Raw genomic sequence first — 57,671 nt, 5'->3', positions numbered from 1 at the left:
AAGAAAGATATGATCCTGGTGTCAGGGTTCAACGTCTATCCGAACGAAATCGAAGACGTGGTGATGCAGCACAGCGGCGTGCTGGAAGTGGCGGCGGTGGGCGTTCCTTCCGGCAGCAGCGGTGAAGCGGTGAAGATATTTGTGGTCAAGAAAGATCCTTCTCTTACCGAGGATGCGCTGATAACGTTTTGTCGCCGTCAGCTGACGGGCTATAAAGTGCCGAAGCTGGTGGAATTCCGGGATGAGCTGCCGAAATCCAACGTCGGGAAGATATTACGACGAGAATTACGTGACGAAGCCCGTGCCAAAGTGGACAATAAGGCCTGAGCTTCACGTTAATCGCCCAGACGCCGGTTAAGCCGGCGTTTTTTATGGGCGCAAACAAAAGAGAGTCCGATTTGAATTACCAGATGATCACTACCAACGACGAGCTGGCTTCGCTGTGCGAGGTGACGCGTGAATTTCCCGCTATCGCCCTGGATACGGAATTTGTCCGCACCCGAACGTACTATCCGCAGCTGGGTCTGATTCAGATGTATGACGGCAAACACGTGTCGTTGATTGACCCCCTCGGCATTACCGACTGGGCGCCAATGCGCGAGCTGTTGCTGGATACCGCCGTGACCAAATATCTGCACGCGGGCAGTGAAGATCTGGAAGTCTTTCTCAACACCTTTGGCATCATGCCGCAGCCGCTGATTGATACCCAGATCCTCGCGGCGTTCAGCGGTCGTCCGCTCTCCTGGGGCTTCGCCGCGATGGTGGAAGAGTACACCGGTCTGACGCTGGATAAGAGCGAATCGCGTACCGACTGGCTCGCGCGTCCGCTGACGGCGCGTCAGCTTGAATACGCCGCGGCAGACGTCTTTTACCTGCTACCGATTGCCGGCCAGCTCATGAAAGAGGCTGAGGCGTCCGGTTGGCTGTCTGCCGCACTGGACGAGTGCCGCATGACGCAGCAGCGTCGTCAGGAAGTGGTTGATCCGAAAGAAGCCTGGCGTGACATCACCAACGCCTGGCAGCTGCGCACCCGTCAACTGGCCTGTCTGCAATTGCTGGCTGACTGGCGTCTGCGTAAAGCGCGTGAGCGCGATCTGGCGGTTAACTTCGTGGTGCGTGAAGAACACCTGTGGGCGGTGGCGCGCTATATGCCGGGTAGCCTTGGTGAACTGGACAGCATTGGCCTTTCCGGAAGTGAGATCCGTTTCCACGGTAAAACGCTGCTCGCGCTGGTAGAGAAAGCTCAGCAGCTGCCGGAGGACGCACTGCCAGAACCGCTGCTTAACCTGATGGATATGCCGGGCTACCGCAAGGCGTTCAAAGATATCAAAGCGCTGGTGCAGACGGTGGCGGGGGAAAGCAAACTGAGTGCCGAACTGCTGGCTTCACGTCGTCAGATTAACCAGCTGCTGAACTGGCACTGGAAGTTGAAACCGCAAAATGGTTTACCGGAACTGGTCGCCGGATGGCGGGGGGAACTGATGGCCGAACGCCTGAATACCCTGCTGGAAGGGTATCCGCGCTAAAGAATTGTAGCCCCGGTAAGCGCAGCGCCACCGGGGAAATTGCCGGGCGGCGCGATGCTTACCCGGCCTACAAAACCACAAACGGATTAACGCGACTCTTCCGCTTCCGGAAGCGTCACGTTCAGCTCCAGAATCGAAATATCCCCGTCTTTTTGCTCCAGCTGAACGGTGACCATTTCCGGGTCAATCTGCACGTATTTGCAGATCACTTCCAGAATGTCTTTGCGCAGCTGCGGCAGGTAGTGCGGTTCGGCGTCGCTACGACGACGTTCCGCCACAATGATTTGCAGACGTTCTTTTGCGATGTTGGCGGTGCTTTTTTTCCGCGAGAGAAAAAAGTCCAGTAATGCCATAACTTATCCTCCGAACAGGCGTTTGAGGAAACCTTTCTTCTCTTCTTCAATGAAGCGGAAAGGACGTTCTTCTCCCAGCAGACGGTCAACGGTATCCGCATACGCTTTACCTGCGTCTGCCTGTGTATCCAGGATCACGGGCTCGCCCTGGTTAGAGGCGCGCAACACGGACTGATCTTCCGGGATCACGCCAACCAGTTTGATGCGCAGGATCTCCAGCACGTCTTCCATGCTCAGCATGTCACCTTTGTTCACCCGGCCAGGGTTGTAGCGGGTCAGCAGCAGGTGCTCTTTGATTGGCTCCTGGCCATTTTCCGCGCGACGGGATTTCGAGGCCAGAATGCCGAGGATACGGTCGGAGTCACGTACTGACGAGACTTCCGGGTTGGTGGTGATGATGGCTTCATCCGCGAAGTAGAGCGCCATCAAAGCCCCGGTTTCGATACCGGCCGGGGAGTCGCAGACCACGAAGTCGAACTCCATCTTTTTCAGATCGTCGAGCACCTTTTCCACGCCTTCGCGGGTCAGGGCGTCTTTATCACGGGTCTGGGACGCCGGAAGAATGTAGAGGTTCTCGGTACGCTTATCTTTAATCAGCGCCTGGTTAAGGGTGGCATCGCCCTGAATGACGTTCACGAAGTCATACACCACGCGACGCTCGCAACCCATGATCAGGTCCAGGTTACGCAGACCGATATCGAAGTCGATTACGACGGTTTTCTTTCCCTTCTGGGCCAAACCAGTAGCGATGGCCGCGCTGGAGGTGGTCTTGCCAACGCCTCCTTTACCCGAAGTCACAACAATAATGCGTGCCATAGAAATTCCTTGTTAAAAGGGATCAATTTAACGGTTGAACGGTCAAAGCGTTATCTGCCAGTTGCAGACGGGCCGCTTTGCCATAAAATTCGGCTGGGATTTTATCGCTCAGCCAATATTCACCTGCGATAGACACCAGTTCTGCCGTCAGGTGAGTACAAAAAATTTGTGCTTCTCGATCGCCGCTGGCGCCCGCAAGCGCACGCCCACGCATCATACCGTAAACGTGAATATTGCCATCTGCAATCAGTTCTGCGCCCGCACTGACGTGACTTGTAACAATCAGATCACAGTTTGGCGCATAAATGCGCTGACCGGAACGAACCGGCAGATCAATCAATCGCGTTTTTGTGACTGGGGCTACATTTTGCGCCGGAGGCGGGGGAGCGGGAACGGTTGCAGGCGTTGCACGTGGGGCTTTTTCTTTGCCCTCGTTTAACAAGGGCAAACCCGCACGTTCGATTTCGGCTTTTAACTCTGCGTCTTTGCAGCCGCTAATGCCCACGATGCGCAACCCCGTGGAGGCGACGGCCTGCTGGAGTCGCTTCCAGTTAACCGGCCCCTCAAGGTCGCTTACATTGACGACAACAGGAGCATGCTTAAGAAAAGCGGGAGCCTGCGCGATTTTGTCTTCTAACGCCTGACGAATAACCTCGGGTTTTGCATCATGCAAATGAACCACTGATAAGGTGAAGCTACTGCCTTTAAGCTCGATGGGCGTATTTGACATCCTGGCCTTACTCAATTTGCTATTAACCGCAACACATCGCCGCGATATTCCGAAGAGTATCAGGCATGTTATAGTCAGGAGTATATTGAGGCAAGCAACCACCCATTAATTCAGAGTAAAAACATGTTTTGTGTGATCTACAGAAGTACCAGCCGCGACCAGACCTATCTTTATGTCGAAAAGAAAGACGATTTTTCCCGCGTGCCTGAAGAATTAATGAAAAGCTTTGGCCGACCGCAGCTGGCGATGCTGCTGCCGCTGGACGGCCGTAAGAAGCTGGTGAACGCCGATCTTGAGAAAGTCAAAAAGGCGTTAATCGAGCAGGGCTATTATTTACAGCTTCCGCCGCCACCGGAGAATTTATTAAAACAGCACCTTGAGCTGAGCGGAAAGAAATAAGCCCGGGTCCTTCCGGGAACAACTCATCAACCGATTAGGGGTCGACCATGTATCAACATCATAACTGGCAAGGTGCATTACTGGATTATCCCGTCAGCAAAGTGGTCTGCGTGGGCAGCAACTATGCAAAACATATTCAGGAGATGGGCAGCGCCGTGCCGGAAGAGCCGGTTCTGTTTATTAAGCCAGAAACCGCACTGTGCGATATTCGCCAGCCGCTGGTTCTGCCGCAGGGACTGGGCTCGGTGCATCATGAAGTGGAGCTGGCGGTGCTGATCGGCGCGACGCTGCGCCAGGCAACTGAAGAGCATGTAGAGAAGGCGATTGCGGGTTACGGTGTCGCGCTCGACCTGACGCTGCGTGACGTCCAGGGCAAAATGAAGAAAGCGGGGCAGCCGTGGGAAAAAGCCAAGGGTTTTGATAATTCATGCCCGATTTCTGGTTTCGTTCCGGTGAGTGAATTTACCGACGATCCGCAGAACACGCCGCTCAGCCTGAAGGTCAACGGCGAGATCCGCCAGCAGGGAACAACCGCTGACATGATCCATAAGATCGTTCCGCTGATTGCCTACATGAGCCGCTTCTTCACCCTGAAACCTGGCGACGTGATCCTCACCGGCACTCCGGAAGGTGTGGGGCCGCTGCTTGGCGGCGACGAACTGGACGTCAGTTTTAACGGCCTGTCGCTGAAAACCCGCGTGCTGTAAAAGCACCTTGCCGCCTGAAAAGGGCGGCAAAACTTGCATCAACGTGCCAGACTCGTTATAAGGTGCGCTCTATTTTGACGTGTGGACATCCCGATGAACGACATTCCTTTCTGGCAAAGCAAAACTCTCGACGACATGACCGACGCGGAGTGGGAATCGTTGTGTGACGGCTGTGGGCAGTGCTGCCTGCATAAGCTGATGGATGAAGATTCGGACGAGATCTATTTCACCAACGTAGCCTGCAAGCAGTTAAACATCAAAACCTGCCAGTGCCGCAACTATGAGCGCCGTTTCGAATATGAGCCGGACTGCATCAAGTTAACCCGTGAAAATCTGCCGACCTTTGAGTGGCTGCCGCATACCTGCGCGTATCGCCTGCTGGCGGAAGGAAAAGATCTGCCCACATGGCATCCGCTGTTGACGGGGTCGAAAGCGGCGATGCACGGTGAACGTATTTCCGTGCGCCACATTGCGGTGAAAGAGTCCGAGGTGCGCGACTGGGAAGACCACATTATGAATCACCCTAATCGGTGATAATAAAAAACCCGCCGAGGCGGGTTTTTTATTGTGCGCAATTTTGTCGGGTGGCGCTGCGCTTACCCGATCTACAAAACTGACGTTGCCGTTTTGCTTTTACCTTCCAAAAAGATCGCGTTTCTTTGGTTTGAACGGCTGGGCAATCAGCACCAGCAGTGCCACCACAAAGTAGGCGACAAAAATGCCCACCAGCCACTGCGGCATCTCCAGCGTCAGGAACTCCCACTGGCGTACAGAGCAGTCACCGGAGGCCACAAACACCTGCGGCAGCCATTTATCCAGCGGCAGCCAGCTCGGGAAGCGGGCGGCAAAATCGCAGGTCATAAACGGCGACGGGTGAAGCTGCATCTGGGTGTGCTCCCAGGCAAGCGCAATCCCTTTCCCGGCGCTGTATAGCCAGATGGCAATTGCCGCATAGCGTAACGGTGATTTGGGTGCAATCGCACCTACCAGACCCGCGCCCATAATGCCGAACAGCGCACAACGCTCATAAATACACAGTACGCAAGGTTTCAGCCCCATCACATGCTGAAACCACAGCGCGACCATTTCCAGCGCAAAGGCGGTCAGGGCCATCAACAACCACGCTCCGCGACCGCGTGAGCACTGGTTCAAAAATCGCAACATAATCATTTCCCTGGAACATGCTTAGACAGCGCAGTGTAAACGAATTTTAATGCGCCGCAAGTATACCTGCTTGCAATAACCATTGCGTACAGGGAACGAGAGTAATTTTGATGCACAGCAAACCAACCAGGGTAAGCACCAGCGTATACGGCAGCGCCATCCAGACCATTCTTCCATAAGAAAGTCGTATGAGTGGTGCCAGCGCCGAGGTCAGCAGGAAGAGGAATGCCGCCTGACCGTTCGGGGTTGCCACGGAGGGGAGGTTGGTTCCGGTGTTGATCGCCACCGCCAGCAGCTCGAACTGTTCACTGCTGACAATCCCTTGCTCCATCGCGGCTTTGGCCTCATTGATGTATACCGTCCCGACAAAGACGTTATCGGATATAGAGGACAACAGACCGTTAAACAAATAGAACAGCGTTAGCTGCGAATCTGGCGTAGCCTGAAGCACAAACGCGATGATCGGCGCGAACAGATGTTGGTCAATAATCACCGCCACGACCGCGAAAAACACCGCCAGCAGGGCGGTAAACGGCAGCGCTTCGGTAAAGGCTTTTCCGATAGCATGTTCGTCCGTAACGCCGCCCAGGCTGGTTGCAAGGATAATTACCGACAGGCCAATCAGCCCCACCTCGGCAAGGTGGAAGGCCAGCGCAGCGATAAGCCACACGCCGATGAAACCCTGTGCAATCAGGCGCAGCGTCTCCTGGCGCGTGCGTTGTTTGCGGCTCTGCTCGTCAAACTTATGCAGCTCCTGGCGGACCTGATCGGGCAACTTCGCGCCATACCCAAAGAGGTTGAATTTTTCGACCAGCACACAGGTGGCTAACCCGCAGACCAGCACGGGCACGCTGACGGGCGCCATGCGCAGGAAAAATTCGCCAAAATGCCATTCAGCCGCTTTGGCGATAATCAGGTTTTGCGGCTCCCCGACCATGGTCATCACGCCGCCCAGCGCCGTCCCCACGCCCGCATGCATCATCAGGCTGCGCAGAAACGCGCGGAACTGTTCCAGCACATCGCGGTTGTGCGCCTCAACGTGGCTGTCGTCCTGCAAGTTATCGCCAGGACGAGACGAGGCCACCCGGTGGTAAATCCCGTAAAAGCCGACGGCGACGCTGATCACCACCGCAACGACCGTCAGCGCATCCAGGAAGGCAGAGAGGAAGGCCGCGGCGAGGCAAAACGCCAGCGAGAGCAGCGTTTTCGACGGAATGCTCAGCAGCAAACGGGTGAAGATAAACAGCAGAAGCTGCTTCATAAAATAGATCCCCGCCACCATGAAGATCAGCAGCAGCAGGACTTCAAGATTCGACGCTATCTCGTTTTTAACATGCTCCGCGCTGGTCATTCCAATGACCACGGCTTCCAGCGCCAGCAGCCCGCCGGGCAACAGCGGATAGCACTTCAGCGCCATCGCCAGGGTAAAGATAAACTCGGCGACCAACATCCACCCGGCAACGAAGGGATCCAGCAAAAAGATAACGGGATTAACGACCAGGAATACCAGTAAAGTAAGTTTGTACCAGTCAGGTGACTGACCTAAAAAGTTGCGCCACAGCGCGCGCCCAAATGAAATTTCCACGACAGACGTCCTTTACCCGTCAAATAAGACAAGACATCAGTATACGCAAAAATGGCGGCAGAGCGGGGGATTAAGCCATTTGTAAATTTCATAAAAATGAAACGGCGATCCCTCTTTTCTGTCTCTGCTGCGCTATCTGCCTCTGCGCGCCTCTGGTATGATGAGTGCAATTTGCTAAAGCTGTGTAATGGAAATCTCACTATGGTCATTAAGGCGCAGAGCCCGGCGGGTTTCGCGGAAGAGTACATCATTGAAAGCATCTGGAATAATCGTTTCCCTGCGGGATCAATTCTACCTGCTGAACGCGAACTCTCTGAACTGATTGGCGTCACCCGTACCACGCTGCGAGAAGTGCTCCAGCGTCTGGCGCGCGATGGCTGGTTGACGATACAGCATGGCAAACCCACTAAGGTGAACAACTTCTGGGAAACGTCCGGGCTGAACATTCTGGAAACGCTGGCGCGTCTCGACCACGAAAGCGTACCGCAGCTGATTGATAATCTGCTTTCCGTGCGCACCAACATCGCCACCATTTTCATCCGCACCGCGTTTCGTCAGCATCCTGAAGATGCGCTGAAAGTGCTTGCCACCGCTAATGAGGTGGAAGACCACGCGGATGCCTTTGCGACCTTAGATTACAATGTGTTCCGCGGTCTGGCGTTTGCTTCCGGCAATCCGGTTTACGGTCTTATCCTGAATGGAATGAAAGGGTTATATACGCGCATTGGTCGTCACTACTTTGCTAACCCTGAAGCCCGCAGCCTGGCGCTCGGCTTCTACCATAAACTGAGCAAACTCTGCACCGAAGGGCTGCACGATCAGGTCTATGAAACGGTGCGTCGTTACGGTCACGACTCCGGTGAAATCTGGCATCGGATGCAGAAAACGCTGCCGGGTGATTTAGCGATTCAGAGTCGCTGAAATAAAAAACCTCTCGATTGAGAGGTTTTTTTTCGCCCGGTGGCGCTTTGCTTACCGGGCCTACAAAACCCGTAGGCCGGGTAAGGCGTAGCCGCCACCCGGCAACAAACTACAGCGTATTCAACCGCGCCGGACACCGGTCCAGCAGCTCCACGCTGCCATCTTCGTTCTGCTGCTCCAGCAACACGTCAAATCCCCACAGGCGATGCACATGCTTCAGCACTTCCTTACGCCCCTTATCCAGCGGCGCGCGGTTGTGCGGAATATAGCGCAACGTCAGGGAGCGGTCGCCGCGCAGATCCACGTTCCAGACCTGAATGTTCGGTTCAAGATTACTCAGGTTGTACTGGGATGACAGGCGCGAGCGGATCTCGCGATAGCCCTCTTCGTTGTGGATCGCGGAGATCTCCAGGTAGTTGTTGCGGTCATCATCCAGTACGGTGAAGAAGCGGAAATCACGCATGATCTTCGGCGACATGAACTGGCTGATAAAGCTCTCATCCTTAAAATCACGCATCGCGAAGTGCAGCGTTTCCAGCCAGTCAGAACCGGCAATATCCGGGAACCAGTATTTGTCCTCTTCGGTGGGCGACTGACAAATACGCTTGATATCCTGGAACATGGCAAAGCCAAGCGCGTACGGGTTAATGCCGCTGTACCACGGGCTGTTATATGCCGGCTGGAATACCACGTTGGTGTGGCTGTGCAGAAACTCCATCATAAACCGCTCGGTGACTTTTCCTTCGTCGTACAGGTGGTTAAGAATGGTGTAGTGCCAGAAGGTCGCCCAGCCTTCGTTCATCACCTGGGTCTGCTTCTGCGGATAGAAATACTGGCTCACCTTGCGCACGATGCGCAGGATCTCACGCTGCCACGGCTCCAGCAGTGGGGCGTTTTTCTCCATAAAGTAGAGCAGGTTTTCCTGCGGCTCGGAAGGGTAGCGACGCGCCTCGACGACGGTTTTCTCCTCTTCACGTTTCGGCAGGGTGCGCCACAGCATATTCACCTGGCTTTGCAGATACTCCTCGCGGCTCTTCTGCCGGGCTTTCTCTTCCTGCAATGAGATCTTCTGCGGACGCTTATAACGATCAACGCCGTAGTTCATCAGCGCGTGGCAGGAGTCCAGCAGCTTCTCCACCTCGTCCACGCCGTAGCGCTCTTCGCAGTCGGTAATGTATTTGCGGGCGAAGATCAGGTAATCGACGATGGAGCTGGCGTCCGTCCAGCTGCGGAACAGATAGTTATTTTTGAAGAACGAGTTATGTCCATAGCAGGCGTGCGCCATCACCAGCGCCTGCATGGTAATGGTGTTCTCTTCCATCAGATAGGCAATACACGGGTTAGAGTTAATGACGATTTCATACGCCAGTCCCTGCTGCCCGTGCTTATACAGCCGCTCTGTCTCAATGAATTTTTTGCCAAACGACCAGTGCGGATAGTTAATTGGCATCCCGACGCTGGAGTAAGCGTCCATCATCTGTTCCGAGGTGATGACTTCAATCTGATGGGGATAGGTATCCAGACGATAGAGTTTGGCCACCCGGTCGATCTCCGCCAGGTAGACATCCAGCAACTCGAAGGTCCAGTCGGGTCCATCGCTCAGACGGGTGCTGTCCCTGGACATGGAATCTAGTGTAGCCATTAGCGCGCCCTCGTTGTTGGTCGCTCTCTCTGACTGGAGAGCCTCCTTTCAAGCATAGATCACCCCATTCAAATACGCGGGGCGCAGAAATTTTTTCTTTGCGATTTCGCGTTTTCGATACGGCAAATAAAGCGGTGCTCACAGAATTTTCTACTGGTTAAAAATAACGCGCAGCAGGAGATCCCAAATAAGCGCCATCCCCTGATACAGCGGGATATGTGAGTTGAGTCACCATAAAAAAGTCATATGTTGAATAATATTTTCAACTAGGTTATCAATCTGTAATTAGATGATTGTTCTTTTGCTCATAATGGAGTGGCTATGCGTGTTGTCATACTGGGAAGTGGTGTCGTTGGCGTAACCAGCGCCTGGTATTTAAGTCAGGCGGGACATGAGGTTACCGTTATCGATCGCGAATCCGGTCCGGCGCTGGAAACCAGTGCGGCGAATGCGGGGCAAATCTCTCCGGGCTACGCTGCGCCGTGGGCGGCCCCGGGCGTTCCGCTGAAGGCGATCAAATGGATGTTTCAGCGACATGCGCCCCTGGCGATCAGCCTTGACGGCACGCAGTTCCAGCTTAAGTGGATGTGGCAGATGCTGCGCAACTGCGACACCCGCCACTATATGGAAAACAAGGGGCGTATGGTGCGGCTGGCGGAATACAGCCGCGACTGCCTGAAGGCGCTGCGTGCCTCAACGGGCATTGAATATGAAGGGCGTCAGGGCGGCACGCTTCAGCTGTTCCGTACCGCGCAACAGTACGAAAACGCGACCCGCGATATCGCCGTGCTTGAAGATGCTGGCGTACCGTATCAGCTGCTGGAAGCCAGCCAGCTGGCGCAGGTGGAGCCAGCGCTTGCCGAGGTCGCGCACAAGCTGACGGGCGGTCTGCGTTTACCGAACGATGAAACCGGCGACTGCCAGCTTTTCACCCAGCGTCTGGCGCGCATGTGTGAGCAGGCCGGGGTGAAATTCCGCTTCAATACTTCTGTCGACAAACTGCTGTCGGAAGGGGAGAAGATTTACGGCGTGAAGTGTGGGGAAGAGGTAATTAAAGCCGATGCCTACGTGATGGCGTTTGGCTCCTACTCAACCGCGATGCTGAAAGGGATCCTGGATATCCCGGTCTATCCGCTGAAAGGCTACTCCCTGACCATCCCGGTGAAGGAGGACAACGGCGCGCCGGTCTCGACCATTCTTGATGAAACCTACAAAATCGCCATCACCCGCTTCGATAACCGGATCCGCGTCGGGGGCATGGCGGAAATCGTGGGCTTCAATACCGAGCTGCTCAAACCGCGTCGTGAAACGCTGGAGATGGTCGTGGGCGATCTCTTCCCGCGCGGCGGCTTCATTGAGCAGGCGACGTTCTGGACCGGCCTGCGCCCAATGACCCCGGACGGCACGCCGATTGTGGGCCGTACACCATACAAAAATCTGTGGACTAACACCGGCCACGGCACGCTTGGCTGGACCATGGCCTGCGGTTCGGGCCAGCTGCTGAGCGACCTGATCTCCGGAAGGACGCCGGCAATTCCGTTTGACGATTTGAGCGCCGCACGCTATCAATCAGGGTTTACCCCATCGCGTCCACAACACCTGCACGGCGCGCATAATTAAGGAGTCGTCATGTCCCGTCCCATTCTGGCCCAGCTGGATTTGCAGGCGCTGAAGGATAACCTGCAAATTGTTCGCCGTGCTGCGCCGGGTTCTCGTGTCTGGTCGGTGGTGAAAGCCAACGCCTACGGTCATGGTATCGACCGTATCTGGAGTGCGCTCGGCGGCACCGATGGTTTTGCCTTGCTGAATCTGGAAGAGGCCATCCTGCTGCGCGAGCGCGGCTGGAAAGGACCGATCCTGCTGCTGGAAGGATTCTTTCATGCGCAGGATCTGCCTCTGCTGGATAAGTACCGCCTGACGACCAGCGTTCACAGTAACTGGCAGATCAAGGCCATCCAGGACGCGAAGCTGCATGCCCCGCTGGATATCTATCTCAAAGTGAACAGCGGGATGAACCGTCTGGGCTTCCAGCCTGAACGGGTGCATACGGTCTGGCAGCAGCTTCGTGCGCTGAAAAACGTCGGTGAGATGACGCTGATGGCGCACTTCGCCGATGCGGAAAAGCCGGACGGCATTGCCGATGCCATGGTCCGCATTGAGCAGGCGGCAGAAGGTCTGGACTGTCCGCGCTCGCTGTCGAACTCAGCGGCAACGCTCTGGCATCCCGAGGCGCACTACAACTGGGTACGTCCGGGGATCGTACTGTACGGCGCGTCACCCTCAGGTCAGTGGCAGGATATCGCCAACAGCGGCCTGAAGCCGGTGATGACGTTACGAAGCGAGATTATCGGCGTGCAAACCCTGAAAGCGGGCGATACGGTGGGCTATGGCAGCCGCTATCGGGCAGCAGGTGAACAGCGCATCGGTATCGTGGCGGGGGGCTATGCAGATGGTTATCCGCGCATCGCCCCAAGTGGCACGCCGGTGTGGGTCGATGGCGTGCGCACCGGCACGGTAGGTACCGTCTCCATGGACATGCTGGCCATCGATTTGACGCCGTGTCCCCAGGCGGGGATCGGGTCACCGGTTGAGCTGTGGGGCAACGAGGTTAAAATTGATGATGTGGCCGCTGCGGCGGGCACCGTCGGGTATGAGCTGATGTGCGCGCTGGCGCCAAGAGTGCCTGTTGTGACGGTGTAACATGTGTGTGTGCCGGGTGGCGCTAACGCTTACCCGGCCTACAAAAGCCCGAACGTAGGCCGGGTAAGCGTTAGCGCCACCCGGCAAAAAAGCAGCTACTCCGCCTCCTCCTCCATCGGCCTTACGCCGACTTTGCGCACCGCGTTATCTTCTTTCTCCGCTACCGTCCAGATCATCCCGGCAAACTCCACCTGGTCACCGACGACCGGCGCAGCTCCTAATAATTGCTGAATAATTTCACCCAGTGTTTGCTGGTTATCGCGATTCTCCAGTCCACCTTCCAGGCCATAAATCAGCGCCACATCCGCAAAGCGGGCGCTGGCTTCGAGGATAAAATCGCCGAAGAAACGCTGATCCAGCGCCACCGGGGGCGACTGGCTGAACAGCTTGCCGAGGGCAGGCAGGTCGCGCTCGCGGCCAATCACGCAGAGGATATCGTTCTCACGCAGCCGCGTGCTGCCGGTCGGGTGAAGCAGGGCGTTATCCCGGAACAGGGCGGCAATGCGCGTTTCAGCGGGCATATGCAGATCGCGCAGGGACGCGCCCACGCACCACTTATCGGCGCTTAGCTGGTAGACAAACTGTTCCCAGGGATTCTCAGGGTGAATATCCAGCCCCACGCGGGAGACCGGCCAGCCAATGGGCGGTACCACCACTTTGGCTTTTTTCGCCGCCCAGCCCAGCGACGTTCCCTGGAACAGCAGCGACACCAGCACTACGAAGAAGGCGACGTTGAAGAACAGGCGGGCGTTGTCCAGCCCGGCCATCATCGGGAACACTGCCAGAATAATTGGCACCGCGCCGCGCAGCCCCACCCAACTGATAAATATCCGCTCACGCAGGTTAAACCCGCGGAACGGCAGCAGCCCGGCAAACACCGACAGCGGACGGGCGAAGAAGATCATCCAGGCCGACAAAAGCAGCGCCGGTACGGCGATAGGCAGCAGGTCCGACGGCGTCACCAGCAGGCCCAGCACCAGGAACATGGCGATCTGCGCCAGCCAGGCCAGACCGTCGAAGTTCTGCAAGATGGCGTGACGGTTGCGAATCGGTCGGTTGCCCAACAGGAAACCGCAAAGGTAAACCGCCAGAATACCGCTGCCGTCCAGCGCGGTGGTGACGGCAAAGATCAGGATCCCACCGCTCAGGGCCAGCAGCGGGTAAAGGCCGGAAGGCAGCGTAATACGGTTAATCGTATGCTGTAACAGGTAACCGCCGCCGAGACCAATGATAATCCCGAGGCCAAACTGCTGGAGGATGTGCCAGGCGAACATCCAGCTCAGGCCGGTTTCGTGCTGCTGGATCATCTCAATCAGGGTAATGGTCAGGAACACCGCCATCGGATCGTTACTGCCGGATTCAATCTCAAGCGTGGAGCCAACGCGTTCGTTCAGCCCCTTGCCGCCGAGCAGTGAGAAAACCGCCGCCGCATCGGTAGAGCCGACAATCGCGCCAATCAGCAGGCCTTCCATTATATCGAGGTTAAACAGCCAGGCCGCCATCATGCCGGTCAGGCCGGAGGTGATCAGCACGCCGACGGTCGCCAGAGACAGCGCCGGGCCTAAGGCAACGCGAAACGAACTTGCCTGGGTGCGCATTCCGCCGTCCAGCAGAATCACCGCCAGCGCGAGGTTACTCACCATATAGGCGAAAGGGTAATTATCGAAGGGGATACCGCCGATACCGTCGATCCCGGCAAGCATGCCGATAGCCAGGAAAATGACAAGAATAGGTATGCCAAGACGCGATGAAAATGAACTTAATAAAATGCTAAAGGTTACCAGGATGGAACCCAGAATGAAAAGACTGATTATCGCTGTGGCACCCAATGTCGTCTTACTCCCACCTCAATGTGAACGCTGTTATTAAAACCCTAACATAATAACAACGTTAACTGCGTTTTATTGAGGGGGAATAACGGCTTTTTTATGCCTTTAAGACCGGATGACCGCTGATTGTTAACCGACTGCCTGAATTATCGTGTACAAGGTGCGCCTGGGCACCCAGCGGCAGGGTAACGGTTTGCTGCTCATGGCCGAAATCCAGACCGGCGATCACCGGGATATCCAGCCGGGAACGAATGAAATCAATCATCGTCTCCAGGGAATAGCCCGCATCGTAATCGTTGAGGGCTGAACCACTAAAACTGCCCAGCACAATGGCCGACTGCCGATCCAGAATCCCGGCGTGATACAGCTGCAACAGCATACGTTCGACGCGGAACGGGTGTTCGTTGATATCTTCCAGCACCAGTATGCCGTCCGTGATCTGCGGCAGCCACGGCGTGCCAATCAGCGACACCAGCATCGCGAGGTTGCCGCCCCACAGCTGTCCTTCACATTCCCAGTGCGGTCCATTGCCTTGCCACTCGATGGTGAACGTCGGGTTTTGCAGGGCGCGCCAGAAATGGTCCTGCGTAAACGCATCCAGCTCCGGCGCACCAAAGTTGCCGGCCAGCATCGGGCCGCTAAAGGTAATGACGTTATGCAACGCCAGCAGGCCGAGCTGGATCGCCGTGAAATCGCTGTGTCCGCAGATTAACAGCGGATCCTGCTGCTGGCGCGCGGCCAGCCCGGCCCAGTCGATGCTCTCCAGCAGCCGGCTTGCGCCATAGCCGCCGCGCACGGCCAGCACAATAGTGTTTTCACCTTCCAGCGTCGCCAGGCTGTTGATATCGCTCAGTCTCTGCGCCTCCGTACCGGCAAAACGCTGCATACGGCGGGGGATAATAGTCTGATTTTCTACCTGATGGCCCATTTCCAGCAGGCGCTGAACGCCCCGCTGTGCCGCCTCCTGGTTGATGCAGTAGCCTGACGGTGCGATGAGATGAAACTGAGGCATGGCAATTCCTTGCTGAATGAGAATCTAATTGTCTATATCATGCCGCTTATACGCCGCCTGCTTCAAGGGGCGACGTACCGCGATGACCGGCTATAAGGATAGATGACGTGAAATTGAGATGGTTTGCTTTTTTGATTGTGCTGCTCGTTGGCTGTAGTTCAAAACATGATTATCAAAATCCCCCCTGGAACCCTGAAGTGCCGGTAAAGCGGGCCATGCAGTGGATGCCGATCAGCGAACAAGCCGGGAAGGCCTGGGGCGTGAGCCCGCGTCTGATCACGGCGATCATTGCCGTGGAGTCCGGCGGCAACCCGACGCTGGTGAGTAAATCGAATGCGGTGGGGCTGATGCAGTTAAAAGCCTCGACGGCGGGAAGAGAGGTCTATCGCTACATGGGCTGGAAGGGACAGCCATCCACCAGCGAGCTGAAAAACCCGGAACGTAATATCTCTATGGGAACCGCTTACCTGAGCATTCTCGAGCATGGCATTCTGAAGGGGATTGACGATCCGGAAGTGATGCAATATGCGCTGGTGGTGTCGTACGTTAACGGAGCCGGCGCGCTGCTCCGAACCTTCTCATCCGATCGCAAAGAGGCGATAGAAGAGATTAACGATATGGATAAAGATGAATTCTTCGAGCACGTTGTGAAGAATCATCCGTCAGCACAGGCTCCACGTTATATCTGGAAAGTACAGAAAGCGATGGACGCCATGTAACGCCTTTGTCGGGCGGCAGCATGCTGCCCGACGCCTTTCAGCGCACTTTGTTCGCGCGTTCCCGCGCTTCACGCTCCAGTGAGAAGATGATGCGCTGTAGTTCGCGTTCGGCGCCTGGCCCGACATTCAGAAAGCGAAAGCTCAATCGCGGCGTGGTAATGGTTTCGTTTTTGCTGTCCACCACCTTACGCTCGCTGATGGCAATCAGCTGGGCGTCAAACCAGAAGCGTCCCCATCCGCCCATATCCAGCTCAATCTGACTAAAACGCATGCCTTCCACCAGTCCTTCCGGCTTCGGCGTATCCATTAACGCGCCCATCCCGCCCAGTGACAGGTCGAAGAGACGAAAGCGGATCTCTTTTTTGTCCGGCATTTTTGCCTTACAGAAATAGGCCGGGTGAAGCGGGGCGCTGATGCGAAAAAACTCGCGGCGTTGCACGAACCAGAGGTTAGCGGGCAGGGGAGCGATAAACGCAGGCAAACCCTGGTACGCGATCGTGGTCAGGCGGGGCAGTATAAACTCGACTTTAGCCCCCTGCGTTTCGGCCATCACCGAGAGGTTTTCTGCCTGGAGCGCGGCACGGTTTTCTTCGCTCTGGCTACCCAGATCCACGATCAGGTGTTCTGCCGTCACGTCCAGGATCTTGCTGATAAACTGGCTGGTTGACCAGTTGATGCGCAGCGGCACCTCGCCCTTTTTCAGGTCGCGTAACACCCCTAATACAGCCAGCGGATTTTGTTTCAGGAACTGCTCACTGTAGCTACTCACGCCAGATGGCTCCTCGATAGATGACAGACTGTCTCTGGGTTATCGGCACGCTGGCATGAAACTTAATACAAACGATCTGTTTTTCTCCGCCGATATTGATTTGCTAATGGAAATGATAATAATTGGCGTTCCCAATAGCATCTAATAACAAGACGACACTATGAGCACCTCACGTTTTGCGTTATGCGCGTTGGCAGGCGCCGTCACGCTGGCATTGCAAACACAGGCTTTTGCAGAAGAACCCACCATCGTGGTGACCGGTACAGAGCAGGGCAGCGCGCTCCCTGCCTGGACCAACAGCGCCACGAAATCAGCCGTCGCGGAAAGTAAAACGCCCCAGGTGATCAACACCATCGCCGCTAAAGAGATTGAGCAGCGGCACGCCAGTTCGGTAAACGAGATCCTGCGCTATGCGCCGGGCGTTTCCACGGAGGTGCGCGGGAGCACCTCTTACATGAGCGAGTACAAAATCCGCGGGTTCAACGTCGAGCAGGAGTTCTACAACGGCCTGCAACTTCCCTATAACGTCACCGGGAACACCAAAGCGCGAATCGATCCGCTGCTGATTGAGAGCGTCGATATCCTGAAGGGGCCGTCATCCGTGCTGTATGGCGGCGGCTCCCCGGGCGGGCTGGTCAATATTCAGAGTAAAAAGCCGCAGAAAGAGGCGAAAACAGAACTGGGCTTTAACACCGGAAACCGCAATCTGAAAGAGGGGTACCTGGACTCCACGGGGCAGATTGCGACCAGCGACTGGAACTATCGCCTGCTGGGTAAAGCGACAGAGAGTGACGAACAGGCGCACACCACGCGCTATGAAAACTATCTGGTGGCCCCCTCCGTGACCTGGCAGCCGGATGACAAAACGCGCCTGACCATTGACGCGCTGGCGCAAAATACGCCGAGCCTGACGCCGTCTGATCCGATGCCGCTTAGCTATCTGCGGTCTAAATACGCCGATCGTCGTGACTATGCCGGGGATGAGTGGAGCGGCTTTAAGCAGCGCCAGTGGATGCTGGGCTACAGCTTTGAGCACGAGTTTGACAGTGGCTGGGGCTTTAATCAGAAAGCGCGCTACTTTGACGTGGACACCCACCAGCGCAGCGCCTATTCAACCGGGACGGGCAGCGAGGTCTACCAGCTTAACCGCTTCGCCTATACCACGGATGAAGATTTACAGAGCTTCAACATTGATAACCAGGTCACCCGAACCGTCGCGCTGGGGGACTGGAAACATCATCTGCTGGCGGGCTTTGACTACCAGAAGCTGAACTCTCACTTCCATTATCGTTACGCCTCGTCCACACCGGGTATCGATATGCGTAATCCGGATCACTCGCAGATCGATAACGATGCGCTGGGGCTTGAAACCGCGCAGAAAAACCGTCTCAGCTATCAGCAGAATGGCTATTACCTCCAGGATCAGATTGCGTTTGGCGGGCTGAACGTGCTGGCCAGCCTGCGCTATGACGACTACCGTTCTGTCACCACCAACTATCTGCAAAACGGTGACAAAGCCTGGGTATCGCAGGATCGCCTCACCAAGCGACTGGGCGCGCTTTATGCCTTCGACAATGGTCTCTCGCCGTTTATCAGCTATTCGGAAGGGTTCGCCCCGGTATCGCCGCAGGGCACGCTGACCGCGAAAGACGTTAAGCCCACCACCAGCAAGCAGGTGGAGGGTGGGGTGAAATACCTGCTGGCGGAATACGCAACCACCTTCACCGCCTCGGTGTTTAACATTCGTCAGAAAAATGTGGTGACCAGCGATCCGGGCTTCCTCAACTATCGCCAGACCGGGGAAGTGGAATCGAAAGGTGCGGAGCTTTCCGCTATGAGTCGTCCAACGGATAACCTGACGCTGATTGCCAACTATGCCTACACCCACGCCATCAATACCGAAGATGACAAATACCAGGGCAAACGACCGACGCAGGTCCCTGAGAACGCCTTTAATCTGTGGGGAGATTACACCTTTGACAGCACACCGCTGAGAGGGTTAACGCTGGGGGCAGGGGCACGCTACACCGGGCCGATGGAGATCTCGCCAGCCAACGACGCAGGCAAGCTGGGCGGTACGACGCAGTACGATCTGGCGGCATCCTACCGCATGGGCGAGCTGGCGCCATCGCTGGAGGGGCTGACGCTGAAAGCGAGCGCGCAGAACGTCACCAACAAAGAGACGCTCACCTGCTATGACGCGACCAACTGCTGGATAGGCCGTGACCGCACGTTCCAGGTCGGGGCGAGTTACAGCTTCTGAAAAAAGCCCGGTGGCGCTTCGCTACCGGGCCAATCTATTGCACGGAACCATCCCCTCGCCCCACCGGGGAGAGGGGCAGGGTGAGGGGCGCTACTGCGCCGCCTGTTTCTCAGGTGCAACATCATCGTTTGCCGCAGGCTGATTCTCCGGTACGCTGTCGCACGGCTTCTCTTTCGGGCAGACCATGTCCAGCATCCTGAGCGTCACGCCGTTACTCCAGCCGAAACCGTCCTGCAACGGATACTCACCGCCGCCACCGCCGGTACCGGTCGAAGAGACATCGTACTTCTCAACCAGTTTCTTCTCGCGATCGTAGGTATGCTGAACGTTTTTCAGGAAACGCCAGGTTACGTCCATCGCCACTTTCTGCTGACCATAGTTCTGCAACCCTTCCACCGCTACCCACTGCAACGGCGCCCAGCCGTTCGGCGCATCCCACTGCTGCCCGCTGTTGATGGTGGTGGTAGAAATACCGCCCGGTTTCAGCAGGCGTGACGACGCGGCTGCGGCCACTTTATCGGCGCGATCCTGTGATGCGGCCTTCACATACAGCGGGAAGAGGGCTGCGGCCGTCAGCTGATTACGCACCTTCCCGGTTTTCAGATCGTAATCCGCATACCAGCCCTCTTTATCGTTCCACAGGTGGCTTTCCATGGCTTTCTGACGTGCGGAGGCCAGCGCGTCATATTTACTTGCACTGGCGTTATCGCCGTCTTCCTGACTGGCGCGGGCCAGCAGTTTTTCCATCTTAAACATCAGCGCATTCAGATCCACCGGCACGATGCTGGTGGTGCGGATGGTACCCAGCTTCTGTGGATCGTCCATCCAGCGGGAGCTGAAATCCCAGCCCGAGGCCGCGGCAGAGCGCAGATCGCGGTAAATCTCGGTGGCCGGACGGTTAGGGTTATTTTTGGCGGTGGTCACGTCATCCAGCCACGACTCAGGGCGCGGCGTGTCCCGATCGTCCCAGTAGCGGTTGAGGATCGAGCCGTCATCCAGCTTCACCACGCGTTTGTTCGCCTGACCAGGCTGGAGCCCATCAGCCCCCTCCATCCAGTAAGCGTACTCTTTCTCCATCTGCGGACGGTATTTCTTCAACGCGTCGCTGTCATGCGTGGCCAGCAATTCCACCATCAGCGAGAAGAAAGGCGGCTGAGAGCGGCTCAGGTAGTAGCTGCGGTTACCGTTAGGGATATGGCCCCAGGTATCAAGCTCGTAAGCGAAGTTGTCCACCATGTCGCCGATCTTATCCCAGTGGCCGCTCTCGGCCAGCCCCAGCATGGTGAAATAGCTGTCCCAGTAATAGACTTCGCGGAAGCGTCCTCCCGGCACGACATAGGGCTTTGGCAGGGGCAGGAGGGAATCCCATTTGTTCGCTTTGTCAGTGGTGCGGGTCAGTACAGGCCACAGATCGTCTATGTGTTCGCGCAGGCTCTGGCCTTCAGGGGGAAAGTATTTCTCACCTTCCTTCGGCAGGATAAAGTTCATCTCTACGAAGTGGCGCAGGTCAAAACCGGACTGGGTATGCTGCATCCGGTAATCCGCCAGGATGGTTAGCGGGTCGCTTTTGGGAACGGCATCCGCGAAGGTTTTCTGATCCGGGAACAGTTTGGCGCTCTGTACTTCATTAAAGAGGGGGCCAAGGAGAATATCAGGTGAGCTTTGCTGGCTCGTTGGCTGGTCTTCAGCATAACCAAATGCGGTAACACCGAGTAGGGCGCCTGCCAACGTAAGGTGTAACAAGCCAGGGCGTAGCATTCGAGTTTTTATCATCGGTTCATCTCCATTCGTCGCTGGGCAGCGTCACCGCTGTCGTCAATCACCTGAAAACCTTAGACGAATATTGCCCGCTTCGCGTGTTAGATATCCCATTTTGCGCATTACCAGACAATTTACCGCCGCGCCCGGACGTGAGAAGCGCGCCGAAAACTATTTACTCGGGGAATGTTTTTTGGGGAATGATTTTAATTAAATATCCTGTCAGGGCACGCCATGAATATTGACCAGGCTTATGGGTTGCAACCTTTTTTAATTCTGTGAACGGGGTTGTGTTTCTTTATTACATTCCGCGAATAACTTTCCGTGAAGGTCACACAAAGTAAAAAACATAACCGACATAACAAAAAACATAATAGCCTGCCGAAAAGCATTTAGACGAAATAGAGTGGCCCATCACTTTGGGTATTCACTTTTATTTCAGGATGGATTCTATGCAATTTAAAAAAATGGTTGTCCTCGTGGGGGCACTCTGTTCTGGCTCTCTTTTTGCGGCACAAAGCGCGACGAGCGTAGATGAAAAACTGGCGCAACTGGAGGCGCAAATCGAGGCGTTGAAACAACAGCAGGCGGCCAGTCAGCAGGCTGCTCCCGTGGTCGTCCAGTCAGAAGAGCCCGTCAATAAAGACGCACCACCGAAGCTGACGCTTTCGGGCTTTGGAGATATAAAATTTTATGGCGATGTGGAATTTAATATGGATGCTGCCAGCAAAACCGGCAGTCTGACTTCTGTTAAGCAAAGTGCTAATAGCGACTGGGCACCGGGAGATAAAGAACGGTGGGATATTAATGGTCGTATTTTGCTGGGGTTTGATGGTTATCGAAAAATGGATAACGGCCATTTTTCCGGATTTTCTGTACAACCACTGGGCGATTTGGCAGGGCAAATGTACCTTGATGATGCGGTATTTTTCTTTGGCGCAGAAAACGACTGGGAAATTAAAGTTGGACGTTTTGAAGCCTACGATATGTTCCCGCTCAACCAGGATACCTTTGTTGAATACTCGGGCAATACAGCGGACGATCTTTATAGCGACGGCTATGGTTACATTTATATGCTGAAAGAGGGGCGTGGCCGTACCGACAGCGGCGGTAACTTCCTGATGAGTAAAACGCTGGATAACTGGTATTTCGAGCTGAATACGCTGTTCAAAGACGGCAGCGATCTGTACGTCGACCAGCGCTACCATGGCGCGGAACTGGAAAATGATAAGAACGTCGCCTATGTCCGGCCAGTTATTTCGTGGCAGGACGGCCCGTTCTCAACGGCCGTCGCCATGGAAACCAATCTGGTCAACAATGCTTATGGCTATCGGGATGACGCGGGTCGTTGGGTCGATCAGTCTGACCGCACCGGTTACGGATTCACCATGACCTGGGATGGTCTGAAAGCCGATCCTGAGGATGGCATAGTCGTGAATCTCAACACAGCGTATCTTGACGCCGCAGACGAAACGGACTTCACCTCCGGCGTCAATGCCCTGTGGCGTAACGCTGAGCTGGGCTATATTTATGCGCATAACGAAATCGACGAATTTAACACTTCAACCTTTGACGCAGAGTGTGAGAATGATTGCTGGATCACCGATCCGGGTGAGTATGATATTCACACTGTCCATGCGTCGTACCTTATTCCCAACGTAATGAAGATGAAGAACTTTAACATTTACCTGGGCGCCTACGCTTCGTGGGTGAACGCGTCGCCGAAAAAGGGAAGCGATAAGAACGACGATCGTTATGGCGGTCGTGTGCGGTTTAAATATTATTTCTGAAGAGTGTCATGATGCCCCTCTGTTAGCAGGCAGAGGGGCCATTTTGCAGGCCGGGTATGCGCAAGCGTCACCCGGCAATACGATCGGCTACAACCCTTTCTTATCCATCAGCACCGCCAGATCCACCAGACGGTTCGAGAAGCCCCACTCGTTGTCATACCACGACAGGATCTTCACCATATTCCCGCCAATCACCAGCGTTGAAAGCCCGTCGATGATGGATGAGCGCGGGTCGCCCTGATAATCACGGGAGACCAGCGGTTCATCGCTGTAGCCCAGGATGCCTTTCAGCGGCCCGCTGGCGGCAGCCTGACGGAACGCGTCATTCACCTCTTCGGCGGTCACGTTGCGGCTCAGCGTCACCGTCAGATCGACAATCGACACCACCGGAACCGGCACGCGCAGAGAATACCCGGTGAGTTTACCGTCAAGCTCGGGGATCACTTTCCCGAGCGCTTTTGCCGCGCCGCTGGAGTAAGGCACAATGGATAATGCTGCCGCGCGCGCGCCGCGCAGATCTTTTTCCGGCTGGTCATGCAGCGCCTGGCTGTTGGTGTAGGCATGCGTGGTGTTCATCAGCCCGTGCTCAATGCCAAACTGCTGGTGCAGCACCAGCGCCGCTGGCGCCAGACCATTAGTGGTGCAACTCCCGTTGCTGACCACAAAATGCTGGGCCGGATCGTACAGCGTGTGGTTCACGCCCATCACCACCGTCAGATCATCATTTTTAGCCGGGGCGGAAATAATGACGCGTTTTGCGCCGCCGCTCGTGATATGCACCGCCGCTTTTTCACGTTCGGTGAAGAAGCCGGTTGCTTCAATTACCACCTCAACGCCTGCGTCTTTCCACGCAATGTTTGCCGGGTCGCGTTCACTGAATACGGTGATGCGTTGCCCGTCAACCTGTAGCGCGCCGTCCGCCGCTTCCACAGGCACCGGCAGCGTGCCGAGCAGAGAGTCATATTTCAGCAGATGGGCGAGGGTTTTACTGTCCGTCAGATCGTTAATGGCCACAATCTGGAGATCCGGGTTGCCCAGCGCCGCGCGCAGGACATTACGTCCGATACGGCCGAAACCGTTAATACCGACCTTAACCATGATGCACTCCTTATCTGTGTTGTCTGGAGTTACTGTAGGCGTCAGGTCGTATGGCGTAAATGACAAAAAAGGATCATATTACGCCATTCTACGGCAGTGGAAGCGCTGGCGGTATTCGCCCGGCGTAAGATGAAGCTGCTTTTCAAAAACGCGGCGCAGGTTGATGCTGGTACCAAACCCGCTTTTTTCGGCAATGACCTCAAGCGGATCCTGGGTCTGCTCCAGAAGCTGTCGGGCGGCGGCCAGACGCGCTTCGGTGACATAACGGGCCGGAGGCACGCCCACGTCACGCGTGAACACGCGGGTGAAATTGCGCGGGCTCATGGCGACCCGTTCGGCCAGCCTTTCGACGCACAAATCTGCGGTGAGGTTTTGCAGGATCCAGCTTTGCAGTTCGCTGACTGGTCCGGTCGCGCCGGACTGCTCCAGATTATAGCGGCTGAACTGTAGCTGGCCGCCAGGCCGACGCAGGTACATCACCATATCCTGCGCCACATTGCGGGCGAGGGTGAAGCCGTAATCATCCTCCACCAGCGCCAGCGTCAGGTCAAACCCGGAGCTGACGCCGCCGGACGTCCAGACGGGGCCATCCTGAACATAGAGCGGGCCGCCCTCAACGTTGACCGCAGGATAGCGGGTTTTCAGGGTTTCCAGAAGCCGCCAGTGGGTCGTTGCCCGGCGCCCATCGAGCAGTCCGGCCTGTGCCAGCAGCAGGGCCCCGCCGCAGACAGAGGCGACGCGTCGCGCATGCGGCGCGGCCAGGTGCAGCCAGTCCACCACGGCGGTGCTCTCCAGCTCATTCATGCCGCGGCCGGTAATGATGATCGTGTCCAGCGGCTCGCGCGGATCAAGCTCCGGCAGGCGATAGTCCGCCAGCAGGTTCAAGCCGGACTGGCCGTGGATCACCAGATGAGGCTGGGTGGTGGCGATAATGGTGCGGTAGCGGGGCTGCGCAAGGCCGTCCGGGTGCAGCCGGTTGGCCTGCATCAGAATGTCGGCGATACCGGCGGCCTCAAACAACATGCCACCATCGGGAACGATAATCAGGATCTTCTTCATGTCCTGAAAAGTACCTTTATCACAAAATAAGTCAAGCGGCAGGCGAACATTGTAGAAGAGACAAATGAGGCGTGCCGGGTGAAAGAGTAGAACGGCAGATGTTGGGAAGAAGTAAAATAAATATGTAGTAACGGTAAAACTTCTTGCGTGAGGTTCACTGTCAGCGCCGCTGAACCCCCCCAGTTTATGGGCTGCAAGGGAGCGCGCTGAACGATGAGAGAGCAAAAAGATGTAGCCGGGCTTAATTGTTTAGGTGCAAAAAATAACCCCAAAGGGGAATTTTGCTCAGGTTATTTCGGATCGCGAAATTAAATTTCTGCCATTTTCTTAGCCGCCATTTGTTTATGCGGGACGCTCGTGCACAATAAAAGTTATCTTCTGAATGCAACAATGAAAATATCCCAGATATATCCCGCAGCGCACAGAAAAAATGAAATTCTACTAATTATGGTAGTGGAGATAATAAGGGGTTACGTTAATGATAGTGGTTCTCTTTTTCCTGTTTAGCCATTAATTTTCATAGAGTTATGCTCGAAATCTGTCTAAGAAAAAGACGATTTTACCTAAGTGCGCATTTTTTATGAGATTAATCCTATAATGCATTGGGCGTATCATTAAACGCCATTAAGCAGGTGGGAAATATTGAATTGATGACAAGCTCATGTAAACTTGTCTACCGTTTGTCAAAATATGTCAGGAGCATGCTGGGCCCATTTCTGTCGGGTTCGTGCGGTAGCTATGCCTTAAAATAGTTACCTGCTGAAAATATTCCGACTATTTTAACAATAGCACCTAAGTCAAATTTTATCCCCTCTCTTCATCCTCTAAATATCGCTACGGAAAAGCATATGAAACTGCGCGTATTGTTATCACTTTTGTTTGTTATGGCGGTGGCGGGCTGTAAGGCGCCGCAGAAACCAGCGATCACCGATGATACGATTGTGACCAGCCAGGTGAATGGCATCACGCTGACGCACCGTCACGCTGTTACCCCTCCGGCGGAGTTCACTCAGGTGAATGAACCGTACCGTGCCATGTACCCGGCATCCCTGATGAGCCGTCCTGACTACGGCGGAAAAGTGATCCGTACGCTTGAGACCGGCAAAACTTACGTTGTGCTGGGGCAGGTTGAACATTTCTGGATGGCGCTGGCCGATGAAGGGAGTGAACAGCTGATTGGTTACGTGCCGATGCGTGCCGTGATCAAGGCTGACCAGTACGAAGCCACCGTGCGTAAACAGGCACTGCGCCCGAAAGCGCGTAAGAAAACCACCTGTGTTGATGTCGATGGCAACAGCAAAGCCTGCAAAGACAGCGCGAACGGTACCTGGATCCTGAACTAAACGGGTTTCACGAGCATATTTTTATGAATAATAAAAATTTTCATCGGATGTGGTTCCCTTTTTTTGCGTTGATTCTCGCGCTGATCGGTGGTTGTACGTCGTCTTCACACAGCGACCCCTCCCGCTACAATCTTCAGTTTCAGGCTCATCCTCAAATCAATGATTCTGCACCGCTTAAGGTCAGAGTGTTGCTGCTGAAATCCGATGCGGATTTCATGTCCAGTGACTTCTACTCCTTACAGAACAACGCGTCAGCCACGCTTGGCGCGAATCTGCTGAACAGCGATGTGTTCTTCCTGATGCCGGGCCAGCTTTCGAAAACCCTGAGCGGACAAAGCTCACCGGAAGCGCGCTATATCGGCGTGATGGCGGAATACCAGGCGCTGGACGGCAAAAAATGGCGCGTCTCACTTCCTTTGCCTGTTCCCGGCGAAAACGCGATTTACCAGTTCTGGAAATGGTCCGCAGATGAACTCCAGGCCAGCGTCTTTCTTGACGTAAATGGTATCCGGGTCATCAGCCAGTAACGCCCTTCATAACAGGAAAGAGATCATCATGACGAAAGCAGAAAAGGTCGTCTGGACCGAGGGCATGTTCCTGCGTCCCCACCATTTTCAGCGGACAGAAAGTTACCTCCTCAACCACGTTCGTGAGTGGGGGGCCTTGCAGCGATCGTATCTCTGGGGCTTTCTCGACCTTGAGCTGGATGAAGCGATGCTACGCCAGGGCTGTATTGCCCTGAGCTACTGTAGCGGTTTGCTGCCTGACGGCACCTTTTTCCAGGTTCGCAGCGACCGCAACGGTCCGGCTCCGCTAAAAATCCCCGATAATCTCACCAATGAAAAGGTGGTGCTTGCGCTGCCGGTTCGTCGCGGTGGCCGTGAAGAGGTGATTTTCAGCGAGGAGCAGTCTTCTCTGGCGCGTTTTATTACCTTTGAACAAGAGGTGGAAGACGACAACGCCATGTCGGTCGGGGAGGCGACGGTCCAGTTTGGCCGCCTGCGTCTGACCCTGATGCTGGAGAAAGATCTGACGGCAGAATGGACCGCCATCGGCGTGGCGTACGTCACCGAAAAGCGCAACGACAACCACGTGCGGCTGGATAACAGCTACATCCCGCCAATGCTGAACGCCAATAACAGCCCGCAGCTGTATGGTATGATCAATGACCTGCACGGCTTGCTGGTGCAGCGTAGCCAGCAGATCGGCGGTCGACTGCGCCAGCCGGGGCGTTTCAATACGTCCGAGATGGTTGAGTTCACGCTTCTCTCGCTGATCAACCGCCACCTTGGCGACGTCTCACATTTAAAAACGCTGCCGCTGCTTCACCCGGAAGCGCTCTGGCGCAGCTGGCTGCCGTTTGCCACGGAGCTCGCCACCTGGACGCCGCAGCGTACCGCAGAGAGCATACTGCCGGTATACGACCATGACGATCTCGCCGTTTGCTTCAGCAAACTGATGCTGATGCTGCGTCAGGGGCTGTCGCTGGTCATGGAAGATCATGCCATCCAGCTGCCGCTGCACGAACGCTCCCACGGGCTGAACATCGCCACCGTGCCGGAGACCAGCATGGTCCGCGAATTTGGCTTCGTGCTGGCGGTAAAAGCCAATGTCCCCGGCGAACACCTGCAAACCCATTTCCCTGCCCAGATGAAGGTTGCGCCAGTGTCGAAAATTCGCGATCTGGTCCAGCTCCAGCTGCCGGGCATCATGCTTCGGGCAATGCCCGTCGCGCCGCCGCAGATCCCGTGGCATGCAGGCTACAGCTATTTCGAGCTCGAGAGGGGCAGCGAACTGTGGCACGAGATGGACAAGTCCGGGGCATTCGCGCTGCATCTCGCAGGGGAATTCCCGGGTCTCGATATGGAGTTCTGGGCCATCCGTAGCCCGACAGAATAATAAAGCGAGCGCTTAATATGCAGGAACGACAGGATACCGGCAGTGATGCCGTGTTTACCGGAGCCAGTGGGAACAATCAGCTGGTGGCGGCCGCCAATCCGCTGCTCAATGCGATTCCGCAAATCCGTCATTCGGTTTCCCACGACGATCAGGTCGGGCTGCGCCAGCGCCTGATTGACGAAATTCGCCGTTTCGAAGTGCGATGCCAGCAGGCGGGCTTACCGTATGAAGTGATTGTCGGCGCGCGCTACTGCCTCTGCACGGCGCTGGACGAAGCCGCCGCGCTGACCCCGTGGGGAAGCAGCGGCGTCTGGTCAAGCAATGGTCTGTTGGTGACGTTTCATAACGAAACCTGGGGCGGCGAGAAGTTTTTCCAGCTGCTGGCGCGTCTGTCGCAGAATCCGCGCGAACACATTCTGCTGCTGGAGATGATCAACTACTGTCTGCTGCTCGGCTTTGAAGGCCGCTACCGCGTGCTGGACAATGGCCGGACCCAGCTTGAAACCATCAAACAGCGCCTGTGGCAGATGATCCGTGGCGTGCGCGGCAGCTACCCGCCGCCGCTCTCGCCGCACCCGGAAGATCGCCCCGTTCTGCGCAAGCTCTGGCGGCCGATGATCCCACTCTGGGCGTGCGTGGCGCTGGTCGGTTTTATCGCCTGCCTGTTCTATATCGTGCTGAACTGGCGTCTGGGTGATAACACCAGCCCGGTGCTGGCGAAAATTTACCAGTCCCAACTGCCGGAAACCACCATCCAGCAGCCTGCGCGTCAGCTGCCGGCGGTGCTGAACCTGCGCGGCTTCCTGAAACCAGAAATTGATGCCGGTCTGGTGGCCGTTAAGGATGAGGCGGATCGCAGCGTGGTGATCCTGAAAGGGGACGGACTCTTTGCCTCGGCCTCAACGGTGGTGCGCGATCGCTATGAGCCGGTCATCGACCGCATCGCCCAGGCGATGAATAACGTCAGCGGCAAAATTCTGGTGGTGGGGTACAGCGACAACGTGCCGATCCGCAGCGCACGCTTCGCTTCTAACTATGAACTCTCGCTTGAGCGCGCCCGTTCGGTGCAAAAACAGCTCCAGGGTAGCCTCTCACAGCCTGAGCGCGTCAAAGCCGAAGGGCGGGGTGAGATCAACCCGGTAGCGCCTAACACCACGCCTGAAAATCGCGCCCGTAACCGCCGCGTAGAGATTACGCTGCTGGTATCGCCTGACAATACCCAGGCCGAGCTGAACGGATTGCCGCAAGGAAACTAAGGATGCTGACAACTCTACTTTCTATACTGACCAATCGCATTCTGTGGAGCTTCCTGGGCGTAACGGCGCTCGCGGCGGTCATCTGGATGATTGGCCCGCTGTTGTCCATCGTGGATACCCGGCCCCTTGAATCAGAGCAGAACCGCGTCATCAGCATTGCGGTGGTCTACCTGATTTGGGCCCAGAGCCACATTCTGCCGCGGCTGTATAACGCCTGGCTGAACCGTAAGCTGATGGACAAGCTCAACGAAAATACCACCAGCCCGGAGGCGGCCGATCCGCAGAAACGTCTGAACAGCGAGGAGCAGATCCTTGCCGGGCGTTTCGATGAAGCCGCCCAGATGCTGAAAAAAGCCCACTTCAGCAAAGCGGGACATGGCGCGCAGTGGACGCAGCGCTTCAGCACACAGTACCTCTATCAGCTGCCGTGGTACGTCATTATTGGCGCGCCGGGTTCAGGTAAAACCACCGCGCTGGCCAACTCCGGGCTGCAATTCCCGCTGGCGGATCGCTTCGGTAAAACCGCGCTGCGCGGCATTGGCGGCACGCGCAACTGTGACTGGTGGTTTACCAACGAGGCGGTTCTGCTGGATACCGCGGGGCGCTACACCACTCAGGAGAGCGAGCAGGTTCAGGACGCCGGGGAGTGGCTGGAATTTATCAACCTGCTGCGTAAATACCGCCGTCGCCAGCCCATTAACGGCGTGATTATCACCATCAGCATTTCCGACCTGCTTTCGCAGTCCGCTGAGGCCTCGCGCCAGCAGGCGGTCAACCTGCGCCAGCGTCTCTCCGAGCTGCATGAACAGCTGGGTATTCGCTTCCCGGTGTATGTGATGGTGACCAAAGCGGACCTGCTTAAAGGCTTCCGCGCCTGGTTTGCGGATTACGACAAAGCCCAGCGCGACCAGATCTGGGGCTTTACGCTGCCGTGGGAGCAGACCAAACACGCTGATTACGACCTGATGGGCAACTTCCAGCAGGAATTTTCCCTGCTGCAACAGCGTCTGGATGCTGGCCTTCCGGAAACCATGCTCAAAGAGCATGACGCCAAAACCCGTGCGGAAGCCTATCTCTTCCCGCAGGAGTTCGCCGCGCTGCGTCCGCTGCTGGCAGACTACCTGAGCACGGTCTTTGCCCGTTCAAACTTCGAAACCGAATTTTCGCCGCGCGGCATCTACTTTGCCAGTGGCACTCAGGAAGGGATGCCGTTTGACCGCGTGATGGGCGAGCTGAATCGCGCGCTCTCCTTACCTGAAGGGGGGGAAAGCACGCGCTGGGATTCGGTGAGCAAAGAGGCGCCGATCCCAGGCGCGAAGGGCCAAAGCTTCTTCATTAAAAACCTGCTGCAAAACGTGATTTTCCAGGAAGCGGGCATCGCCGGGGAAAACCGCTGGTGGGAACTGCGCAACCGCGCCGTGATGTGGTCCGGCTACGCGGCGCTGCTGGCCCTGCTGGTGATCCTGGGTGGCCTGTGGCTGACCAGCTACGCCAAAAATAAAGCCTATCTGGAAGAAGTGGACGCAAAAGTGCCGATGCTGGAGCAGCAGAGCAAGGCGCTGCAAAACCAGCCCCAGCGCGATCTGTTTGCGCTTCTGCCGCTGCTTAACAGCCTGGTGGATCTGCCGAAAAGCAATGCCTTCGACGTTAACGACCCGCCGGTTTCCCGCCGCATGGGGCTTTATCGCGGGGATGACGTCAGCGATGCCTCGCAGTCTCTGTATCAGAAGGCGCTGGATCAGATGCTGCTGCCCGCCGTGGCGATGCACATTACCACCTGGCTGCGCAACGACAACGGCAGCGACGTGGAGTACAGCTATGAGGCGCTGAAAGCCTATCAGATGCTCTACCAGCCGAAGCACTATGACGGCAAATTCCTGCACTCGTGGGTGATGCTCAACCTGCAACGCAACCTGCCACAGAACGTGACGCAGGCGCAGCTTCAGGAGCTGGAATGGCACCTGACCCAGCTGCTGGAGCCAAAAATTCAGGCTTCACCGTATGCGCAGGATGAGGATCTGGTGGCACGTGAAAGGGCGCTTATCAACCAGCAGCCGCTCTCAACTCGCGTATATGGCCGCCTGAAACGTCTGCTGGAGCATGATGAGAACCTGAAGCCGGTTTCGCTTTCAGATCTCGGCGGCCCGCAGAGCGAGCTGGTGTTTTCCCGTAAAAGCGGCAAGCCGGTGAGTGAAGGCGTACCGGGCCTCTATACGCCGGACGGCTACTGGAAGAGCTTCAACGACCAGATCGACAGCGTGACCACCGCCCTGCACGAGGACGACGCCTGGGTACTGGGAGCGACCACCGCCCAGGAAGATAAACAGCAGATCGACAACGCCGTGCGCCAGCTCTACATGCGCGACTTTATCGTCAACTGGGATCGCTTTCTCGCTGACATTCAGCTCAACAACAGCGCCGATCTTTCCCAGCGTATTAACACCGCGCGCCTGCTTTCAGGCACCAACTCGCCGCTGCGCCGTCTGGTGCTTAACCTGAGCAAGGTGCTGACCCTGTCGCGCACTGCGCCTGCGCCGGAAGATGCGCAGAAAGCGGAAGACCAAAGCAACCGCGCCACCCGCACGCTGGAAGCGCTGTTCAGCAACGGTGACAATGCCCCGACGCAGGGCGCGGTCGTGACGCAGGCGCCTGAGCAACTGGTGACCGACCACTATGCGCCGATGATTGAGCTGGCGCAGCCGCTGGAGAAGGGTGGCAAGACCATCGTCTTTGACGATTTTCTTAAGCAGGTTGACGAGCTTTATCGCTACCTGACCGCCGTTCAGGATGCGGCAAACAGCGGTATGCCCGCGCCGGGCGGCGATGCAATCAGCCGCCTGCAAGCCAGCGCGGGCCGTCTGCCGGGCGGGCTGCAAACCATGTTCAGCAATATGGCCGTCGGCGCCAGCAGCGATACCCAGCGTCGCGATCTGGAGAACGTGCGTAAGCGCATTAACGTGGAAGTGGGTGGGTTCTGCCGTCAGGCGATTGCCGGGCGTTATCCACTGGTGCGCAGCGCCAGCACCGAGGTGACGCCGGACGATCTCGCCCGCATGTTCGCGCCGGGCACCGGACTGATGGACACCTTTTTCCGCGACAACCTGACCAACAAGGTGGACACCACCCAGGCGAACTGGCGCTTTATGCCGGGCATCGACGGTAAAACGCTGCCGGGCAGCGAAGGGCTGTTGCGTCCGTTCCAGCAGGCGCAGTCTGTCCGCGATGCCTTCTTTGCCAACGGCGCGACCACGCCATCCTTTAAGGTCACGGTGCGCACCGTGCGGATGGACAACACCATTCTGAACCTGACGCTGGACGTGGACGGCCAGCTGCTGCGCTACAGCCACGGTCCGCAGGCGGTGCAGATCATGACCTGGCCGGGGCCGGGCGGGACGAACCAGGTGCGTATGCAGCTCGGTCTGGCCAATGGCAGCACCGCAACGCTGGTAACTAACGGTTCCTGGGCGCTCAACCGCTTTTTCGACAAGGCGCGCACCAGCCCTGGCGCGGGTAGCCTGAGCCGTCAGGCCACCTTCAACGTCGACGGACATCAGGTTACGCTGGAGTTTGCCCCGAACAGCATCCGCAACCCGTTCCAGCTTCCCCGTTTCTCATGCCCATAACCGCAAGGACAGCCGTATGACGAATACCCCTGCGATGAACCGTTATAGCTGGTATGGCAAATTACCCAGCGCCGGAGATTTTTTGCAGCGTCGCTTTCCGGATACCCTGCAACGCCAGTGGTCGCACTGGTTCCAGGTCGGCCTGCTGGCCTGGCAACAGGAAGAGCAGCGCAGCGGCGAGCGCCCGTTTTCTAAAGCCCCGGTGTGGAACTTTGTCGTCCCGCCGATGCTCGGTAGCCAGATGATTCAGATGGGCTGCCTGCTGCCGGGCCGTGACAGCGTAGGCCGCCACTATCCGGTATGCCTGCAACTGAGCTTCACCCCCGCCGAGTGGTCATCCCGCCTGCTCGGGCAGGCTGAAAGCTGGTACCAGCAGCTTGGCCGTCTGGGGCTGCACGCGGTGCGTAACAGCTATTCTGCCTCCCAGCTGGATGAAATGCTGATGACCATCCCGGCGCCCCAGCCGGTTGAGCCGCAAAAGCGTTCCGACATTCTCGACGTGATTGGCTATGACGACGATGGTCAGAGCACGCTGGGCTGGCCGCAGGCGGCGGAGTGTTTTGATCCGCTGCGCCAGACCAGCTACTGGTGGACAAACCGCTGCGACGGCTATCCGCTGTACACCCACGTCCACAGCGGAAACTTCACCGGGCAGCTCTTTACGCTGCTGTTCGATCCGGCAGGCGGCGCCCGTCCGGGCCGCCACGGTCTTTACCCGCCTATGTTTGAATAAGCAGGGATCTTATGAATATCGATGAATTTCTCGCGCCGATAAGCCCCGATAACCCCTGCGGTGAAAACCTGGAGTACGACGCTGATTTCCAGGCCATGGGTCAGGCCAGTCAGGGTAAAGCCGAGCAGCAGTTTGGCGACACCATCATTCCGGCAGAGCCTGCCGACTGGAACACGGTGGAAAAACTCGCCACCAGCCTGCTGGGTCGCACCAAAGATCTTCGCGTCATGCTGGCGTTAACCCATGCCTGGACGCGTCGTCGCGGGCTGGCAGGTTACGCCGACGGGCTACTGCTGGTGCAGGAAGCCCTGTCCCGTTACTGGGAGCAACTTTACCCGCTGCTGGAAGAGTATGGCGAAACCGATCCGTTCTACCGCATCAACGCCCTCGCCGGGCTGAGTGATAAATCTGACCTGACGGTCGCGGTGCGTAACGCCTCACTGCTCCGCTCAAACGGCGATGAGATTTCGCTCCGTGACGCCCAGGCGCTGCTTGACGGCAGTAAAACCGAGTGTCCGGATTATCCGGGCGGTCGTCCACGACTGATCGATGAGCTGGCCCGGGGCGATCAGCCCGGCACCGAAGCGGTAATCGTGATCAACGAACGCCTGCTGGCCATCCGCGAACTGCTTACCGGCTATCTCGGGGAAAGTGGCGTCCCGGAGATGGAACAGCTGTTGAAAACCGTCGGACTGGTTTCCAGCGCCTGTCAGGTGACCGATATCAGCAAGCTGCTGCCGAACCGTGACGCGCAGGCTGAACAGCACGCCGAGCCGCAGCCGGTGGCCGCGTCGCCCGTTCAGCAGGTGACGGACTGGCGCAGCGTGCAGGTGACCAGCCGCGCCGACGCCCAGCTGATGCTGGAAAAAGCGAAACAGTATTTTGCGCAGTACGAACCCAGCCATCCCGCACCGCTGATGATTGAACGGGTGCAGCGGCTGTCTGAACTCAACTTTATGGACATTATTCGCGACCTGGCGCCAGACGGCGTTAACCAACTGGAAAACATCTTTGGACGCCGCGAATGACGCGTCCTGGCATTATGACGACAGGCATGGAGTCTGCCGTTTCACCTTCACCGCGCATCTTTGATGGAGAACATCATGGCAATGAGTAACAGTGGACAGAAATTCATCGCACGCAACCGTGCTCCCCGCGTGCAGATCGAGTACGACGTAGAGATCTACGGCGCAGAACGCAAAATTCAGCTGCCGTTTGTGATGGGCGTTATGGCCGATCTGGTTGGCAAGCCGGTGGAAAATCTGCCAGCCGTCGACGAGCGTAAGTTCCTGGAAATCGACATCGACAACTTCGACGAACGCATGAAGGCGCTGAAGCCGCGCGTGGCGTTCCAGGTGGATAACACCCTGACCGGCGAAGGTAAGCTCAACGTCGATCTGACCTTCGACAGCATGGATGACTTCCTGCCGGACGCGGTGGCCCGCAAAGTAGAGCCGCTGAACAAGCTGCTGGAAGCCCGTACCCAGCTCTCCAACCTGCTGACCTACATGGACGGTAAAAACGGTGCGGAAGAGCTGATCGCGAAAATTCTCCAGGATCCGACGCTGCTCAAATCCCTGAGCCAGTTGCCAAAAAATGACGAAAGTGCGAAAGGTAGCGAGGAATAATCGATGAGCAACCAGACTCAACAACACGATCAGCAGGCGGGCCAGGCGTTCAGCCAGGACGAGTTCAGCGCGCTGCTGAATAAAGAGTTCCGCCCGAAAACCGATCAGGCGCGCTCTGCCGTAGAAAGCGCGGTTAAAACCCTGGCGCAGCAGGCGCTGGAAAACACCGTAACCTTCTCAAACGATACCTACCGCACCATTCAGAACCTGATTGCCGGTATTGACGAGCAGCTTTCACAGCAGGTGAACCAGATTATTCACCACGAGGAGTTCCAGAAGCTGGAGAGCGCCTGGCGCGGGCTGAGCTACCTGGTGAATAATACCGAAACCGACGAGATGCTGAAGATCCGTTTTATGAGCATCTCCAAGCAGGAGCTGGGCCGCACCCTGAAGCGCTACAAGGGCGTGGGCTGGGACCAGAGCCCGATCTTCAAGAAAATCTACGAGCAGGAGTACGGCCAGTTCGGTGGCGAGCCGTTTGGCTGCATTGTGGGCGACTACTACTTCGACCACAGCCCGCAGGACGTTGAGCTGCTGGGCGAGATGGCGCGCATCGGCTCTGCGGCCCACTGTCCGTTCATCACCGGCACCGCGCCGGGCGTGATGCAGATGGAGTCCTGGCAGGAGCTGGCTAACCCGCGCGACCTGACCAAAATCTTCCAGAACACCGAATACGCTGCCTGGCGTTCACTGCGTGAATCCGAAGATGCCCGCTATCTGGGCCTGGTGATGCCGCGCTTCCTGTCGCGTCTGCCGTACGGCATTCGCACCAACCCGGTCGACAGCTTTGATTTTGAAGAGCAGACCGACGGCGCGAACCACAACAGCTACTCGTGGGCAAACGCTGCCTATGCGATGGCGGCCAACATCAACCGCTCCTTTAAAGAGTACGGCTGGTGCACCTCGATTCGCGGCGTGGAATCCGGCGGGGCGGTGGAAAACCTGCCGTGCCACACCTTCCCGAGCGATGACGGCGGCGTGGACATGAAGTGCCCGACCGAGATCGCCATCAGCGACCGTCGTGAAGCGGAACTGGCGAAAAACGGCTTTATGCCGCTGGTTCACCGCAAAAACTCCGACTTCGCCGCCTTCATCGGCGCGCAGTCCCTGCAAAAACCGGCCGAGTACCACGACCCGGATGCCACCGCTAACGCGCGCCTGGCCTCCCGTCTGCCGTACCTGTTCGCCTGCTGCCGTTTTGCTCACTACCTGAAGTGCATCGTGCGCGACAAAATCGGCTCCTTCCGCGAGCGCGAAGAGATGGAACGCTGGCTGAACGACTGGGTGATGAACTACGTGGACGGCGACCCGGCGAACTCCTCCCAGGAGACCAAGTCCCGTAAACCGCTGGCGGCGGCGGAAGTGCAGGTGCAGGAAATCGAAGACAACCCGGGCTACTACGCCGCGAAGTTCTTCCTGCGTCCACACTACCAGCTGGAAGGTCTGACCGTTTCCCTGCGTCTGGTATCTAAACTGCCGTCGCTGAAGACGAAGGACGCGTAATGATAATTGCCGCCGGGGGGCCATGCCCGGCGTTAGCTTTATAGTATGGAAATTTGAGAGGAAATATGACCGCGAGACCTTCGTTTGTTGCTGCCTGGGCGGCGGCAACACGTATTTACGATGCAAATGATTCTATCGGCAAAGTTAAGCAAGTTATCGGCGGCAAAGTTAAGCACAACTTCGAAATAGCGCCAGATGAGGGCGGGTGGTCAAATAGTTGTGCCGTACGGATGAGTTATGTTCTTAACTATACCGGGCATCCCGTTCCGCGTATTGCAAATCTCACGGTATCCGGTGCTGATAATAAATGGTACTTCTACCGCGTAAAGGATGTCATTGCCTGGTTGACGCGTCAGTGGGGTAAACCTGACATGATCGTGAGTTATCCTTCCTTACCCGTTGAGCAATTAGCCAACAAAAAGGGCGTTATTCTGTTTGAGGTACAGGGCTGGAGTGACGCCGCAGGTCATGCAACATTCTGGAATGGTTTAACCTGTTCGGATCACTGTTATTTCAATGCGCCGGAGACGAATTACACGACGACCAAAGCTAATTTTTGGGAGTTGCCATGAAAAAAATGATTGCTAGTCTACTGTTGCTCACCAGTTCCGCCTCTGTGTATGCAACTGAGGATCCGGTGTCGTTTGTCAAAAAAATGTCTTATAAGCAAGTTGTTAAAGACGTTGTTTTTTCTCGCTGCCTGGCACAAGTTGCAGATGATAAAAGCCAGTTTTCTCTGGATGCAGCCCGTAGCAGTAGCGCATTACTGGAATGGGTGCCTTTCGATATTGAAAATGGCAATGACAAAATTAATGCTCTTATTAATAAATATAAAGGCGCAACCAATGCCTTTCATTCTGAGAGAAAACCTGATGTAAAAGGCGTAACATTAAACTGCCTGCGTCTTTATCATAGTGACGAACTTAATCAACTTGTTCCTCAATTAATCATCGGAAATCCTGACCGCACCTGGATTCAGGATAATCCACAATAGTAAAAGACTTCACATTCTTTCCTTTCATTCAGGGGGAATGTAAGACTGTCAAATGACACGGGTCGTTTGATATGAGGCAGAGGTAAAATATGGACGGTTTTATTCAGCCCCATGCTTTCCTGTTTGCCATATAAGGGCTTTTTCGAAAGCAATATTGTTCATCCACGAAGAGTAGATATTATGGCTATTGATATGTTTCTGAAGGTCGAGGGTGTTACGGGCGAATCTAAAGATTCTAACCACACCGGCTGGACTGATATTACCTCCTTCTCCTGGGGCGCGTCCCAGCCAGGTAATATGAGCGTTGGCGGTGGCGGCGGTGCCGGTAAAGTTAACTTTAACGACCTGCACGTTAACGCTCTGATCGACAAATCCACTACAGCAATCCTGAAACACTGCGCAAGCGGTAAACACCTGACCAAAGTTGAACTGTCCGTCTGCAAAGCGGGTGGTCAGCAGGTTGAATACACCCGCATTACCCTGGAAGACGTTCTCGTGACTTCCGTTCAGTACACCGGCGCAGACAACGGCGATACCGTTGGCGTGACCTATGCATTCCAGGCTGCGAAAGTGAAACAGCAGTACTGGGAGCAGACCACTGCCGGTGGTAAAGGTGCTGAAAGCAGCGCTGGCTGGAACATCAAAGAAAATAAAGAAGCGTAACAGGAGTGGGCCCGAAAGGGCTCACTTTAGCCTGTACTTTCTAAAAGGGAAAATACTGATGCGTCCTGCTTTTGGTGCCGCCTGGAACAGATTCAGAGAAGTTAATGTCAATGTCGAAACGGTGGGCAAATTATTGGGTGGAAAAGTCCAGCACAATATTGAAGCCGGAATTTTTAAAAATGCCTGCCCCATTCGTATGAGCTACGTTTTAAACTATTGTGGCATTCCGATACCTTCTAATAGTAAATATGCAACAGTGACCGGGAATGACAAGAAGCGGTACATGTTCCGTGTCAAAGATATGATTGCATTCCTACCCACAGTTCTGGGCAGTGCAGATATGTCAGTCTCTTCACCAACTCCAGCACAATTTGCAGGCAAGCAGGGCATCATCATATTTACCGGACATGGCTGGTATGATGCAACCGGACATGTAACACTGTGGAATGGAAATATTTGCTCTGATGATTGTCATTTTCTTGGCTCTCCTGGCAATGGTTCATTTATTCCTACAAACGCAACATTGTGGAGCCTGAAATGAAACGTTTGTTGCTGCTTGTATTGGTTTTAAATGCCTCAGTCGCTTACTCCCAAACACTGCCTGATGTTAGTGCTTTTACTCAGCAACAAATCTTTGAAAACTGGGTGCAAAATCGATGCATCGGCAAGATTGCAGATAGTAAAATCCTGAAGGATGATGCAGAGGCCAGTGCCGCTGCATGGCTCGAAGCAAGCGATCTACCTCCAGAGAATTTTGAAAAAGCTGACAAGGTGATTGTTTCCTTACTTAAAGAGCAGGTAGGCGGTACCGAACCGGGTAATTATCAGATATTAAAGTGCAGCTTAATTGCCAATAGCGACGCAATTCGTCTGCTCAATGTCCAAAAATAGCGTTTCACCGATATTGCCAGGAGATTTGACCGTACCATCTGGCGTCTTCAAGTCACAATCTGCGATGGAGCTCAAGATGAGTGCAACTTCGCCAGCCTTGGTAGTATATTATGGTGTATATGGACTGTTTACTGTTCTTTCTTATTGTGGCCTTGTTCCTGATGGTTGTAATCATGGATCTCATCAGTTCCCGTTATTTTAAAAAACACGAGGCCGAATATAATCAGCTTCTTTCAGAATATCGGCAAAAAGGCTACGATCTCGATCTGGTGACAAATTACGCATCATTTTTTGGTTCGCTGGCGAACTATCAAAAAATAATCTGGTTTGTTCGTCTTCGCAAAGGCGTGAAGATGAAATTTACCAAAGACAGAAATGTTCAGGACGATGCCTATAAATTCGTTCAGGCTTTACCGGAAGAGAGAATCGGCTGGATATTAAAACTGCATCGACGCTATAAAGCTCAGGCCTTACTTTTTACGCTATGGCTGCTTATCGGCATTATTTTCCTGAATGTAGTCAAATAGCTTTAATCAGCCCTTAACCCCCAAACCCCGCCGTTCTCATCCCCGAGAGCGGCAGCGTTTGAGCGCTAATCATACCAGCAGGAATACGCCATGCGATTCACGATTATTTCTACGAAACCCGGTCATCAGCCGCCGCAAAGCAGCTGTGATTTTTATGCCCCGGGCGGCACCATTGGGCGCGGTACGGATAACAATCTGGTGCTGCCGGACAATGACCGCACCATCTCGCGTTTGCAGGCCATCGTTCACGTCGACGCCAGTGGCGAATGCCGCGTCACGAACCGCGGCAGCGTTACCCGCGTGGTACTGAATGATATCCCGCTGGAGCGTGGGCGTCAGGTTGAGCTTCAGGATGGGGATATTCTCGGTATTGATGATTATCGCATTGAAGTCAGCGAACTCATTCATGACACCCAGCCCGTAAGCCGCATGGCGGCCAGCATGCAGCAGGCGCGCCCAGTGGCGACACCTGCACCAGCGCCGCAACCGAAACCGGCCAGCGCCGCGCCTCGTGGAAAAGCTGAACCTACGGCCGTGCCGTCGGAAATCTGGGACAGCCTGATGCAGGAGTTTTCCATCTCCGACAGCATCTCCAGCAACCGGGCAAAACCACAGCCCGCCGCATCCCACGATCCGTTCTCTCAGCCTGCGGCCCCGGAGCGGAATGCCGAAGATCCGCTGGCAATGTTTAACGACGCCGAACCGTCGCTTGAACGTAAAAACGTTGACCCGGACACGCTGTTTAGCGATGAAGCGTTGTTTAAAAAAGAGAGCATCTTTGACGATGTCACCCCTTCAACGCTGGTACAGCCGGACGAAAGCAAACCTGCCCAGCCAAAGGAAGAGGCGTCGGACGAACTCGATCCGTTAGCCCTGTTTGGCGGGTCGGCGAGCGCACCTGCCGCGCGTCACGATGACCCTCTCGGCCTGATGGGCGGCGCGCCGTTAACCCATCCGGATGAAATCGTGGCCGATAAGCCGGAGCCAAAGCCTGAAGCGCAAGCCGCACAGGAAGAGGATGCGCTGGCCAGCTCACCGCTGTTCGATCCGGAACCGACTGAACCACAGGACGCGCCGCGCGCGGAAGAAGAGCCCGCGCGTCCCGATTACGCTGGCTTCACCATGCCAACACCGCAGGCCGTGGCGCGCAGCAACGCGCAGGCGCCTAAAGGCCGCCTGCGTATCGACCCGGTTAAAAACGCTGCATCGCCTGCTGCCTCCGCGCAGACCGGCGAGCGGGGCGAGGTGCTTCAGGGCGAACTGCTGGAGGCGCTGCTGGAGGGCATGGGCCTGAGCGAAATGCAGCCGGTACCGCAATTCGACCGGGAAAATATGCGTCAGCTGGGGCAGATCCTGGGCATGTTCTCGCAGGGGACCGTGGCGCTGCTCTCCTCGCGCTCCATCCTCAAGCGTGGGGTGAAAGCCGATATGACCATGGTGCTCGACGATGCGAACAACCCGTTCAAACTGTTGCCGACCGGGAAAACGGTGCTTATCCAGATGTTCGGCACGCCGATGCCGGGCTTTATGCCGCCGACCAAATCGGTGCGTGATGCGCTGATCGATCTCCAGGCACACCAGCTAGGGATGATCTCTGGTATCCGCGCCATTATCGCCGCCATGCTGCAATCCTTTAACCCGGAACAGCTGGAAGAGCAGGCGAAGCAGAACGGGATGACGTCACGCCTGGCGCTGCCGGGCAGCCGTAAAGCCGCGCTGTGGGATTATTTCGTTCGCAGCTATGGCGAGACGGCGGGCGAGATCGAGGACGACTTCCATACCCTGTTTGGCGAAGCCTTCCTCCATGCCTATGACATGGAGGTCAATCAGTACAAAGACTCACAAAGCGGATCGGAAGAAAAATGAATATCGCAACGGCTTCTCTCTCCCGCCAGGGGACGCGCGCCAGCAACCAGGATCAGACGGGAGAAACCATCGGGGAACGTTCAGCCTGCTTTGTCGTCTGTGACGGCATCGCGGGCCTGCCGGGCGGCGAGGTGGCCGCTGAGCTGGCCCGCAACAGCATTATTTCCCGCTTTGACGGCGACAAGCACCTGAATGCGCAGCATATTCGTGACTACGTCCAAACGGCGAACCGCACCATCCTCAGCGAACAACAGGCCGTGCAGGACTATCGCCGGATGGGCACCACGCTGGTCAGCCTGTTTATCGACAGGGATTACCGTCTGGCTTACTGGGCGCACGCCGGAGACAGCCGCCTGTACCTGTTTCGCCGCGGCTGGCTGTGGCATGTCACCACCGATCACAGCCTCGTCCAGCAGATGAAAGATGCCGGGCATCAGACCGACGATCTCAACAGCAACCTGCTGTATCTGGCGCTGGGTATTGAGAATGGCGGACCGGAAGCGAGCTACAGCGATGTCGTGCAGGTTGAGGACGGTGATGCCTTCCTGCTCTGCACCGACGGTTTTTGGCACGGCGTCAGCGAAGAGCAGATGAAGCAGTCGCTGCATATGGTCAATACGCCACAGGAGTGGCTGACCTTAATGAACCAAATCATTCAAAAGAATGCCGAACAGGAGGGCAATGCTCAGGATAACTATACCGCCGTGGCGGTGTGGATGGGCAACCCTCAGGACACCACTTTGCTGCATACGCTCTCTGACGCAGCACAATTTCTTCCCTGCGGAACTGATTAGACACACAAGGATTGATATGAAACTTTGGCTATCGGGTTTGGCTCTTCTGACGGTGGCGACCACCGCACAGGCTGAAAACTTCCGCATCGTGCAGTCTCCTGCGCAGAAGCTGGATATCTGGATCGACAACATTAAAGACAATACGCCGCAAAGCTGGTGTAAGGCGGACGTGGCGCTGCGTATCGTGGCGAACGGCAAGAAAGAGGTTTCGGTGCTGGAAAACTTCGTGCCGCGCCTTGGCTCGCTGCTGGAGCACCAGTGCAGCAAGCTGAATACCCTGAATTGGACGCTTAACGATCCGGAAGGCACGACGCTTGCCCGGGGCACAGCGGCTAAAGCGCAGGACTGGGCGCTGGTGGTGAAGCAGCAGGAAACGGCGGCGGCAACGACCCCCACCTCAGGCGCGCTGCTGCCACCTGACCAGAATCCGGAGACGCACACCGTGGCGGCAGATCGTACGCCATGGCAGGAGTTCACCCTTCAGGACGGTTGCCATCTGCGCACCTTCTGGGAGGGCGGTTCCTCCGCGCCAGCGCTGTTTATTCCGGATTCCGACACCACCCGCTGCGGCAACGGCAGCTGGCTCAGCGGCCATACCGTGGTGACGCAGAACCGTAACGGGACGCAGAAAGCGATTCCGGTCACCTACATTCACGGCTTCCCGGTGATGGGGCTGAACAACGCGGTCGATCCTGAAAAGGCGCTGATCACCTCCGTCAACAAAGAGCGCATGGTCTTCAGCACCCCGAACAGCGACCAGAGCTGGATGATCCTGCCGTACGACAGCACTCTGAACGGCTGGAAGAGCAACGGCACGGTGGCGGTGGAAATCACCCGTGAGATCGCCAGCGACGACGCCAGACTCCAGGCGCGTATCGCAGAGGTGAAGAAGATCTGGAGCGCATGGGTTGCACCGGGCGCGGAGCTGAACGTTGTTCTGATTGACACGCTGCGTCCGCAGTTGCGCGATCCGGCAGTGGGCGCCTGGCGCGCGGCGAATTAAGGAGGGGCTATGAATACGCTTTATCAACGTCTGGCGGGTGAGTCGATTAGCGACGCGCTGCTTCGCCTGGAAGCCGATATCAAAGCCCGTCCGGCGGATGCCGATCTGCGCGCCGCGTTTGTGCAGTTCCTGATCCTCAGCGGCAACTGGGCGCGCGCCCTGACCCAGCTGAAAAGCTGGCTGGCGCTGAAGCCGCAGGCAAAACCGACCGTAACGCTGCTGGAGCAAGCCATTCAGGGTGAACAGCAGCGGGCGCGCGTGTTCGCGGGAGAGGTACGACCGGCAATGCCCGAGGCGCAGTGGCCGTGGCTGACTACGTTAGCCCAGGCGCTGACCGAAAGCGCCGGGCAAGCGCAAACGCTGCGCCTGGCAGCACTCGAACAGGCCCCGGCAAGCCGCGGGCAGGTCACGCTGGAGAATGAAGAGAGCCACACCTTTGAATGGCTGATGGACGGCGATGCCCGTCTGGGGCCGGTGTGTGAAACCCTGGTCAATGGCCGTTACTTCTGGGTGCCGTTCTGTGCCATCGACGCGATCCGTTTTCAGGCTCCGGCCAGCGTGACCGATCTGGTGTGGCGTCATGCGCTGGTCCGCCTCACGGACGGCACCGAGCAGGTGTGTCAGATCCCGGCGCGTTATCCGTTTGCTGACGGGGCGCCAGACAGCGTTAAGCTGGGGCGCACCACCGAATGGCTCCCGCTGGACGATGACGGCGCCCTGTATGAAGGCATGGGACAGAAAGCCTGGCTGAGCGAGCAAAGCGAAAGCCCGCTGCTTACCCTGAGCCTGGTGACATTTACCTCGGATGGTGCGGATGAGTAATCCCGCTGGCGAAGGCGATCTGCTGCGCAGCGGCTGGCAGGCCCGCAGCAGGCAGGAGAAAGTGGGGGCGCGCGACAAAATGCAGCCCTCACTGCTGGATCGCCTGACGGATAACGATCCGGAAAAAAAACGCGAGTCCGCCAACAGCAATCTGATTACCCACGCCGCGCTGCGTCGTAACGTCCTGCGGGATTTACAGTGGTTGTTTAACACCATTAACCACGATGCCTCCAGCGATCTGAGCGGGCTGACGCAGGTGAGCCGTTCCGTCGTGAATTTTGGCGTGGCGCCGCTGGCGGGGAAAAGAATGTCCGATATTGAATGGCACGACATTCAGCGCAAGCTCACCGAAGCGATTATTAACTTTGAACCGCGGATCCTGCCGCAGGGGCTTCAGGTTCGCTGCGTGTCCGATACCTCCTCGTTAGATCTGCACAACGTTCTGTCTATCGAAATCAAAGGTCGCCTGTGGTGCGTGCCGTATCCGCTGGAATTTCTCTTTCGCACCGACGTCGATCTTGAGAACGGCCATTTTGAACTGAAGGATGCGGGGTAATTATGGAAAGCAAACTGCTCGAATATTACAACCGTGAACTGGCCTATCTGCGCGAGATGGGCGCAGAGTTCGCCGAGCGCTACCCGAAAGTGGCGGGGCGGCTCGGCATGCGCGGCATCGAAGTGGCGGACCCGTACATTGAGCGCCTGATGGAAGGTTTCGCCTTCCTGACCTCCCGCGTGCAGATGAAAATGGACGCCGAATTCCCGCGCTTTTCACAGCGTATGCTGGAGATGATTGCGCCAAATTATCTGGCGCCTACGCCGTCGATGGCGATCGCTGAAATTCAGCCCGACAGCAGCCGGGGCGACCTGAGCAAAGGCTTTATTGTGCCGCGCGGCACCATGATGGACAGCCTGGCGCTGAAAAAAACCGGGGTTACGTGCAGCTATACCACGGCGCATGAGGTCAACCTGCTGCCGTTAAAAATTGAGCGGATCGAGCTGGGCGGCGTTCCCGCCGATCTGCCGCTGGCCCAGCTCGGCCTGAGCCAGCGGGGGATCAGCAGCGCCTTACGGATCCGCATTGCCTGCGATGGCCCGCAGCATCTCGGGCACCTGGACTTTGACCGCCTGGAGTTCTTCTTAAGCGGCCCGGACATCGAGGCGCTGAAGCTGCTGGAGCTGGTGATGGAGCACCACGCGGGTATTGTCTGCCAGACGGTCAGCAAGCAGCCCCAGCGCCAGCTGCTGTCGTCTGACGCCCTGCGTCAGGAAGGCTTTGATGCGGACCAGGCGCTGCTCCCGGACGATCTGCGCAACTTCGACGGCTATCGCCTGTTGCAGGAGTACTTTGCGTTCCCGGCGCGTTTTCGTTTCATCAGCCTGAGCGGGCTGGGCAAGCTGATCCAGCGCTGCGAAGACGAAAAAGCGTTTGATATCTTCATTCTGCTCGACAAGAGCGACGATCAGCTGGAGCGCGTGGTGGATGCCAGCCACCTGGCGCTGCACTGCACGCCGGTGATCAACCTGTTCCCGAAAGTGGCGGCCCGGCAGAAGCTGAGCGAAAGCCAGCATGAATACCATCTGGTGGTGGATAACATCCGCCCGCTGGATTATGAAATTTATGCCGTGAAAAAAATCTATGCCAGCGCCGATGGTCAGCGGGACGACCAGACGTTTCGTCCGTTCTGGAGTACCTGGAGTGGCGACGCGGGCAACTACGGCGCCTATTTTTCCCTGCGCCGTGAGCAGCGCGTTCTCTCGGAACACGCGCTGCGCTATGGCACCCGCACGGGCTATATCGGCTCGGAGGTCTTTGTCTCGCTGGTGGATGCGCAGCACGCGCCGTGGCAGGAGAATTTGCGCTACATTTCCGCCGAGGTGCTGTGCACCAGCCGTGACCTGCCGCTGATGCTCCAGCAGGAGCTTGGGCAGTTTATTATGGCCGACTCCATGCCGGTGAAGGCGTTGACCCTGCGTAAAGGCCCGACGCCGCCGCGTCCGGCGCTGGCGGAAGGGTTCAGCACCTGGCGGCTCATTAGCCAGCTGCAAATGAACTACCTCAGCCTGATGGACAGCGAAAACGAAGAGGGCGCTGCCGCGCTGCGTCAGCTGTTAGGGCTGTACGCCAACCTGGCCGAGACGCCGGTTGCCCGTCAGGTGGATGGCGTTCGCCACTGCGTGCTGGAGCCGGTGCACCGCCGCGTGCCGGAACCCGGCCCGGTGGTGTTCGCCCGCGGGATCGGCATCACCCTGACGGTGGACGAACGCGCCTTTTCCGGCGCCAGCCCGTGGCTTTTCGGCAGCGTGCTGGAACGCCTTTTTGCCCGCCTGGTCTCCATCAACAGCTTTACGGAGTTCACGCTCAAGAGCCAGCAGCGGGGCGAAATCGGCTACTGGGCGCCGCGCATGGGAAAAAGGGCGCTGGTATGAGTGAAGTTGCCCCTGTAACGCTGCGCGTGCATCGCCTGACGCCGCTGCCCGATGCGTTCTGGCGCGGGGTGCGCGAGACGCCGTGGCGCTACGATCTGTTCCAGCTGTTAAGACGCATTGATGCCCAGGGCGGTGAGCGTTACCCGCTGGGGCGCGCGCCGCTGCCTAAATTTGAGCCGCTGCGTATTGGTCAGCAGCCTTCAATGGGCTTTGCGCCGTCAACGGTTGCTGAGGTCCGGCAGCGGGAAGAGAACGGGCTGCATGAGGTTTCCATCCTGAGCTTCGGCCTGTTTGGTCCTAACGGCCCGCTGCCGGTGCACATGACTGAATATGCCCGCGAGCGTATTCATCATCATCAGGATCACAGCCTCAGCGCGTTTGCCGACCTCTTTCACCACCGCCTGACGCTGCTGTTCTACCGCGCCTGGGCGGACGCGCAGCCTGCCGTTTCACTGGATCGCGACGACAACAGGCGCTTCGAAGGGTATCTGGCATCGCTGATTGGCATGGGACAGCCTGCCCAGATGTCGAAAGGCAGCCTGAGCGCGCACGCCCGCTTTACTCACGCCGGGCACCTGACCCGCCACGGGCGGGACCCTGAAGGGCTGGAGAAGATCCTGCGCAACTATTTCAACGTGCCGGTCAGGCTGGTGGCCAACGTCCCGCAGTGGATGCCGCTCTCAACGCGGGAGCAGGCACAGCTGGGCGAGGGGCGGCGTATGCCGCGCATGGGAGAGTCCGCTTTTCTCGGCATTGCGGTACGCGACGTGCAGCATAAATTTCGGCTTGAGATTGGCCCGTTGAGCGCAGACGACTACAACCGTTTTCTGCCGGGCGAAGGGTGGGTGACCGAGCTGCGCGACTGGGTGCGACAGTACGCCGGGGTGGAATTTGAATGGGAAACACGGGTGATCCTGCGCGCCGATGCGGTGCAGGGCGCCACGCTCGGTAGCGCCGGGCGATTAGGGTACAACACCTGGCTCGGCCTTCAGTCTCAGCCTGTTCCGCGTGGCGATCTGGTGTATCGCGCAGAGCGATAATCCTTCCGTATACCGAATCATTGTTAATGGAAACTAACATGTCAGAAATTAGCCGTGCCGTGCTTTTCGGCAAACTGGATACGCTGTTATTTACCTCTCTGGAAAGCGCGACTGCCTTCTGTAAGCTGCGCGGCAACCCGTACGTTGAGCTGGTGCACTGGCTGCATCAGCTGATGCAGCAGCAGGATGGCGATCTGCAACAGGTCATTCGTCACTTCGCCCTTGATGAACAGCAGCTGACGCGCGATATCGTGGCGGCGCTGGATGCCCTGCCGCGTGGCGCGAGTTCCGTGTCTGATCTTTCCGAGCATATCGACAGCGCCGTCGAGCGCGCCTGGGTCTACGGCTCGCTGAAGTTTGGCGTCAGCCGCATCCGCGGCGGCCATTTGCTGATCGGCATACTGAAAACGTGGAATCTGGCTAACGTGCTGAAAAGCATTTCGGCGCAGTTCACCCGTCTTAACGTCGAGGTGCTGATCGAGCAGTTCGACGCCATTTGCGCCAGCAGCAAAGAGAGCCAGCAGGCCGCCGCCGCTGCGGACGCGCCTGCCGGGGCCGTACCGGCTGCGCAGGGCACGCTGGCGCAGTATGGTCAGGATCTGACGGCGCGCGCCCGGGAAGGAAAAATCGACCCGGTGGTGGGGCGCGATGAAGAGATCCGCCAGATGGTCGATATTCTGATGCGTCGTCGCCAGAACAACCCCCTGCTGACCGGGGAAGCCGGCGTCGGGAAAACGGCGGTGGTGGAAGGGCTTGCGCTGCGTATCGCTGACGGCGACGTGCCGGAGCCGCTGCAAAACGTTCAGCTGTGGCTGCTGGATATCGGCATGCTTCAGGCCGGAGCGGGCATGAAAGGGGAATTTGAGGCGCGCCTCCAGGCGCTGATTAACGAGGTGCAGTCCAGCGCCACGCCAATTATTCTGTTTATCGATGAGATCCACACTCTGATTGGCGCAGGCGGTCAACAGGGCACCGGCGATGCCGCTAACCTGCTCAAACCTGCCCTGGCGCGCGGGCAACTGCGCACCATCGGCGCGACCACCTGGGCGGAATACAAAAAATACATTGAGAAAGATCCGGCGCTGACCCGCCGTTTCCAGACCGTACAGGTTCACGAGCCGGACGAAGCCAAAGCCGTGCTGATGCTGCGCAGCACCGTGTCGCCGCTGGAAACTCATCATCAGGTTTTACTTCTCGACGAAGCGGTCAGCGCGGCGGTGAAACTGTCGCATCGCTATATTCCTGCGCGTCAGCTGCCGGATAAAGCGGTGGCGCTGCTGGACACCGCCTGCGCGCGCGTGGCCGTCAGCCAGAGTGCGCCGCCTGCCCAGCTGGAAGACTGTCTGCGTCACCTGGCGGCCCTGGACGTGGAGCTGGAGATTGCTGAACGCGAAGCGCGCGTGGGGGCGGGCGATCCGGCGCGTGTGGCGGCCTTAACCGCCGAACGTGACGCGTTCGAAACCCAGCGCGAAGCTCTGGCCCGTCGCTGGGAAGAAGAGCGCACGCGGGTGCAGGAGATTATCCGTCTGCGTGCCGCGCTGTTTGCGGCGGGTGATGAGGATACGGCTGAACTGCGCGGCCAGCTGGCAGAACAGCAGCAGGCGCTGAAGACCTTACAGGGTGACGAACCGCTGCTGTTTGCCGCGGTGGATGAGAACGTGGTGGCTGCGGTGGTCTCAGACTGGACCGGGATCCCGCTGGGCCGGATGGTGAAAAATGAGATCGACGCGGTGCTGAATCTGGCCGACACGCTGAACCAGCGGGTTATTGGTCAGCGTCACGGTCTGGATCTGATTGCCCGTCGGGTAAAAACCTCGCGGGCGAAGCTTGACGATCCGAACAAACCGGTCGGCGTATTCATGCTCTGCGGGCCATCCGGCGTGGGTAAAACCGAAACCGCGCTGGCGCTGGCGGAGTCGCTTTACGGCGGCGAGCAGAACGTTATTACCATCAACATGAGTGAATTCCAGGAAGCGCACACCGTTTCGACGTTAAAAGGTGCGCCTCCGGGCTATGTGGGCTATGGTGAAGGCGGCGTCTTAACCGAGGCCGTGCGCCGCCGTCCCTACAGCGTGGTGCTGCTGGATGAAATTGAAAAAGCGCACCCGGACGTGCACGAGATCTTCTTCCAGGTCTTCGACAAGGGCTGGATGGAGGACGGCGAAGGGCGTCACATTGATTTCCGTAACACCATTATTATTCTGACCTCTAACGTCGGCACCGACCTGATCGCAGCCATGTGCGCCGACCCGGAACTGATGCCGGAGCCTGACGCGTTAAGCGGCGCCCTGCGCCAGCCGCTGCTGGAGGTGTTCCCGCCTGCGCTGCTGGGCCGCCTGCTGGTGGTGCCGTATTACCCGCTGAGCGACGAGATGCTGGGGCAGATTGTGCGTCTTCAGCTCAGGCGCATTCAGCGTCGTCTGGAAGAGAATCACAACATTATTTCTGAATTTGACGACAGCGTGGTCGAACAGATTGTTCAGCGCTGTACCGAGGTTGAGTCGGGCGGGCGTATGGTGGATGCGATTCTGACCAATACGTTGCTGCCTCAGATGAGCCAGATTTTACTTACCGCCAGCCGCAGCGACGAGCAGTACCGACGTCTGCATGTCACCTGCGAGCAGGGCGAGTTCCACTGTCAGTTTGCCGCGTAATAATCATCAAGAGAACTGTAAAAGATGACGGATAATGATAACAATCGGACTGTCCCAAACGCGCTCCCGGTCGGGTACCGTTTCAATGAGTTTGAGATAAAAGAGGTGATTGGCGGCGGCGGATTCGGCATCGTCTATCGCGCCTGGGATCACCAGCTCGAACGCACTATCGCTATCAAAGAATTTATGCCTTCCTCCCTCGCCGTGCGCGGCGAGGATATGACGCTGGTGCTGCGCAGCGAGCGCTTCGGCAAAGCGTTTTCTGCCGGTCTGAACAGCTTCATCCAGGAAGCCCGCCTGCTGGCGCGCTTTAACCACCCGAACCTGCTGCACGTACTGCGTTTCTGGGTGCAAAACGACACGGCCTATATGGGGACGCTGTTTTACAGCGGTACCACGCTGTCGCGTCTGCGCGAAGAGAAACCGGAGCTGATTAACGAGGCGTGGATCCGCCGCATGCTGCCAATGCTCTTCGGCGCCATCAAAACGATCCACGACGAGGGTTATCTACACCGCGACATCTCGCTGGATAACATTCAGATTCAGGATAACGGCCTGCCGGTGCTGCTCGATTTCGGATCGGCGCGCCGCACCATCGGTAATCTCTCGGATGAGACGGAAACCATGCTGCGTCCGGGCTTCGCGCCTATCGAGCAGTATACCGACGACAATGAAAGCGAGCAGGGGCCGTGGACGGATATCTACGCGCTCGGCGCCGTATTGCGCACCCTCATCGTGGGCTCTCCGCCACCGGTCAGCGTGGTGCGCTCGATTCAGGACACCTGCAAACCGCTGGTGGAGCTGATGCCGCAGGGCTATTCCATCCCGCTGCTACAGGCCATCGACAAGGCGCTGGCGCTGCATATGGAAGACCGTCCGCAATCCATTGAGGAGTTCGCGGCGCTGATCGAGATGCCCGTCGCCGGTATCGACGAGGTGCTTACCGCGAAGAAGACCGGCACGATGCTGGTGCCGGTGGAAGAGGAGACATCTGCTTCCGCGCTGGACTGGCGACGTTACAAGCTTCCGGGGCTGGTGGCCGCGGGCGTGCTGGTTGGGGTGGTTGCCGGTGCGATGCTGTTCGGCGGCGGCAGCCAGGAAACGCCAGAGCAGACGGCGCAAACCCCTGCCGTGAGCCCTCCGGCTGAGACCTCCGCCCAGGCGGAGACCAGACCGGCAACGGCAGACGTGAGCGAGCCGGTAGCGTCACCTTCTACGACGCAGCAGAGTGCGCCGCCTGTCGACGCCAGCCCGGTCGCGCTGGTCTACATCCGCATGCTTGATGGCGAGACGCTGAAGGTGAACGGCGAGTCTAAAGCGCTGCGTCCGGGCAATAACGGTTACGCATCGCTGAAATTGCCTGCGGGCGAGACCCGCATTGAACTGGAAGGCAATGGAAGAACGCGTACCCAGACGCTGGATATTGTGAAGCCAGGCACCTGGCTGGTGAATCCGTAGGAGTTTAAACTGGAGATACTATGGAAGTGTACGATCTTCGAAGCCAAAGGCTTCGTCCAAAGGAATTCGAAAAGATTGTCTCTCCTGTCTATGCACGGAGCGACGTAGGGCGTGAGTTTGTTGTGGTGCGAGGCGTTTCAAATCCATTTCACAGCATTGATGGTTTAACGTTACGACATCGTTTCGAATTTAATCCTAATGCCGTTTTTGATCCCCTCTATGCGCAAAATCTTAATAAAATAGAGCGGTTAATTGACTCAGGGGAGGTGGTCTTAATAGATCACCGTCAACGGACAAAAGCCCTATATCCCTTTTTCATCTCTGAGTCAGGGGAGTTGTTTTGTGTTGATGAGACGATCTACAACTCAGCTTTTGTGAATTACGTCCTCGAACGTTACCGAAATAATGTCGCTCTATTTGGAAAACCAGCCCCAACGCGTGATTCATTCGTTCCCTCTACCAATAATTACGGACCGGGTTACTGGAAAACTGTTGAAGATGATTATCATGGCACAAAAAATGTTGTGATTATGGCGATTAATCGACTGACGAGCATGGGGGATGAGGGACGAGTATTTGGGTCGGACGGTAAAGATTACATGAATACGTCGCGCGATAAAATTCAGCGCTGGACAGCGCTACCCGGAGATCTGGACGGTGAATCGCGCGTGTTTATATCTGCGAAATCGGTCATCAGACGATACGGAGAACAACGATCCATTTATCAGAAATACCTTGAGAGCGATGATGCCTGGGCAGTAAGTGGTAAATCATGGCAATGGATACCTGGAGTCAGAGAAGAGGATTATGAATTTAAAAAGTAAATTATGGTATTTCTGGGGAAGCATGGATGTACTGGCTCTTTTGCTTTATTCTGTAAACTCACTTCGCCAGGACAGGATCCCCTTCATTTCAGATTTAATCGCGTTCACAGGAACCTCAGATGTAATTTCAGGAGGCGGTTACTACTTTATCGTAACACTCTTTTTTATATTTGATTTGCTCTTATTACTTTCACTTTTTATTTCAGCTTGGTTGTTTTTTAAGAAAAAAAACGTTGCGATTAAATTTGCCCTTATTCAGGAAGTTTTCCGTCTAATTTCTTTCAGATGTTCGGTTTCTTTTTTCCCACTTCTGGTAAGTATGTTTGGTATTTCAAGTGTCTGGGTAAATTTAGGATTGTTCGTTATCTCGGAACTGCTAAAAGTATATTCTCTTGTTTACTTAATGGGCAAAAGAAAAAGAACTCATTCACTTTAATATATAAATGACGCTGATGCGTAGATGCGAACCTCTTTTCTGAATCGCATAAGCTAGATGGAATAAAGATTATGCTCAACCGAATTACCGTTCAGCTCCCGGTTGAGGGGCTGCTCTTCTGGAAACTCTCCGGCCGCGAGGCGATGTCCGAGTCGTTCGCGCTCACGCTGACCCTGCTCGGTACGGACGCGCGCATTGACCGCAGCAAGCTGCTGGGCCAGCCGGTCACGGTGACCATCCCGACGCAGAACCTGCTCACTTCCCGCTATATCAACGGCAAGGTGACGCGCGTGGCGGTGAGCGCCGTGGAGCTGACGGGCACCCGCTACGCGGTGTACCAGCTGACGGTGGAGCCGGACCTGTGGCCGATGAAGCGCGACCGTAACCTGCGTATCTTCCAGGGCCAGACGGTACCGCAGATTGTCAAAACTCTGCTGGGTGAGCATCAGGTTAACCTCGAAGACAAACTTACCGGCAGCTACCGGGTGTGGGACTACTGCGTGCAGTATCAGGAATCGAGCCTGGACTTTATCAGCCGCCTGATGGAGCTGGAGGGGATTGCGTACTACTTCAGCCACGAGGCGGACAAGCATACCCTGGTACTGACCGACGCCGCGACCCAGCACCAGCCGTTCAGCGGCTATGAGGTCATTCCTTACCATCAGACGCCGTCCGGCGGCAGTACGGATGAAGAGGGCATCAGCCAGTGGGCGCTGGAGGACAGCGTCACGCCGGGAATTTACAGCCTCGACGACTATGACTTCCGCAAGCCGAACGCGTGGCTGTTCCAGGCGCAGCAGAACCCGGCGTCCCCGAAACCGGGCAGCATCGACGTGTACGACTGGCCGGGTCGCTTTGTGGAGACAGGCCATGCGGAGTTCTACGCCCGCATCCGTCAGGAGCGCTGGCAGGTTGAGCATCAGCAGATTCAGGCCACCGCCACGGCGGCGGGCATTGCGCCGGGCCACATCTTCACCCTGACCAACGCGCCGTTCTTCAGCGACAACGGCGAGTATCTGGTGACGGCGGCGGGCTACCACTTCGAGGAGAACCGCTACGCGAGCGGCGAGGGGGAAACCATTCACCGCACCGATTTCACCGTTATCCCGGCGTCGGTGTCGTACCGTCCGGCGCAGAGCACGGCGTGGCCGCGCACCTACGGCCCGCAGACCGCGAAAGTCGTGGGACCGCAGGGGGAAAGTATCTGGACGGATAAATATGGCCGCGTGAAGGTGAAGTTCCACTGGGACCGTCTGGCGAAGGGCGATGACACCAGCTCTTGCTGGGTGCGCGTGTCAAGCGCCTGGGCGGGCCAGGGCTACGGCGGGGTGCAGATCCCGCGCGTCGGCGATGAGGTGGTGGTGGACTTTATCAACGGCGACCCGGACCGTCCGATTATTACTGGTCGTGTCTATAACGAAGCAAGCATGCCGCCGTGGGCGCTGCCGGCTGCCGCGACGCAGATGGGCTTTATGAGCCGGACGAAGGACGGCTCCGTGGACAACGCCAACGCCCTGCGCTTTGAGGACAAGGCGGGCGCAGAGCAGGTGTGGATCCAGGCCGAACGCAACATGGACACCAGCGTTAAAAATGATGAAACGCACACCGTCGGCGGCGCGCGCAGTCATTACGTGAAGAAAAATGAGCTGCATCGTGTTGAAGCGAACCAGATCCAGGCGGTGAAAGGTGGGACCGAAATCCTGACGGGCAAAGGCAAGCTGGATGCGGCGGTGGAGCAGTATGTCATTGCTTCCGGGACGAAGCTGAGGCTGGTCTCAGGTGAGAGTGCTATTGAGCTTAACGCTAACGGCAAGATTAACCTGATCGGCAAAGAGTTTAACTTCTTCGTTGAGGGCGATGGGTATATCACCACGGGCGGTAAGCTGCATCTGAATACCTCTGGCACTAAACCTGGCACAACGGCACCGGGGTCGGGACATAAAGGGGATATTGATGCAGCTGTGCAGGAGAAGTTTTCGCCTGAACAAAGAAAGAAAGGGGCAGGAGCGTCTCCTGTGCCATCAGAGTCTGCAACGAAACCAGCACCTCAAGCTACAGCAAGTAATGCCACTTCAGCACCACCGACTCAAGGTGAGGACAAGTTTTCAAAGATCTCACCTATTATTTTCCAGAATGAAGGCGGATACGTTAATGACCCTAACGACTCCGGGGGAGCTACCAATAAAGGTATTGCGTGGAAAACATGGCAGAAATATGCCAAGGAAGATCTTGGCGTTGAACCCACATTGGATAACCTAAAAAATTTAACCAATGAACAAGCTGAGACAATTTACCGTAAACGTTACTGGGAGCCGTCTGGATTTAACAATCTTAATGATCCTAAACTCGCACTAATGTCTTATGATTGGACCATAACCTCCGGCGGAGCCGGTAAACAAATCCAAAAATTGCTGAACAATGAGTTTGGCCAGCAGTTGATTGCAGATGGGAAAATAGGGCCTAAGACAATAGAAGCAATGAACAGCGTAAGCGACTCAGCGAAACTTACGTCCAGAATAGCGGACATCCGTAAAGAGTATTATGAAAATCTTGTGGTAAATAATTCCAAAAATGCTAAGTTTTTGACAGGTTGGTTAAATCGAGTTGATCGGTGTGCACAGGTGGCTTTGTAATGAATATAAAATTAGTAATGTTATTGATGGTTGCAGGTTTTAATAGTGGTCATGCAATAGCTAAAGATATGTTTTCTGGTCAGTGGAGCGGAGAACAAAAAAATGAGTCAACACTCACTTTACGATTAACTCAAGCTGGTCAAAATGTGAATGGTAGTTATTGTTATGTTACGCAAAACGGTAACCGCATTGACTGTCCCCCAGATGACGAGAGTAATCTAAAGGGTGTTATTGCTGAAAATACAGCAAATGTGGAATTTAACTCTTCATTTGGTGGTGAAAAGGGACGTGCGAAACTGGAAGTGGTTGGTGATAAAATGATTTGGACTTTAATTACACCGCCACAGAAAGGTGAATATTCTGCTCCGCGGAATTATGAGCTAACAAGAGAGTTAAAGTCATCGGCGTCCGAAAAAAGAATTTTTGATACCGATAAATTCAATATTACTCTAGTAAATAAATGTGGTTCTTTTGAAAGCGACTGCAATGATATGTTTTATCTTGGAATTAGAAAAAGTGATAATAGTACAATATCTTTAGATGGTAAGACTTTAAACGATGCGACAGGAAAAGTAATTGGTTCTTTATTTAAGAATGGCGAAATTACCTATACAGTTACCTATAACCCATTAAAATTGGTAGTCAACAAAGGTGGTCATATTTTAGTTGATCAGCCAGGTCAATGGGTTAATAAGTAGAACCTATTACTAAAGGTCAGTATTCTCTGACCTTTATTTTTGCCTTAACTTTCCTTGATATTAATCACCCCGAGTTCACTTATGAAATACACCCTCCAGGAAGGTTCCTTTACCCTTTTTCCTGCTGCCTGGCAGGATAACAGCATGAACATCATTCGCGATGACGAAAGCGGGCTGTCCGTGGTAGTCAGCCGCGGCGTTATCCCGGATGGCAGCGACTACGAACAAGAGTTTCACCGCCAGTGGGACGTGCTGCGACCTCAGATGGGTGAGATCGCCCAGAGCGAATTTCAGCACGTAAAAGCCGGGCCTGACGGAAAAATTAACGGGCTGGAAGTTGAGACCACCTTTGACCGTAACGGCCAGCGCCTGTGGCAAAAACAGCTGGCCGTGCAGACGCCGGGCAAACCGGTACTGATAATTTTTACCCTCTCGGCCTTAAAAGCCTTTACGGAAGAGGACGAGGCGCGCTGGAGCGCACTGAAGCAGAGTCTGACGCTAAACGACAACCGGAATGTGTAAGGCATGAGCGATAACAACGCGGCCCGTAAGGGCGACGAGATTATTCACTCCAGCATTTTTGCTGATATTACCAGCATTGTGGCGGAAGGTGCCGCCTATGCGGTGATTGGCGCGGCGGTGGGCGCGGCAGCGACCGTCGCGGCCCCACTGCTGGGAGCCGGGGCCGCAGCAGCAGGCGTGGCGGCGATTGGATCCAGCTGTCTGTTGAGCGGCATTATCGGCGGGGTTCTGGCGAACGTCGCCGGGATCACCGACGATATCAGCAACGCCGCTGAAGGGCTGGGTAACGCGCTTTTCCCGCCGTCGCCCGCGGGCAAAATCACCACCGGTTCGAGCAATGTTCTGACAAATAAACTTCCCGCTGCACGCGCCGCCGGGACGTTAACCCCTGCCGATACCCCGTCCCCTGAGCCGCAGTCGCCGGGCAGCTTTGCCGACTACGCGGGCATGCTGCTCTCCGCTGCCGGACAGTTCGGCAGCGAGATGTGGCAGCCGAGCGTCGCCTCTGCCGCCGCAGGGACCTCGCCGCTGGAAGAAGACAAGGTGGCGTGTGATAAACACTCCGGGCCGCAGTATCTGGCGGAAGGCTCG

Annotated in this window: 53 protein-coding genes (2 of these 53 only partly in view); 41 read left to right on the top strand and 12 right to left on the bottom strand. The window is 56.4% G+C overall.

All coding sequences use genetic code 11. From position 1 onward, the window contains the following. Together fadD and rnd are read left to right on the top strand one after the other, a co-directional pair. Positions 1-327, top strand: the 3' end of a protein-coding gene (gene fadD, locus FZF21_RS12650) for a long-chain-fatty-acid--CoA ligase FadD (RefSeq protein WP_017693264.1). It extends 1,359 nt beyond the left edge of the window; only the last 327 of its 1,686 coding nucleotides appear in the window; the start codon falls outside the window, past its left edge; the stop codon is at positions 325-327. 83 nt (positions 328-410) lie between these two features. Then, positions 411-1,526 carry a ribonuclease D gene (gene rnd / locus FZF21_RS12645; RefSeq protein ID WP_122959317.1) on the top strand — a complete coding sequence of 372 codons (1,116 nt, stop codon included), beginning with the start codon at positions 411-413 and terminating at the stop codon, positions 1,524-1,526. Between the two features lie 86 nt (positions 1,527-1,612). On the opposite strand, the gene minE is transcribed toward rnd, so the two are convergent. Genes minE through minC form a run of 3 tightly spaced genes read right to left on the bottom strand, consistent with a single transcriptional unit; the run spans position 1,613 to position 3,425 of the window. Continuing rightward, positions 1,613-1,879 (bottom strand): cell division topological specificity factor MinE, encoded by a 267-nt coding sequence (gene minE / locus FZF21_RS12640; protein ID WP_003859937.1) that lies wholly within the window; start codon positions 1,877-1,879, stop codon positions 1,613-1,615. Between the two features lie 3 nt (positions 1,880-1,882). Next, on the bottom strand, positions 1,883-2,695 hold the full coding sequence (gene minD / locus FZF21_RS12635) for a septum site-determining protein MinD (protein ID WP_003859938.1): 813 nt from the start codon (positions 2,693-2,695) through the stop codon (positions 1,883-1,885). A gap of 22 nt (positions 2,696-2,717) precedes the next feature. Further along, positions 2,718-3,425: a septum site-determining protein MinC gene (minC, locus tag FZF21_RS12630; RefSeq protein WP_017384318.1), complete on the bottom strand. Its 708-nt coding sequence runs from the start codon at positions 3,423-3,425 to the stop codon at positions 2,718-2,720. Between the two features lie 123 nt (positions 3,426-3,548). Here minC and FZF21_RS12625 point away from each other — a divergent pair, with 123 nt between their 5' ends. The 3 genes from FZF21_RS12625 (at position 3,549) to FZF21_RS12615 (ending at position 5,065) form a co-directional block, all read left to right on the top strand. Further along, a complete protein-coding gene (locus tag FZF21_RS12625; protein WP_015570312.1) occupies positions 3,549-3,824 on the top strand; it encodes a YcgL domain-containing protein in 276 nt (91 codons plus the stop codon). A 47-nt stretch (positions 3,825-3,871) separates the two neighbouring features. Then, positions 3,872-4,531: a fumarylacetoacetate hydrolase family protein gene (locus FZF21_RS12620; protein WP_017384317.1), complete on the top strand. Its 660-nt coding sequence runs from the start codon at positions 3,872-3,874 to the stop codon at positions 4,529-4,531. Between the two features lie 93 nt (positions 4,532-4,624). Next, the gene (locus FZF21_RS12615) at positions 4,625-5,065 is read left to right on the top strand and encodes a YcgN family cysteine cluster protein (protein WP_015570314.1); all 441 of its coding nucleotides are present in this window, start codon (positions 4,625-4,627) and stop codon (positions 5,063-5,065) included. Positions 5,066-5,164: 99 nt separating this feature from the next. Here FZF21_RS12615 and dsbB read toward each other — a convergent pair whose 3' ends face one another. Together dsbB and nhaB are read right to left on the bottom strand one after the other, a co-directional pair. Further along, positions 5,165-5,695: a disulfide bond formation protein DsbB gene (dsbB, locus tag FZF21_RS12610; RefSeq protein WP_017693268.1), complete on the bottom strand. Its 531-nt coding sequence runs from the start codon at positions 5,693-5,695 to the stop codon at positions 5,165-5,167. Between the two features lie 46 nt (positions 5,696-5,741). Continuing rightward, positions 5,742-7,280 (bottom strand): Na(+)/H(+) antiporter NhaB, encoded by a 1,539-nt coding sequence (gene nhaB / locus FZF21_RS12605; protein ID WP_017693269.1) that lies wholly within the window; start codon positions 7,278-7,280, stop codon positions 5,742-5,744. Between the two features lie 201 nt (positions 7,281-7,481). Between nhaB and fadR the strand changes: the two genes are divergently transcribed. Further along, a complete protein-coding gene (fadR, locus tag FZF21_RS12600) occupies positions 7,482-8,201 on the top strand; it encodes a fatty acid metabolism transcriptional regulator FadR (protein WP_015570315.1) in 720 nt (239 codons plus the stop codon). A gap of 109 nt (positions 8,202-8,310) precedes the next feature. On the opposite strand, the gene FZF21_RS12595 is transcribed toward fadR, so the two are convergent. Further along, positions 8,311-9,843, bottom strand: a complete 1,533-nt coding sequence (locus tag FZF21_RS12595; protein WP_149121303.1) for a SpoVR family protein — start codon at positions 9,841-9,843, stop codon at positions 8,311-8,313. A gap of 321 nt (positions 9,844-10,164) precedes the next feature. Between FZF21_RS12595 and FZF21_RS12590 the strand changes: the two genes are divergently transcribed. Together FZF21_RS12590 and dadX are read left to right on the top strand one after the other, a co-directional pair. Further along, positions 10,165-11,463, top strand: a complete 1,299-nt coding sequence (locus FZF21_RS12590) for a D-amino acid dehydrogenase (RefSeq protein ID WP_006810975.1) — start codon at positions 10,165-10,167, stop codon at positions 11,461-11,463. A gap of 9 nt (positions 11,464-11,472) precedes the next feature. Further along, positions 11,473-12,543, top strand: coding sequence for a catabolic alanine racemase DadX (dadX, locus tag FZF21_RS12585; RefSeq protein ID WP_032653929.1), 1,071 nt, complete (start codon positions 11,473-11,475; stop codon positions 12,541-12,543). Between the two features lie 95 nt (positions 12,544-12,638). On the opposite strand, the gene FZF21_RS12580 is transcribed toward dadX, so the two are convergent. Next, on the bottom strand, positions 12,639-14,372 hold the full coding sequence (locus tag FZF21_RS12580; protein WP_017384312.1) for a potassium/proton antiporter: 1,734 nt from the start codon (positions 14,370-14,372) through the stop codon (positions 12,639-12,641). 97 nt (positions 14,373-14,469) lie between these two features. Then, complete coding sequence (ldcA, locus tag FZF21_RS12575) at positions 14,470-15,384, bottom strand: muramoyltetrapeptide carboxypeptidase (RefSeq protein ID WP_047738727.1); 915 nt, start codon at positions 15,382-15,384, stop codon at positions 14,470-14,472. A gap of 107 nt (positions 15,385-15,491) precedes the next feature. On the opposite strand from ldcA, the gene emtA reads away from it, so the two are divergent. Next, on the top strand, positions 15,492-16,103 hold the full coding sequence (gene emtA / locus FZF21_RS12570) for a membrane-bound lytic murein transglycosylase EmtA (protein WP_047738725.1): 612 nt from the start codon (positions 15,492-15,494) through the stop codon (positions 16,101-16,103). Between the two features lie 37 nt (positions 16,104-16,140). Here the strand turns inward: emtA and FZF21_RS12565 are convergent, their stop codons facing one another. Beyond that, entirely contained in the window at positions 16,141-16,872 is a 732-nt protein-coding gene (locus FZF21_RS12565) for a flagellar brake protein (RefSeq protein WP_017384309.1), read from the bottom strand. A gap of 160 nt (positions 16,873-17,032) precedes the next feature. Between FZF21_RS12565 and FZF21_RS12560 the strand changes: the two genes are divergently transcribed. Next, positions 17,033-19,135, top strand: coding sequence for a TonB-dependent siderophore receptor (locus FZF21_RS12560; RefSeq protein ID WP_017693271.1), 2,103 nt, complete (start codon positions 17,033-17,035; stop codon positions 19,133-19,135). A 90-nt stretch (positions 19,136-19,225) separates the two neighbouring features. Here FZF21_RS12560 and FZF21_RS12555 read toward each other — a convergent pair whose 3' ends face one another. After that, positions 19,226-20,908: an alpha,alpha-trehalase gene (locus FZF21_RS12555; RefSeq protein WP_017693272.1), complete on the bottom strand. Its 1,683-nt coding sequence runs from the start codon at positions 20,906-20,908 to the stop codon at positions 19,226-19,228. A 437-nt stretch (positions 20,909-21,345) separates the two neighbouring features. Between FZF21_RS12555 and FZF21_RS12550 the strand changes: the two genes are divergently transcribed. Continuing rightward, positions 21,346-22,683 carry a carbohydrate porin gene (locus FZF21_RS12550; protein ID WP_023303875.1) on the top strand — a complete coding sequence of 446 codons (1,338 nt, stop codon included), beginning with the start codon at positions 21,346-21,348 and terminating at the stop codon, positions 22,681-22,683. Between the two features lie 87 nt (positions 22,684-22,770). On the opposite strand, the gene gap is transcribed toward FZF21_RS12550, so the two are convergent. Beyond that, positions 22,771-23,781 carry a type I glyceraldehyde-3-phosphate dehydrogenase gene (gap, locus tag FZF21_RS12545; RefSeq protein WP_017384305.1) on the bottom strand — a complete coding sequence of 337 codons (1,011 nt, stop codon included), beginning with the start codon at positions 23,779-23,781 and terminating at the stop codon, positions 22,771-22,773. Between the two features lie 78 nt (positions 23,782-23,859). Next, on the bottom strand, positions 23,860-24,840 hold the full coding sequence (locus FZF21_RS12540; protein ID WP_023303874.1) for a helix-turn-helix domain-containing protein: 981 nt from the start codon (positions 24,838-24,840) through the stop codon (positions 23,860-23,862). 848 nt (positions 24,841-25,688) lie between these two features. Here FZF21_RS12540 and FZF21_RS12535 point away from each other — a divergent pair. The 30 genes from FZF21_RS12535 to FZF21_RS12390 form a co-directional block, all read left to right on the top strand. Beyond that, positions 25,689-26,183 carry a hypothetical protein gene (locus tag FZF21_RS12535; RefSeq protein WP_006810964.1) on the top strand — a complete coding sequence of 165 codons (495 nt, stop codon included), beginning with the start codon at positions 25,689-25,691 and terminating at the stop codon, positions 26,181-26,183. 23 nt (positions 26,184-26,206) lie between these two features. Further along, entirely contained in the window at positions 26,207-26,710 is a 504-nt protein-coding gene (tssJ, locus tag FZF21_RS12530; protein WP_022648418.1) for a type VI secretion system lipoprotein TssJ, read from the top strand. Positions 26,711-26,738: 28 nt separating this feature from the next. Beyond that, a complete protein-coding gene (gene tssK / locus FZF21_RS12525; RefSeq protein ID WP_015570328.1) occupies positions 26,739-28,082 on the top strand; it encodes a type VI secretion system baseplate subunit TssK in 1,344 nt (447 codons plus the stop codon). 17 nt (positions 28,083-28,099) lie between these two features. After that, positions 28,100-29,338 carry a DotU family type VI secretion system protein gene (locus tag FZF21_RS12520; RefSeq protein WP_003859963.1) on the top strand — a complete coding sequence of 413 codons (1,239 nt, stop codon included), beginning with the start codon at positions 28,100-28,102 and terminating at the stop codon, positions 29,336-29,338. A gap of 2 nt (positions 29,339-29,340) precedes the next feature. Then, the gene (tssM, locus tag FZF21_RS12515; RefSeq protein ID WP_047727188.1) at positions 29,341-32,961 is read left to right on the top strand and encodes a type VI secretion system membrane subunit TssM; all 3,621 of its coding nucleotides are present in this window, start codon (positions 29,341-29,343) and stop codon (positions 32,959-32,961) included. Positions 32,962-32,977: 16 nt separating this feature from the next. Beyond that, positions 32,978-33,694, top strand: a complete 717-nt coding sequence (tagF, locus tag FZF21_RS12510; RefSeq protein WP_015570330.1) for a type VI secretion system-associated protein TagF — start codon at positions 32,978-32,980, stop codon at positions 33,692-33,694. 11 nt (positions 33,695-33,705) lie between these two features. Further along, on the top strand, positions 33,706-34,722 hold the full coding sequence (gene tssA, locus FZF21_RS12505; RefSeq protein WP_015570331.1) for a type VI secretion system protein TssA: 1,017 nt from the start codon (positions 33,706-33,708) through the stop codon (positions 34,720-34,722). Positions 34,723-34,797: 75 nt separating this feature from the next. Beyond that, positions 34,798-35,322 (top strand): type VI secretion system contractile sheath small subunit, encoded by a 525-nt coding sequence (gene tssB, locus FZF21_RS12500; protein WP_008502644.1) that lies wholly within the window; start codon positions 34,798-34,800, stop codon positions 35,320-35,322. Between the two features lie 3 nt (positions 35,323-35,325). Then, entirely contained in the window at positions 35,326-36,825 is a 1,500-nt protein-coding gene (gene tssC, locus FZF21_RS12495; RefSeq protein ID WP_006810956.1) for a type VI secretion system contractile sheath large subunit, read from the top strand. A 65-nt stretch (positions 36,826-36,890) separates the two neighbouring features. Further along, entirely contained in the window at positions 36,891-37,397 is a 507-nt protein-coding gene (locus tag FZF21_RS12490) for a type VI secretion system amidase effector protein Tae4 (RefSeq protein ID WP_017384301.1), read from the top strand. Next, positions 37,394-37,819, top strand: coding sequence for a T6SS amidase immunity protein Tai4 family protein (locus FZF21_RS12485; RefSeq protein WP_047063187.1), 426 nt, complete (start codon positions 37,394-37,396; stop codon positions 37,817-37,819). The genes FZF21_RS12490 and FZF21_RS12485 overlap by 4 nt, the downstream gene beginning before the upstream one ends. Before the next feature lie 180 nt (positions 37,820-37,999). Next, positions 38,000-38,482, top strand: coding sequence for a type VI secretion system tube protein Hcp (locus FZF21_RS12480; RefSeq protein WP_014884229.1), 483 nt, complete (start codon positions 38,000-38,002; stop codon positions 38,480-38,482). 58 nt (positions 38,483-38,540) lie between these two features. Beyond that, complete coding sequence (locus FZF21_RS12475) at positions 38,541-39,023, top strand: type VI secretion system amidase effector protein Tae4 (RefSeq protein WP_017384299.1); 483 nt, start codon at positions 38,541-38,543, stop codon at positions 39,021-39,023. Beyond that, positions 39,020-39,373, top strand: coding sequence for a T6SS amidase immunity protein Tai4 family protein (locus FZF21_RS12470; protein WP_017384298.1), 354 nt, complete (start codon positions 39,020-39,022; stop codon positions 39,371-39,373). The genes FZF21_RS12475 and FZF21_RS12470 overlap by 4 nt, the downstream gene beginning before the upstream one ends. Before the next feature lie 110 nt (positions 39,374-39,483). Continuing rightward, positions 39,484-39,900, top strand: coding sequence for a hypothetical protein (locus tag FZF21_RS12465; RefSeq protein ID WP_165743553.1), 417 nt, complete (start codon positions 39,484-39,486; stop codon positions 39,898-39,900). Positions 39,901-39,990: 90 nt separating this feature from the next. After that, positions 39,991-41,766: a type VI secretion system-associated FHA domain protein TagH gene (gene tagH / locus FZF21_RS12460; protein WP_017384296.1), complete on the top strand. Its 1,776-nt coding sequence runs from the start codon at positions 39,991-39,993 to the stop codon at positions 41,764-41,766. Beyond that, the gene (locus tag FZF21_RS12455; RefSeq protein WP_003859969.1) at positions 41,763-42,560 is read left to right on the top strand and encodes a protein phosphatase 2C domain-containing protein; all 798 of its coding nucleotides are present in this window, start codon (positions 41,763-41,765) and stop codon (positions 42,558-42,560) included. Before tagH ends, FZF21_RS12455 begins: the two co-directional genes overlap by 4 nt. 16 nt (positions 42,561-42,576) lie before the next feature. Beyond that, entirely contained in the window at positions 42,577-43,563 is a 987-nt protein-coding gene (locus tag FZF21_RS12450; RefSeq protein ID WP_063945915.1) for a hypothetical protein, read from the top strand. Between the two features lie 9 nt (positions 43,564-43,572). Then, positions 43,573-44,385 (top strand): type VI secretion system accessory protein TagJ, encoded by an 813-nt coding sequence (locus tag FZF21_RS12445; protein WP_017384294.1) that lies wholly within the window; start codon positions 43,573-43,575, stop codon positions 44,383-44,385. Continuing rightward, a complete protein-coding gene (gene tssE, locus FZF21_RS12440; RefSeq protein ID WP_015570336.1) occupies positions 44,378-44,941 on the top strand; it encodes a type VI secretion system baseplate subunit TssE in 564 nt (187 codons plus the stop codon). The genes FZF21_RS12445 and tssE overlap by 8 nt, the downstream gene beginning before the upstream one ends. 2 nt (positions 44,942-44,943) lie before the next feature. Continuing rightward, positions 44,944-46,815 (top strand): type VI secretion system baseplate subunit TssF, encoded by a 1,872-nt coding sequence (gene tssF / locus FZF21_RS12435; protein WP_040117760.1) that lies wholly within the window; start codon positions 44,944-44,946, stop codon positions 46,813-46,815. Beyond that, entirely contained in the window at positions 46,812-47,855 is a 1,044-nt protein-coding gene (gene tssG, locus FZF21_RS12430) for a type VI secretion system baseplate subunit TssG (RefSeq protein WP_047738718.1), read from the top strand. The genes tssF and tssG overlap by 4 nt, the downstream gene beginning before the upstream one ends. A 38-nt stretch (positions 47,856-47,893) precedes the next feature. Beyond that, on the top strand, positions 47,894-50,509 hold the full coding sequence (tssH, locus tag FZF21_RS12425) for a type VI secretion system ATPase TssH (protein ID WP_032648551.1): 2,616 nt from the start codon (positions 47,894-47,896) through the stop codon (positions 50,507-50,509). A 24-nt stretch (positions 50,510-50,533) separates the two neighbouring features. Next, complete coding sequence (locus FZF21_RS12420; RefSeq protein ID WP_149121304.1) at positions 50,534-51,967, top strand: serine/threonine-protein kinase; 1,434 nt, start codon at positions 50,534-50,536, stop codon at positions 51,965-51,967. A 20-nt stretch (positions 51,968-51,987) separates the two neighbouring features. Continuing rightward, positions 51,988-52,791: a hypothetical protein gene (locus tag FZF21_RS12415; protein WP_045324994.1), complete on the top strand. Its 804-nt coding sequence runs from the start codon at positions 51,988-51,990 to the stop codon at positions 52,789-52,791. Then, positions 52,775-53,227, top strand: coding sequence for a hypothetical protein (locus tag FZF21_RS12410; RefSeq protein WP_063945912.1), 453 nt, complete (start codon positions 52,775-52,777; stop codon positions 53,225-53,227). The genes FZF21_RS12415 and FZF21_RS12410 overlap by 17 nt, the downstream gene beginning before the upstream one ends. 71 nt (positions 53,228-53,298) lie before the next feature. Further along, entirely contained in the window at positions 53,299-55,860 is a 2,562-nt protein-coding gene (tssI, locus tag FZF21_RS12405) for a type VI secretion system tip protein TssI/VgrG (protein ID WP_047738710.1), read from the top strand. After that, positions 55,860-56,558 (top strand): hypothetical protein, encoded by a 699-nt coding sequence (locus FZF21_RS12400; protein ID WP_052951385.1) that lies wholly within the window; start codon positions 55,860-55,862, stop codon positions 56,556-56,558. Before tssI ends, FZF21_RS12400 begins: the two co-directional genes overlap by 1 nt. 81 nt (positions 56,559-56,639) lie before the next feature. Further along, the gene (locus FZF21_RS12395; RefSeq protein WP_023303865.1) at positions 56,640-57,080 is read left to right on the top strand and encodes a DcrB-related protein; all 441 of its coding nucleotides are present in this window, start codon (positions 56,640-56,642) and stop codon (positions 57,078-57,080) included. 3 nt (positions 57,081-57,083) lie between these two features. Then, on the top strand, positions 57,084-57,671 hold the 5' portion of the coding sequence (locus FZF21_RS12390; RefSeq protein ID WP_167497063.1) for an RHS repeat-associated core domain-containing protein. The gene runs 3,837 nt beyond the window's last position; only the first 588 of its 4,425 coding nucleotides appear in the window; its start codon is at positions 57,084-57,086; the stop codon falls past the right edge of the window.

The organism is Enterobacter sp. LU1 (genome assembly GCF_008271405.2).
GTDB lineage: Bacteria > Pseudomonadota > Gammaproteobacteria > Enterobacterales > Enterobacteriaceae > Enterobacter > Enterobacter hormaechei_C.
Note: the sequence above shows the minus strand (reverse complement) of the source record. Positions and strands in the feature narration are given on the sequence as shown.

Excerpts from the sequence above, each read along its gene's own strand:
- tssG (WP_047738718.1), top strand. The coding sequence starts at position 46,812 with ATGAGTGAAGTTGCCCCTGTAACGCTGCGCGTGCATCGCCTGACGCCG.
- minE (WP_003859937.1), bottom strand. The coding sequence starts at position 1,879 with ATGGCATTACTGGACTTTTTTCTCTCGCGGAAAAAAAGCACCGCCAAC.
- FZF21_RS12400 (WP_052951385.1), top strand. The coding sequence starts at position 55,860 with ATGAATATAAAATTAGTAATGTTATTGATGGTTGCAGGTTTTAATAGT.
- FZF21_RS12485 (WP_047063187.1), top strand. The coding sequence starts at position 37,394 with ATGAAAAAAATGATTGCTAGTCTACTGTTGCTCACCAGTTCCGCCTCT.
- FZF21_RS12625 (WP_015570312.1), top strand. The coding sequence starts at position 3,549 with ATGTTTTGTGTGATCTACAGAAGTACCAGCCGCGACCAGACCTATCTT.
- FZF21_RS12535 (WP_006810964.1), top strand. The coding sequence starts at position 25,689 with ATGAAACTGCGCGTATTGTTATCACTTTTGTTTGTTATGGCGGTGGCG.
- ldcA (WP_047738727.1), bottom strand. The coding sequence starts at position 15,384 with ATGCCTCAGTTTCATCTCATCGCACCGTCAGGCTACTGCATCAACCAG.
- FZF21_RS12520 (WP_003859963.1), top strand. The coding sequence starts at position 28,100 with ATGCAGGAACGACAGGATACCGGCAGTGATGCCGTGTTTACCGGAGCC.
- FZF21_RS12420 (WP_149121304.1), top strand. The coding sequence starts at position 50,534 with ATGACGGATAATGATAACAATCGGACTGTCCCAAACGCGCTCCCGGTC.
- tssF (WP_040117760.1), top strand. The coding sequence starts at position 44,944 with ATGGAAAGCAAACTGCTCGAATATTACAACCGTGAACTGGCCTATCTG.
- FZF21_RS12560 (WP_017693271.1), top strand. The coding sequence starts at position 17,033 with ATGAGCACCTCACGTTTTGCGTTATGCGCGTTGGCAGGCGCCGTCACG.
- FZF21_RS12395 (WP_023303865.1), top strand. The coding sequence starts at position 56,640 with ATGAAATACACCCTCCAGGAAGGTTCCTTTACCCTTTTTCCTGCTGCC.
- tssK (WP_015570328.1), top strand. The coding sequence starts at position 26,739 with ATGACGAAAGCAGAAAAGGTCGTCTGGACCGAGGGCATGTTCCTGCGT.
- gap (WP_017384305.1), bottom strand. The coding sequence starts at position 23,781 with ATGGTTAAGGTCGGTATTAACGGTTTCGGCCGTATCGGACGTAATGTC.
- FZF21_RS12450 (WP_063945915.1), top strand. The coding sequence starts at position 42,577 with ATGAAACTTTGGCTATCGGGTTTGGCTCTTCTGACGGTGGCGACCACC.
- FZF21_RS12410 (WP_063945912.1), top strand. The coding sequence starts at position 52,775 with ATGAATTTAAAAAGTAAATTATGGTATTTCTGGGGAAGCATGGATGTA.
- FZF21_RS12620 (WP_017384317.1), top strand. The coding sequence starts at position 3,872 with ATGTATCAACATCATAACTGGCAAGGTGCATTACTGGATTATCCCGTC.
- FZF21_RS12550 (WP_023303875.1), top strand. The coding sequence starts at position 21,346 with ATGCAATTTAAAAAAATGGTTGTCCTCGTGGGGGCACTCTGTTCTGGC.
- FZF21_RS12555 (WP_017693272.1), bottom strand. The coding sequence starts at position 20,908 with ATGATAAAAACTCGAATGCTACGCCCTGGCTTGTTACACCTTACGTTG.
- minC (WP_017384318.1), bottom strand. The coding sequence starts at position 3,425 with ATGTCAAATACGCCCATCGAGCTTAAAGGCAGTAGCTTCACCTTATCA.
- fadR (WP_015570315.1), top strand. The coding sequence starts at position 7,482 with ATGGTCATTAAGGCGCAGAGCCCGGCGGGTTTCGCGGAAGAGTACATC.
- FZF21_RS12470 (WP_017384298.1), top strand. The coding sequence starts at position 39,020 with ATGAAACGTTTGTTGCTGCTTGTATTGGTTTTAAATGCCTCAGTCGCT.
- tssI (WP_047738710.1), top strand. The coding sequence starts at position 53,299 with ATGCTCAACCGAATTACCGTTCAGCTCCCGGTTGAGGGGCTGCTCTTC.
- FZF21_RS12595 (WP_149121303.1), bottom strand. The coding sequence starts at position 9,843 with ATGGCTACACTAGATTCCATGTCCAGGGACAGCACCCGTCTGAGCGAT.
- tssM (WP_047727188.1), top strand. The coding sequence starts at position 29,341 with ATGCTGACAACTCTACTTTCTATACTGACCAATCGCATTCTGTGGAGC.
- tssJ (WP_022648418.1), top strand. The coding sequence starts at position 26,207 with ATGAATAATAAAAATTTTCATCGGATGTGGTTCCCTTTTTTTGCGTTG.
- tssH (WP_032648551.1), top strand. The coding sequence starts at position 47,894 with ATGTCAGAAATTAGCCGTGCCGTGCTTTTCGGCAAACTGGATACGCTG.
- FZF21_RS12465 (WP_165743553.1), top strand. The coding sequence starts at position 39,484 with ATGGTGTATATGGACTGTTTACTGTTCTTTCTTATTGTGGCCTTGTTC.
- FZF21_RS12490 (WP_017384301.1), top strand. The coding sequence starts at position 36,891 with ATGACCGCGAGACCTTCGTTTGTTGCTGCCTGGGCGGCGGCAACACGT.
- FZF21_RS12540 (WP_023303874.1), bottom strand. The coding sequence starts at position 24,840 with ATGAAGAAGATCCTGATTATCGTTCCCGATGGTGGCATGTTGTTTGAG.
- tssE (WP_015570336.1), top strand. The coding sequence starts at position 44,378 with ATGAGTAATCCCGCTGGCGAAGGCGATCTGCTGCGCAGCGGCTGGCAG.
- FZF21_RS12590 (WP_006810975.1), top strand. The coding sequence starts at position 10,165 with ATGCGTGTTGTCATACTGGGAAGTGGTGTCGTTGGCGTAACCAGCGCC.
- FZF21_RS12475 (WP_017384299.1), top strand. The coding sequence starts at position 38,541 with ATGCGTCCTGCTTTTGGTGCCGCCTGGAACAGATTCAGAGAAGTTAAT.
- FZF21_RS12445 (WP_017384294.1), top strand. The coding sequence starts at position 43,573 with ATGAATACGCTTTATCAACGTCTGGCGGGTGAGTCGATTAGCGACGCG.
- FZF21_RS12615 (WP_015570314.1), top strand. The coding sequence starts at position 4,625 with ATGAACGACATTCCTTTCTGGCAAAGCAAAACTCTCGACGACATGACC.
- dsbB (WP_017693268.1), bottom strand. The coding sequence starts at position 5,695 with ATGTTGCGATTTTTGAACCAGTGCTCACGCGGTCGCGGAGCGTGGTTG.
- tssB (WP_008502644.1), top strand. The coding sequence starts at position 34,798 with ATGGCAATGAGTAACAGTGGACAGAAATTCATCGCACGCAACCGTGCT.
- dadX (WP_032653929.1), top strand. The coding sequence starts at position 11,473 with ATGTCCCGTCCCATTCTGGCCCAGCTGGATTTGCAGGCGCTGAAGGAT.
- rnd (WP_122959317.1), top strand. The coding sequence starts at position 411 with ATGATCACTACCAACGACGAGCTGGCTTCGCTGTGCGAGGTGACGCGT.
- tagH (WP_017384296.1), top strand. The coding sequence starts at position 39,991 with ATGCGATTCACGATTATTTCTACGAAACCCGGTCATCAGCCGCCGCAA.
- tssA (WP_015570331.1), top strand. The coding sequence starts at position 33,706 with ATGAATATCGATGAATTTCTCGCGCCGATAAGCCCCGATAACCCCTGC.
- tssC (WP_006810956.1), top strand. The coding sequence starts at position 35,326 with ATGAGCAACCAGACTCAACAACACGATCAGCAGGCGGGCCAGGCGTTC.
- FZF21_RS12480 (WP_014884229.1), top strand. The coding sequence starts at position 38,000 with ATGGCTATTGATATGTTTCTGAAGGTCGAGGGTGTTACGGGCGAATCT.
- tagF (WP_015570330.1), top strand. The coding sequence starts at position 32,978 with ATGACGAATACCCCTGCGATGAACCGTTATAGCTGGTATGGCAAATTA.
- FZF21_RS12415 (WP_045324994.1), top strand. The coding sequence starts at position 51,988 with ATGGAAGTGTACGATCTTCGAAGCCAAAGGCTTCGTCCAAAGGAATTC.
- FZF21_RS12455 (WP_003859969.1), top strand. The coding sequence starts at position 41,763 with ATGAATATCGCAACGGCTTCTCTCTCCCGCCAGGGGACGCGCGCCAGC.
- minD (WP_003859938.1), bottom strand. The coding sequence starts at position 2,695 with ATGGCACGCATTATTGTTGTGACTTCGGGTAAAGGAGGCGTTGGCAAG.